This window comes from Streptomyces sp. NPDC015131 (assembly GCF_043079975.1).
Taxonomy (GTDB): domain Bacteria; phylum Actinomycetota; class Actinomycetes; order Streptomycetales; family Streptomycetaceae; genus Streptomyces.
Genome location: NZ_JBIBVB010000005.1, coordinates 225,633 through 281,964, shown reverse-complemented (window position 1 = coordinate 281,964; position 56,332 = coordinate 225,633). Strand labels below are relative to the sequence as shown.

The window sequence follows — 56,332 nt, the reverse complement described above, 5'->3', positions numbered from 1 at the left end:
TCGACGGACAGCTGATCCGGGCGGGCGAGTCGGTCACCCTCTCCGTCCAGGCGGCCAACCGCGATCCCGCCCGGTTCGCCGAGCCCGACACGCTCGACCTGCGCCGCAGGGCGACCGGGCATCTGGCCTTCGGGCACGGCATGCACCAGTGCCTCGGCCAGCAACTGGCGCGCGTGGAGCTGAGGGTGGCCCTCCCGGCGCTGTTCCGTCGGTTCCCGACGCTGCGGCTGGCCGTGCCGCCCGAGGACGTGCCGCTGCGGGCACCGATCGGCATTCATGGAGTGACCCGGCTGCCGGTCACCTGGGACGAGAAGGGCTGAGCCGCCATGGGGACCGTGGACACCGTGGAGATACGGGTCGACCGTGAGCGTTGCGTGGGGGCGGGGATGTGTGCCCTGACTGCTCCCGACGTGTTCGACCAGGACGGCGAGGACGGCCGCGTCCTGGTGCTGGACGCCCGGCCGGCCGGTGGCCGTAGCGCCGCCGCCCGTCAGGCCGCCGGTTTCTGCCCCGCCGGGGTGATCACCCTGCTCGCCGGGGACGCCGTGCTCGCCGGGGACGCCGGGGACGACGGCACGCCGGGCTGAGGCCCCGTATGGCGGCCCGTACGACGGCCGTACGGCGACCCCAGGGCGGCCGGCACGGCGGCCGTACGGCCGGACACCGCCGTCCTGGGCCGTTCGGGTGAGCGCTCAGCGGACCGGGCGGCGGCGCCCGCGACGCCAGCGGAAGCCGAGGAACAGCAGGCCGAGGACGAGGACGACGATCCCGATGACGAGGAGGTACAGCAGGCCCTCCACGACTACGCCGATGAGCCCGAGGACGATCGCCACGATGACCAGCAACAGGAAGAACGCCATGGGGACGAACACCTCTCCTCTACTTCTCCGGGGGGTGGGCGGCCGGCGGGCGGCCGTCGGTGGCGGGGAACGTCAGCGGCGGGCGAGCTTCCGCTCCCCGTTGGCGCCCGGCCGGTAGGCCATGCCGTAGTGCTCGAAGATCCCGGCCTCGCTCTCGGCCGGCAGGACGTCGTCGGTGCCGATCGACGGGGCCTTGCGCACCTCCGCCTTGGGGTGCGACACCTTCAGGTAGTCCGGCCCGACGATCGCCTCGTCGAGCGGGACGAAGACCAGCCGCTGCCGGGTCGGCAACCCGGTCCGGACGGTGGCCACGGCGGGTTCGTCGGTCACGGTGTCCACATAGATGGCCTCCAGCACGCCGATCTTGTGCCCCTTGGGGTCCACGACGTCGTGGTTGCGCCACTCGCGGATGTCTGCTGACTGGATCATGCCTTCTGCCCTCTGAGCGGGTCCGTACGGTGGTTCTCGGTGTCCAGCCTCCGCCCGGGCGGCGCCCGCCGCCACCGCACGGCCCGGGACACCACCCGGGGGTGTACTGGCCGGACACGGATGCCTTATGTTGCGGAGGCAAAGCGAGGGGGACGGACGACGCATGGCACGGGACTACGACAGCCAGCTTCTGGAGTCGGTGGCCGTACGCCGGCGCAGAATGCGGGACGCGCTGCTCTTCGGCGTGCAGCGGGTCCGCCGCACGGCGGACGAACGGCTCGGCAAGGTGTTCGCGGGCATCGCCATCGCGGCCGTCCTGTGCGCCGGGTGCGTCGGGTGGTCCTTTCTCCAGCACACGCTCGCCAAGCAGAAAGCCGAGCAGCGTAAGCAGGAACAGCGCTACGAACAACCGGCGAAGCCCACGGAATCCCCCGATTCCCCCCAATCCGGCGATACCGAGAAAAGTGCGCAATAAAGGCCGACAACTCCCGTGCGGGGAATGGGGGAAAAGCCCGGCGACGCCGCCGTGGAGCGCGATCGAGCACGGTCGAAATGGCCCGAATCTTCCCGACGCCGCGATGATAGGTTCCCGTAAGTGGTGAGCACAGCAACGACTTCCCGGGCGCAATTGAGCCGGGTGACCCTGGTCGGCGAGCGTCGCCGGGCCGACATCGTCCTGCCCTCCGACACCCCGATCGGGCAACTGCTGCCCGACATCCTGCAGTTGCTGGACGACCGGGCCGCGTCCCGGCCCATGACCCGGCAGCTGATCACGTCCGACGGCTCGGCGCTGCCCCACGACAGCACGCTCGCGTCCGCCGGGGTCGCCGACGGTGCCGTCCTCCGGCTCGTCCGGGCGCACTCGGCGCCGCCCGCCCCCGTGGTGCACGACGTCACCGACCTGGTGGCCGACGACCTCGATCTCCAGTCCTGGCGCTGGCGGCCCGCCGCCCGCCGGGCCGGCGCGGGAGTCGCCACGGTCACTTTCGCGGTGGTCGCCGCGCTGCTGGCCCGCCGTGAGTTCGCCCCGGCCGCCCTGGCCGGCGTCCTCGCCGCCGTGACGGTCCTGCTGCTGGCGGCCGGGGCGCTCGTCGCCCGGATCGGCGGGGGCAACCGCGGCCTGGCCACCGCGCTGCTGCTCGCCTCCGGCGGGCTGGGCGTGCTCACCGCCTGGAACGCCGCCGACGCGCACGACTGGTCCGGCGCCGTCCGGCTGGCCGCCGTCGCGGGCGCCGTGGTGGTGACCCTGGCGATGCTCGGGTACTTCTCGCCGCTCGGGCGCGGCGGGCTCATCGGCGCGGGCGCCACCGCGGGGCTCACCCTGGTGTGGGAGGCCGTCGCCGCCCTCCAGGACGACCCGGCCCGGCTGGGCGCCGTCATGGCCGTCTTCTCCGTGGTGCTGCTCGGGCTGCTGCCCCGGCTCGCCCTGATGGCGTCCGGGCTCACCGCGCTGGACGACCGGCGCTCGGGCGGCGCCTCCGTCAGCCGCCACGAGGTGGGCAACGCCCTCGCGGCCACCCACCGGGGCCTCGCCCTGGCCACGATCGTCACCGCGGCGTCGGCCGCCGCCGGCGGCTGGCTGCTCACCCTGGCCGACCGGCCGACGATCTGGACGGTCGTGCTCCCCTCGGTGACCGCCGTGGTGCTGCTGTCCCGCGCCCGGGCCTTTCCGCTGGTCGCGGAGGTGGTCGCGCTCTTCGCCGCCGCGGGCGCCCTCGTCGTCCGGCTCGTCGTGCTCTGGATGGATCACGCCGGCGGCGCCGGCCCGCTCGCCGTGCTGTGCGCGGCGGCGGTGCTTCCGCTGGTGGTCCTGGCGGTCCAGCCGCCGGAGCACGTACGGGTACGGCTGGGGCGTACGGCCGATCTCGCCGAATCCATCGGCATGGTGGGGCTCTTCCCGCTGGCGGTGGGGGTGTTCGGCGTGTACGGGCAGCTCCTCGACAAGTTCTGAGACAAGCGGCAGCGGCAGGGCGGGAGAAGAAGGGCAGACATGCCGAACGGAGACAACTGGCAGGGCGACGTCCTGCGCGACCTGCGCGCGGGTACGGCGCGGCGCCCGGACGCACGCCCCGAGGCGTCCGGCGAGAGCGGCGACCCCCAGACCCCCGCCACCCCGCCGGCCCCCGCCGCCCCGCAGGCCGGCAACGCCCCGGCGGCCCCCGAGCCGTCCCCCGTACCCGGACCCGGAGCCGGACCCGGAGCCCCCGCCCCCGCCGGGCCCCCGGCCCCCATACCGCCGGCCCCCATACCTCCGGTACCGCAGGCCCCGGTCCCGGCCCAACAGCCCCCGGCCGCCCAGCAGCCGCAGACGCACCACACGCCCCACCCCACCCCGCACACCCACTCCACCCCGCACCACCCCACCCACAGCACCACCCCCCATCCCACCCCCACCCACAGCACCAACACCCACCCCACCAACACCCACAGCACCCCAACCCCCACGCACCCCGCGCACCCCACCCACCTCAACCAGCCCCCACGCACCCCCCGCCCCACCACCACCCCCGACTCCCGGCCCGTCGTCGACAAGGGGCTCGCCCCCGCCGCGCGGAAGCCGCGCCACGGGGAGCCGCTGACGTCCCGGACGGTGCGCGCCGTGCGGCGTACCGTCTCCTCCTCCGCCGCCCGCGAGGTCGCCGAGACCACCCGTACCGCCGAGACGCTCCAGCAGCCGGTGACCACCGGCCGGCAGATCGCCGTGACCTCCATCCGCGGCGGAGCCGGCAAGTCGACCGTCGCCGCGCTGCTCGGACTCACCTACGCGCACTACCGGCAGGACCCGGTCCTGCTGGTCGAGGCCGACCCGGCGCTGGGGTCGCTGCCCCTGCGGCTCGGCGCCGAGACGCTGCGGTGGACCACCGGCGACGTCGCCGGGATCGTCGAGCCGCAGATGTCCCTGCTGGACGTCACCGGGTACCTCGTCCAGCTCCCGGACAACGCCTGGCTGCTGCCCGGCAGCCAGGGACGCATCGGCGCGATGCTCGACACCAGGGCCTACGAGCGGGTCATGGTCGCGCTGCGCCGCTACTTCGGTGTGACCGTGGTCGACTGCGAGACCCTGCCCGCCGAGGTGGCCCGCGTCGCGCTGTCCGCGTCCCAGGCCCGCGTCCTGACCACGCCGGCCACGCTGGAGGGCATCACCAGCACCTACGCGGTGCTCCAGTGGATGCAGGGGCTGCCGAGGCACGTCATCGCGGGCACCGTGGTCGTGATCGGCGAACTCGTCCCGCACACCGGGATCGACCTGGACGAGGCCCGCGAGCGGCTGGCGTCGACCGGGGCGGGCGTCCACGTCCTCCCGTACGACCGGCATCTCGCGGCCGGCGGCGCCATCCGCACCGACCTGCTCGCCCACCCCACCCGGCAGGCCGCCACCCGCCTGGCCGCCGAGGTGTTCCAGCTCTCCCAGAAGCGCCACTGAGGGGGAGGGAGAAGCGACATCATGAGCACCCGGCTGATACACCGCCCGGCCAGGACCACCCGGCCGCCCGCCGCGTCCGAGGCGCGTTCCATCGAGGCGCCGCCCAACCTCCCCGAGGGCAAGGGCGGCAACATCGCGATGTCGCTGCTGCCCGTCGCCGGTGTGATGTCGTCCGTCGTGATGATGACGGTCGTCCGCAACAGCCAGTTCGCGGCGCTGGGCGCGCTGATCCTGGTCGTCACCATCGTCGGCTCGCTGGTGCTGGTGTTCTCGCAGCGCGGCAAGGCCCAGCGCACCCGGCGCACCCAGCGCGAGGCGTACCTCGCGTATCTGGAGGACCTGCGCGAGGAGCTGTCCGGCGAGGAGCGCGAGCGGCGGGAGCGCGCCGACGTCCTCAACCCGCCGCCGCACGCGCTGTACGACATCGTCCGCGACCCCGCCCGGCTGTGGGAGCGCCGCCGCACGGACGCCGACTTCCTGCGGGTACGGGTGGGCACCGGCGAGATGCCCGTACGCGACCTGCGGATCGCCGACCAGGGCGGCTCGTCCGTGCTGACCCCGCCGGACCGGTTCATGCTCAACGAGGCGTCCGCGCTGATGGACCGCTTCCGCACCGGCACCGAACTGCCGCTGACCGTACCGCTGGACCGGGTCGGCAACATCAGTGTCGTCGGCCCCCGCGAGGACTGCCTGCGGGTGGCCCGCGCCCTGATGGTGCAGGCCGCCGCCCTGCACGCCCCCGACGACGTGGGCATCGCGCTCGCGGTGCCCGGCGACCGGCTGGCCGACTGGGAGTGGGCCAAGTGGATGCCGCACCTGCTGGACACCGACCAGTTCGACGGGCCGGTCGCGGCCCGCCGCATCGCGCCGTCCGCGCCGCAGCTCGCCCGGCAGCTCGTCCCCGAGCTGCGCCGCCGCGCCTCGTACGCCGCCGAGGTGCGCCGCGGCCTGTCCGGCAAGGACGCGCTGTCCATGTCGTCCCGGCTGCTGGTGATCGCCGACGGGCACGGCGAGGACGCGGTCGACCTGCCGCGCCCCGACGACGCGGTCGGGCTGCGCGAGATGGGCGTGACCGTGCTGCACCTGCTGGAGCGGCGGGTGCAGGAGCCGGGCCACGTCGGGGTGCGGATCACCGTGGACGGGGACCGGGTCGCCATCGAGGACCTCCGCGAGGAGGAGCCGGTCGGCGCGCACGGCACGGTGGACGAGGTGACCACGCCGTTCGCGGAGGGGCTCGCCCGGATGCTGGCGCCGCTCCGCCTGTCGGCCGAGTCGCTGGTCGACGCGCCGCTGTCCGGGCCCGTCGACTTCGCCGACCTGCTCGGCATCGACGACGTGGCGGACCTCGACCTGGCGGCGCTCTGGGCACCGCGCGGCGAGCGCGCCTTCCTGCGCGTACCGATCGGCGTCAGCGACGCCCGCGAGCCGGTGCTGCTGGACCTGAAGGAGTCGTCCGAGCTGGGCATGGGCCCGCACGGGCTGTGCGTCGGCGCGACCGGCTCCGGCAAGTCGGAGCTGCTGCGCACCCTGGTCCTGGCGCTGGTCGCCACCCACCCGCCGGAGGACCTCGCGCTGGTCCTGGTCGACTACAAGGGCGGTGCGACGTTCGCCCCGTTCGCGGACCTGCCGCACGTCGCCGGGGTGATCACCAACCTGGAGAACCAGGCCGGGCTGGTCGAGCGGGTGCACGCCTCCCTCGCCGGCGAGGTCAAGCGCCGCCAGCAGGTCCTCAAGGACGCCGGCAATGTCGCGGACATCGGCGACTACGCGGCGCTGCGCGCCGGCAAGCGGCCCGATCTGGAGCCGCTGCCGCACCTGTTCATCGTGATCGACGAGTTCGGCGAGCTGCTCACCGCCAAGCCGGACTTCATCGACCTCTTCCTCTCCATAGGCCGCATCGGCCGCTCCATCGGCGTGCACCTGCTGCTGTCCAGCCAGCGCATCGAGGGCGGCAAGCTGAAGGGCCTGGACACCTACCTGTCGTACCGGCTGGGCCTGCGGACGTTCTCCGCCGACGAGTCCCGCACGGTGCTGGACACCACCGACGCGTTCCACCTGCCGCCGCTGCCGGGCTTCGGCTATCTGAAGGTCGACACCAGCCACTACGAGCGGTTCAAGGCGAGTTACGTCTCCGGCGCCTACCGCGGCCCGGTCCGCCGCGACCAGGACGAGGACACCGGCCCGCTCGCCCTGGAGTACGAGGCGTACAACACCCTCGGCGGGACCGAGGAGACCGGGCCTGCCGAGGCGGCGGTACGGCGCCGGGAGACCGGCCCGACCGAACTGGGCGTCATGGTCCGGCAGCTGGAGAGCGCGCCCACCGAGCCGGTGCGCCGGATCTGGCTGCCGCCGCTGCCCTCCGCGGTCGCCCTCGACCAGGTCGCGGGCCCGCTCGGTGCCGGCCCGCGCGGCATGCAGCTCGCCGCCCGCCGGGGCCCGCTCCAGGTGCCGCTGGGGCTCCTCGACGACCCGACCAGGCAGTGGCAGGGCCAGTGGTTCCTGGACCTCACGGTGGCGGGCGGCCACGCCGCGGTCATCGGTGGCCCGCAGTCCGGCAAGACCACCCTGCTGCGCACGCTGGTGCTGTCCCTCGCCCTCACCCACACCCCGCGCGAGGTCGGGGTGTACGGGCTCGACCTGGCCGGCGGCGGCCTGGCCGCGCTCTCCGGGCTGCCCCACGTCGGCGGTGTCGCGAGCCGCGCCGACCGCGAGCGCGCCGCGCGCACGGTCGAGGAGGTGCGGACCATGCTCGCGGTCCGCGAGGAGCTGTTCCGCGAGCACACCATCGACTCCGTGGAGCAGCTGCGCACCCTGCACGCGGCGGGCCGGCTGCCGCAGCTCGCCTCCGCCGAGATCGTCCTCGTCGTCGACGGGTTCGGCGCGCTGCGCGACGACTTCGACGAGCTGGACGACGCCGTGGTCGACATCCTGAAGCGGGGCGGCGGGTACGGCATCCATGTCGTCGCCGGCATGCTCCGCTGGAACGACGTGCGGATCGCCACCCAGTCGTACTTCGGCACCCGCGTCGAACTGCGCCTGAACGACGCCACCGAGACCAGCGTCGACCGCAAGCTGGCCGAGACCCTCTCGCCCGACGAGCCGGGGCGCGTCCTCACCGACGGCAAGCTGTTCGCGCAGGCCGCCCTGCCGCGTACGGACGGGCTGACCGACAACACCGAGCTGGGCGCCGTCCTGGAGCGCACCGCCCGGCAGATCCGCGCCGCCTGGAGCGGTGACGTCGCGCAGCCGGTGCGGGTGCTGCCGCACGTACTGGAGCCGCACCTGCTGCCGGGCCCGGTCGCCGAGCCGAAGCGGGTGCCGATCGGGCTGGACCAGACGGCCCTCGCGCCGGTGGTGCTGGACCTGTTCGAGCACGACCAGCACCTGCTGGTGATGGGTGACAGCGAGTGCGGCAAGACGAATCTGCTGAAGACGGTCGCCACCGGCCTCGTCGAGCGGTACGGCGAGGACGAGCTGGTCCTCGCCGTGATGGACCCGCGGCGCGGCCTGCGGGGCGTGGTGCCCGAGGAGTTCCTCGGCGGGTACGCGTACAACGCCAAGCTCTGCGGGGGCCTGGCCGCGGGCATCGCCACCGAGCTGGAGAAGCGGCTGCCGGACGACAGCGCCCGGCTGGAGGACCTGGAGCCGGGCAGCTGGGGGAGCGGGCCGCGGATCGTGGTCCTCGTCGACGACTACGACGTGCTGACGACGGCGGGTCAGGCGCCGCTCGCGCCGTTCCTCCCGTACATCCCGTCGGCGGTCGACATCGGCCTGCACTTCGTGGTGACGCGCCGCGTCGCGGGCGCCTCGCGCGGCATGTACGAGCCGCTGGTGCAGGGCCTGCGCGAGTCGGGTGCTTCGGCGATCGTCATGGCGGGCGACCGCAGCGAGGGGCAGCTGTTCCCCGGTGTGTACGCCTCGCAGCAGCCGCCCGGCCGGGGCGTGCTGATCCGCAGGGGCCAGTCGAACCGCCTGGTGCAGACGGTGTACACCCCCGACAACTAGCACCACCCCTGGCACAAGCCACCACGACACCACGACACCACGACGCCACGAAGGACTGGACGCAACCATGACCAAGGACGTCATCGCGCTCACCGCGCGCATGCCCGACCCGTGGACCGTGCTGGCGGGCCTGATGTCCGGCGGTCCGGACAAGCGGGTGGACACCGCGGGCGAGGACGCCGTCGTCCAGCTCTGCGACGAGGAGGGCCGGCCGCTGGTCTCCGTCGAGGCGCCGTTCCTCGTGCAGGTCGAGGGCGAGGCGGAGCGGCTGCTGGGCGCGGTGGCGCCGCCGGTGCCGTTCTGGTGGACCGAGGCGCGGGCGACGACCGGTGTGGCGGAGGCGGAGCGGCTCGCGGGCACTTTCGCGGCCCGGCTGGCGTCGCTCGCGGGCGGTTCGGCGTGGCCGCCGGACGCGGCGCGGTCGCTGGCCGTGGTGGCGTCGGAGGGCGTGGGCGTGGCCCCGCCCGCGGAGGCCGGGACGCCCGCGGTGGACGTGCTCACCGACCATGTCGCCGTGGTCATCCAGGACCGTCCGGTGGTGGCGATGACGGCCTGGCTGGCGGACGCCTTCCGCGCGGCGTCGGCGGGCGGGCTGGGGCTCCAGGTGGTCAGCCCGGCCGGTACGACGCTCTCGCCGGCCGCCCGGGAGACCTTGTCCGGCTGGCCGTCGCGGTGGGTGGTCCAGGACGAGCGGGACGGGTACTACGACGGCCTGTCCGGGGCGGTACTGGCCTGGCAGGACGGCATGTTCGCCCCGGTGGCGGCGGCCGACTCGACCGGGGCGGAGCCGCGCGCCCGGGTGGCCGCCACGTACCAGGAGGGTGTCGCCGACACCGGTGAGCGGCAGTTGGCGGTGACGTTCCGCACGGTGCACCCGGCGGACGACCGGCTGGTGCTGGGCGGCGCGCTGGAGGCGGTGTGGCGCGAGCTGACCGGGGCGCCCCCGGCCGGATGGGGGACGGCGGAGCCCGCCAACCTTCCGTGGTCGGTACGCCAGTTGACGGATGTGGCCTTCGAGCGGTCGCCTGAGTCCACTTGGGCGGTGGTGGTCGGCGGCCCGGAGCGGCCGGGACTCGCCACCGTACGCGTGAGCCGTACGAAGGCGGGCGTGGAGGAGGCGGTCACGCTGGCGTTCGGGTACGGGGCGGACGAGGAGCCGCCGCTGGACGCCCTGCCGAGGGCGGCGGAGGTGCTCGCCACCCGCCACCACCTGCAGTCGATGCTCGTACAGCTCCGCAAAGCCCGGCGCGACCTGGCCGTACCGCCGCGCTTCGAGGGACCGGGCGTTCCGGTGGCGTTCGTGCTGGGCGCGGAGGAGGTCAGGTCGCTGCCCGGCGACCGGGCCCGCAGGACGCCGCTGGAGGCCGCGCCGGTGCCCCTGGGCCCCAAGTCCCGGCCCGCGCTGTACTACCCGCTGCCCGGGGACCCGTCGGACCTGTCGGGCTGGCGGGACTTCGAGCGGCTGGTGCGGCACCTGAAGGGCGAGTGATCCCGGGACGATGTCATGTGTTCGTCACAGAGGGCCGCGGTCGCGTGATTGCTGATTGCACGAGCGACGCGTGAGTTGATAGGCATGTCGTACATTCGATCCAGTGGATCGACCATCGCAGCGGGGGTGAACCGATGAAGTTCGACATGGGGGCGCAGGTCCTGTCGACCCTGATGTCCCAGTCGCAGGGTTCGAGCAACGACCTCGGCCTGTTGATCCGTCAGCTGGTCCAGGCGGCGGCGCCGCTGGAGGGCAAGTTCAACGGTGCGGGCAAGGTGGCGTTCGACTCGTTCAAGTCGCGCTCGGACGAGATCACGGCCGCGCTGAACGGCTCGCTGGCGGCCATCCTGGGCGGCCAGTCGGGCATGGAGACGGCGTTCGGCACCGGTGACACGGAGCAGGGCGACAACGCGCGGACGCAGATGTCGTCGGCGAACTTCGACGCGGCCCGCTTCTCGGGCCGCTGATCCGATCCGTACACGGGGAGTTGATTGCTGATGGCTGCTGCGGGTAGCGACCGTCGTTCGTACGACACGGGTGCCTCGTCCGAGGCGCAGGTGAACATCCAGGCGGTGATCGCCCGCCTGGAGCAGGTGATCACGGCGCGTGACGCGCAGGTGAAGGCGGCGATGACCGACTTCGCCGCCGACGGCGTGGCGGACGAGTACCACGGCAAGGAGCTGCGCTGGAACTCGGCCTCCCAGGAGGTCCGCAACATCATCCAGCTGCTCAAGACGACGCTGGAGAAGAACGACGCGACGGCGCAGCAGACGCTTCAGCGCGCGAAGGCCGCCGTCGACAACATCGGCTGACGCCGGATCTGCTGGTAGCACGGGGGAGCGTTCATGACGGCGTGGGACATCCAGCCCCAGGGGGTCCAGGGCCAGTTGAAGGTCGTCGGCACGCACGCCGGTGACCTGGAGAAGGCCCTGACCGCCCTGGTCACGGACATGCAGCAGGCCGCGACGGCGGCGGGGACGGCGGTCCCGGGCTCGGCGGCGGAGGTTCCGCTGCAGGGCCCGACGGCCTCCGGCAAGCCGCTCACGCAGAAGGCGTCGGGCCCGGTGGGCGCGGCGCTCGCCCAGTACATGACCGAGCGGCAGAAGTCGCACTTCGAGCCCATGGCCAAGCGCATCCAGGCGGCGGTCATCGGCGCGGCCACGGCGACCAACGAGTACGTCGAGGGCGACTTGGACCAGGCCAAGGAGGCCCAGGACGCGGCCCGCCAGGTGCGCCTGGACCTGCTCAAGGAGCTCGGGGGGAAGAAGTGAGCGAGAACCAGCCGGTCGACCCCGCGGAGGTCCCCGTCTTCACCGGGGACCTCACCCTGCTCGACCAGAAGGTCAAGGCGCTGTCCGGCGCCGGCGGCAAGATCGCCACGGCCGCGGGCGACGTCCACACGTCCTTCGGCGGCCTGCGCTCCTTCTACAAGGCGCCCGAGGCGGAGCAGCTGTTCGCCACCACCCAGCCGGTGAAGGACAAGGCGCTCACCATCAGTTCGGACCTGTGCACCATCGCCGGTGCGCTCGGCTCGTACTCCCAGGAGATCACCCCGCTCAAGAAGAAGCTGGACGACCTGCGCGGGGACGCGGTCGCCTTCCGCGCGAAGATCGCCGACGACGACAAGTGGCGCGAGGACGGCGACCTCGTCGAGGAGAACAACAACCGCCGCAATGAGATCGCCGAGGTCTGGACGCAGTTCCAGGCCGCTGAGCGCACCGCCCACGCCAAGATCGTGGCGCTGGTCGGCGGCGAGGCGCTGAAGGTCAACGACGGTTCCAACGGCAAGGGCATGTACGGCTACGACGCCGAGGCCCTCAAGCAGTCCAAGAGCCTGCCGTGGGGCGAGGCCGTCGAGGAGTCCACACCGTGGTGGCAGGTGTGGGAGCACGCCTACGACTTCGGCAAGGGCGTCATCGTCGACGGCGTGTGGGGCACCATCAAGGGCCTCGGCACCCTGGTCGGCTTCCAGGGCTGGGACGCGGCCGGGCAGGCGTGGAAGGGCCTGGGGCAGCTCGCCACCGGCCTGGTGATCACGGCCAGCCCGCTGGGCGCGGCGTTCTGGATGGCGGACGACAAGGATCTTCCCGGCTGGATCAGGGACTCCCGTACGGCGATGAAGGAGACCGGCAAGGCGCTGGTCGCCTGGGACCAGTGGGGCTCCAACCCGTCCCGGGCGGCGGGCGCGGTCACCTTCAACGTCCTCACCACCGTGTTCACCGGTGGCGCGGGCGGCGCGGTGGCGGGCGCGGGCAAGGCGGGCGCGGCGGCGAAGGCGATCTCCTTCGCGGGCCGGGCCGGCCGGGCGATCGACCCCACCACGTACCTCTTCAAGGGCGCCGGCGCGGGCTTCACCAAGATCGGTGACGTGATGGCCGGCTTCAAGGGCATGGGCAACCTCAATGTGCCGCCCATCCCCGAGGGCGCGTTCGTCCTCCCGGAGGGCACGGTCGTGCGCCCCGACGGGACGGTCCACCTCCCGGACGGCACCCCGCTGCCCCCGGGCGCCATCGAGGTCCCGGCCGACACGGTGCGCCTCCCCGAAGGTACGGCGGTGCCGCCCGGCGCGGTCGACCTCGGCGACGGCATGGTCAGGCTCCCCGACGACGCCCCGGCCCCGGCGGGCTCGGTGCCGCTCCAGGAGGGCACGGTCGCGGTGCCCAAGGACACCCCGACGCTGCCGCCGGACGCGAACCCGCTCCCGGTGGCCGACGGCGATCCGCCCCGGTACATCGACAACGACGGCAACATCCTCGACGAGTCCGGCAAGGTCGTCGGCGACATCGAGAAGGCCCCGGTGGACGTGGTGGACCGCCCCGCCCCGGACGCGGGCGCGGACGTCCCGCGCGTCGACTCCCCGGCGAAGGTCCCGGCCATGGCGGGCGCGGCGGTCCACGCGGGCGACAACGCGCCCCTCCACCTGGGCGGCAGCCTGGACACCACCCTGGGCGACCTGGGCCGCGCCACCCCGGAGACCCCGCCGACCCCGGCGGGCGTGGCGGACAACACCCCGGGCGGCATGGCCGACAACCTGCCGACGTCCCAGGCGGGCAACAACCTCCCGGGCGGCGGAGCGGGCAACAACCTCCCGGGCGGCGGCGCGGGCGACCACCTGCCGGCCAACAACCTGGACACCCCCCGAGGCACCGGCGACGGCACCCCGCCCCCGCCCGGCGGCCACGGCGACACCCCGCCGGCCGGCGGCGGCGGCCGGGACGTCCCGCCGGGCGCCCCGGCGGCCGACAACGCGACCCCGTCCGGCGGCGGCCCCGAAGCCCCCACGGGCGGCGGCAACGGCCCCGGCCTCCCGGACACCCCGGGCACGAACGCCCTGGACGAGGCGGCGGCCGGCACGGACGACGCCGCGGCAGGCACGGGCGACGCCGCGTCCACGCCTCCTCGGGTGATCGAACGTCCTGAATTCATGGGTGACGGTGACCATCCGTACGGTCCCGCTCGTTCACTCTCGGACGAGCAGATAGCCGAGATCCAGGTCTACCGGGCCAACCACGAGGACGGGTACTTCGAGAAGTACTACGCGATCGACGGGCGGCGCCTGAACACCAAGGTCGTCGACGAAAGCCTGCGGGTTCCGCCGCAGCTCATCAAGGAGACGCCGGACGGGCCCTGGATCTCCGCCAAGAACGCTCCCCCGCCCATTCCCGAGCGGTACCTCGACGGGAAGGGCGCGTCCGGTACGCGCGCCAAGCCCGAGGTGGACGCGGACACGCTCCGGGTCCTGGACGAGGCTGCCGGGCGGCGCCGCAGTGCCATCGACGCGGCCCTGGCTGCGGAGAAGGTGAAGACGGGACACTCGGCGCTGCCCGAGGACGACGCCCTCCGGCTGGAAGCGCAGGAGAAGTACCGCGCGGCCATGCACGAGCAGACCAAGGCCACCGAGGCCTACGGAGAGACCGTCGCGGCCGAGCAGGTGGTGCCGCACCACTACGACGACATCGTCCGCCGGGAGACGCTCTACGGTCCGAAGAACGGCAATGATCAGTTCGACCAGGTGTACCTGCGCGAGGACGGCAAGTACGTCGTGGTCGAGGCCAAGTCCAACGTCAACACCGACCTCGGTTCGCGCAAGCTTCCGCAGGGTGGCCGGGCCATGCAGGGGTCGCGGGAGTACTTCCTCGACATCATCCAGCAAATGAAGGCTCGTGACCGTGAGTTCCCGAGTGAGAGCGTATTGGCCGAAGCCCTTGAGACTGCTCTCGATCAGGGCAAACTCGACTACATATTGGTCAAGGGCAAGTCGAATGGCGCCCTGTACGGTGGCTATGAGATGAAGAAGTTCGACATCCGGCTGCGCGACAAGAACGGGAATTTGGTGTGACGGAGACAGTGGTACGGCACGGTGAGCCCGGGCCCGACGACCAGAGGTATGCCGAATCCCGCGGCGCGGACCTGCTGCGGACGGTCGCCGCCTTGGAGACATCACCCGGCAGGCTCGACAGCGTGATGGACACGGCCCTGCTGCACGTGCAGGCCCGCCTGGCGGTCAACCCGGACGCCTCCGCTCTCCCCACCTGGGAGGCGACCGTCGCGGCGATGCAGGTCGGTTCCGCGCTCTTCACCGTGGCGGCTCGGTCCGAGGGCCCGGTCGAGTGTCGTATCGCCGACGAGGTGCGGACCCTGCCTGTCAGGGGGCCGGGGCTGTACTGCAAGCCGGGCAACTGGATGACGGCGTTCTGGCTTGCGGTCGTGTGTCGTGAGCAGGCGCGGATGACCGCACTGTGCGAGATCCCGTTGAGCCTGATGCGGGAGTCGGGTACCGAGTACGACGAGTTCGTCTACCTGTGGATCGATGCTCTCCAGACGTACTGGCTGGAACGCCCGGGGCTGGGCGAGAAGCTGCTGGCGGCGATCGAGGCGTCGTACCCGGAGAACATCCGGGTGGCCGACGTGGAGCTGGTGGAGAAGGTTCTGTACCAGCCGGTCAACCTCTTCCAGTGCTTCCTGCGCAAGGACCACGCGGCGTTCAACCAGGCACTGGTGGAGGCGCTGCAGCTGCACAAGTCGTACTGGACGGCCACCGAGCAGCGCGAGCGTAGCGTCGAAGGATACTTGGCGCTGGGCCCGCTGGCGATCGCGTGCCTCGCATACGATGCCGGTTTCCCGATCAACGTGGAGTCGGACTACCTGCCCAGCCAGCTGCTCAACCGCGCCTGGCTCGGCGAGTTCCCGACCTGAGGTCGCCGACCCCCATTGAGGATTCCCTTGTCCCAGCAAGTCACCCGCCACGGCATCCCGTCCGGCCCTGAAGCGGAGGCGTTGGCGCAGCGTCTCGCGGATCACCTCACGGTCCAGATCGATGAGTTGGAAGTCTCCACGGACCTGATCGAGGCGACGTTCAACACGTCCCTTCTGGTCCTGAACGCCCGCTGCGTCCTCGATCCGCGGGCGGCGCAGGCGGAGACCTGGGACGCCGTGGTCAACGCCATGCAACTCGGTTCGGCGGTGTTCGCGGTGACGGGTATCGAGGAGGGCACGGTCGAGTGCCGGATCGACCGGAAGGTCCGGACGCTGCCGGCCTCCGGCCCCTCCACGATGGCCGACGCCGGGCTGTGGCTGCAGGCCTTCTGGCTGGCGGTCGTCTGCCGTGAGCAGCAGCGCATGACGGAGCTGTGCGAGATTCCGCTGGAGCGTCTGCGTTCGTCGGACGGCCGCTACGACGAGTACGTCTACCACTGGGTCGACACGCTGCAGACGTACTGGCTGCGCCGCCCGGGGCTGGTGGAGAAGCTCACCACCACGATCCAGACCTCGGACCCGTCTGTCGCGACGACGATCCCCCGCGACATGCTCCAGGGCCTGATGTATCCGCCGATCAACCTCTTCTACCACTTCGTCCGCAAGAACGAGGAGGGCTTCGGCCCGGCCCTGGTGGAGGCGCTGAAGCTGCACCGGGCCTACTGGACGCTGACCGAGGACCGGGCCACCGACATCGACGGCACGGTCGCACTCGGCCCGCTGGCCATCGCCTGCCTCGCGTACGACGGAAAGCTCCCGTTCGACGTCGAGTCGGAGTACCTGCCCAAGCACCTCCTCGAGCACGGCTGGCTGGGCGAGTACCCGACGTAGGTGCATCACATGACTGCTGCTGAATCCCGTCGCGTCATGGACCGGCTGCATGCCATCCCGTGGGAAGCCGATTTCGACGTCTCACTCAGGCATGCCCGCTCACGGGCCCTGCTGATGCGCGAGTATCTCCGCCGGGCCGCCCACTGGGCTCGGGCGTACGGGGCCGAAGGCGTGTGGCCCTTCTTCGACATCGCGGAGTACGTCGATCCGTCCTCCATCGCGCTGGACGGGGAGGTCTCGGCCGAGCTCGAGGAGTACATCCACCGTCGCGTCGGCACACCCTCCATTCGGAGAGTGTGCCGCGGTGCGGTGCACTGGGCTGCGGTGCGCACCCAAACGAAGGTGCGGCTGCCTGACGTCCCGGACATGTACGAGCCGCTCCTGCTCATGTTCGAACGCGGCGGGGGTTACAGCATCGGCCAGTTCATCGATCTCGATGGAGTGGCCCTTCCTCAGGGGTCCCTGGACCAGCATCTCTCCGCTTCTCCCTTCCTGACGCTCCAGCCTGCGACGCTCGACGCTCTCGACGGCCGGGGGCGTACCACCTACTACGCGAAGATCAGTGAAGGCTTCCCGCGTAGCAGCCCGCGGGGCATCGTGCGGCGGCGGATCATCGGCCGCGGAAGCGAGACCCACGACGAGGCGTTCACGTGCAACCTGCGCTGGGAGCGGACCGAATACCTCAGGCGGTACGACCTTGGCCACCAGGAGATCGACCGCGTCAAGATCACCGAGATCGAGGCCGCCGCGCTCATCGAGTCGGCCATCAGCGGCTCGTGATCGCGGGCCTCCCGAGGCTGGAGGAACGGGTGACTTCCACGGCGAGGATCGACATCGACGATCCGGACGTCGACATGGACGGAGCCCAGCGTCTGCTCTACCGGGGAGCCCTCTACACCGGGGAAGTCGCCGAGTACCAGGGCGGGCACCTGATCAGCCTGGACGAGTACACCGACGGCGTCCAGGACGGATGGTCGCGGGAGTGGTACCGGGACGGGACCCTCCGTTCCGAGGGCTTCGTCCGGCATGGTCGGCCCATCGGGGAGTTCAGGGAGTGGTACTCCAATGGCGTCCTCAAGGAGCGGCAGTTCTTCGACGGCTCTGCGGCGTCGCTCCGTGAGACGGACACCTGGGACGAGACGGGCGCCCGGGTGTCCTCGTGGCGTCATGAGACCTGAGGGACGTCATAAGACCTGAGGGACGTCATAAGACCTGACCGGGCCCCGCCCGCCCGGCCCACGGCGCTACGACGGCCACTCCACCTTTCCGCCCGCCACCACCAGCGGCTCCGGCCGGTCGCACTCGTAGAAGCGGATCGACCCGAGGGCGACGCGGTCACCGGGGCGCACGTGCCCGTCGGCCGCACGCGCCGCCAGCCAGACCAGCACGTCGCCGACCTCGTCGAACTCGTCCGGGTGGACCTCCTGGCGTGAGGTCAGCGCCCACCCGCCGGAGGGGCGGCGGGCCAGCGCGGCGGTGAGGGCACCGCCCACCCTGTACGCCGCCCCGTGCCGGCCGAGCAGCGGGGCGGGGCCGTCCTCGCCTCCCGGTACGGCCCCCGCCCCCAGCCCCAAGTGCCCGCGCACCGCGCTGACTTCTGGCTCCGAGAGGTCGTCCCGCAGGTCGAGCGAGACGGTGAGTTCGTAGAGGTCCGCCATGCACGGCACCGTACCCGCACCGCGAGGGCCCCTGACGGGGGCCCCGGGTGCAGGGCTCAGCAGTACTTCGACGAACCGCTCGCGCCCCACGAGCAGGAGTCGGCAAGCGCGCCCGACGCCTTGCTCAGGTACGCAGTGTCGCCGTCGTTGTTCCACACGTACGCCGCGCGGCCCCAGTAGCGGTACCCCGCCGTGTTGGTGCCGCGGCCGGTGTGGACCTTCACGTACGACTTGGCGCCGATCGTGCCGCTGAAGGTGTACGTCCAGCCGGCCCGGTCCTTCAGCTTCCAGTTGCTGAGGGAGATCGCGGACGTGCTGGAGTTGTAGAGCTGCACCCACTCGCCGTTCAGCGACGCGTTGGAACGGTTGTCCGTGCCGGGCGAGTTGTACGACACCCGGTAGATGCTGACGCCCCCCGCCGCCTGCGCGGCCGGCGCGGCGGTGAGCAGTCCCCCGGCGAGGGCGGTGGCCACGACCGCCGCCGACGCTGCGAAACGAACCTTCAAGAGTCCTCCCCAAAGTGAACCGTGCGTTCCACGGCAGGCAAAGCACACCATGTGGTGATCTGGTTACTGGCCGGTTTCGCCTCATTCGCGGAGGCAGTGATGCATGACCACGAGTTCTCAGTGAGCGACACAGCGGTCGACGCCGCAGCGGTCGACGCCGCAGCGGTCGACGCCGCAGCGATCGACGACACAGCGGTCGACGACACAGCGGTCGACACCGCAGCGATCGACCCGTTGGTGATCGACCCCTCCGGCCGCGACATCCACGGTGAAGCGGCCCGCTTACGCGAACGGGGCCCCGCCACCCGTATCGCGCTCCCCGGCGGGGTCGAGGCGTGGGCGGTCACCGAACCGGCCCTGCTCAAGCGGCTGCTCACCGATCCGCGCGTCTCCAAGGACCCGCGCCGGCACTGGCCGGCCTGGATCGAGGGCCGCATCGCCCCGGACTGGCCGTTGTTCACCTGGGTCGCCGTCCGCAACATGTTCACGGCGTACGGAGGCGAGCACAGGCGCCTGCGCGCACTGGTCGCCAAGGCGTTCACCGCCCGCCGCACCGCCGCGCTGCGGCCGCGCGTGGAGGAGATCACCGCGCGGCTGCTGGGCGGGGTCGAGGAGGCCGGCCGGCGGGGCGGCGTGGTCGACCTGCGCGAGCTCTATGCGTACCCGCTCCCCATCCAGGTCATCAGCGAGCTGTTCGGGCTGCCCGACGACCGGCGGGACGAGCTGCGCGCCCTGGTCGACAGCATCTTCCACACCGCCGCCGACCCCGGCGAGGTCACCGCCACCTACGCCCGTCTCTACGCCGTCCTCGGCGAACTCGTCGCCATGAAGCGGAAGTCACCCGGCGACGACATGACCAGCGCCCTCATCGCCGCCCGGGACCACGAGGCGGACGAGGCCGGCGGCGACGGCAGTGCGGTCCGGCTCAGCGAGCAGGAACTGCTCGACACCCTGGTCCTGATGATCGGCGCCGGGCACGAGACCACCGTCAACCTCATCGACAACGCCATTCACGCCCTGCTCACCCACCCCGAGCAGCTCGCCCATGTGCGGGCAGGGCGCGCGTCGTGGGACGACGTCGTGGAGGAGACGCTGCGCTCCGACGCGCCCGTGGCCAGCCTTCCGCTGCGGTACGCCGTCGAGGACATCGCCCTGGACGACGGCCTCGTCCTCCGGCGGGGCGACGCGATCCTCGTCGCATACGCCGCGGCGGGCCGCGACCCCGCGCGGTACGGGAAGGACGCCGACCGCTTCGACGTGACCCGGCTCGACAAGGAGCACCTGGCCTTCGGGCACGGCGTCCACTACTGCCTGGGCGCGCCGCTCGGCCGCATGGAGGCCCGTATCGCGCTGCCCGCGCTCTTCGAACGGTTCCCGGACATGGAACTGGCCGTCCCACCGGCGGAGTTGAGCCCCGTGGAGTCGTTCATCTCCAACGGGCACCGTTCGCTGCCGGTGCGGCTCGGCGGCGTGTAGACGGCGGCGGCGAGCGGGGCGGCGCGGATGATCGCCGCGACGACGTCCCGGCCGCCGGGCGGACCGTACGCCGACGCGCCGGGCCGCCCGTCCGGCACCTCGGGCGGCACCTCGGGCGGCGCCCCGGACTGCGTCCCGTACAACTCCCCGGACGGCGTCACGGCCGCGTGTACTGACTGTGGCTGCGGCGCCTGCGCGGGCAGGCGTGGGCGGCGGCGAGCAGCGCCTGGATACGGTCGCCGAAGTCGGCCGCCCGGCGCAACGGCGCCCGGAACGGCAGCCGTACGTCGGCGTGGGCGCGGGCGTGCTCGAGCCGCAGCGTCACCCCGTACCGGTCGATGCCCACCGGCACCACGCGCCGCACCCCGTGCAGGTGGCGCGGCTCGACCAGCCGCGTGAGGTGCGCGACCGCGTCGGGGTGGTCGTCCGTCAGGTGCAGGAGCAACGCCGCCTCGTGGCCGGCCAGCGGGTCGGCCTCGGCGAGCACCAGCTCGTCCAGGCCGACGCCGTACGCGCCGTCCCCCGTGTCGAGCGTCGCCCGCACCGGGTCCAGCCGCAGGACGAGACCGTCCTCCGTGCCGCGTGCCCCGTCCTCGTGGGTGAGCCACCCGGAGAGCGTCACCCGTGCCCGGACCCGGTCCCGTACGGACGTCGGCGTCACGTCGGTGAACTGGAGCATGGCGGCGAGGTCGCCCCGCGGCGCGCAGGCCACGGCGGCGGCGAGGCGGCAGTAGTCGGGGAGGCGGAGGGTGAGTCTGCCGCGCGCGTCGAGGGAGTGGGCGCCGGCCAGATCGCAGCTGTACCCGTCCGTGGTCACCGTCAGGGAACGCGCGGCGGACAGCACGGACCGCACCCGCTCCGCGGGGGACGGCTCGGACGGCCGGGCATCGGCGCGACGACTCATCAGTGCTCCTCATCGCTCTTAGGTAAGGCTTGCCTAACCTAGCGGAGGAGGGGCGTCCCGCGCCACCGCACCGGCGCGATCTCGCCACCCGGCCACGACGCCGACGTCCGGATCCGGGCGGTGTCCGGCATCCGGCGCCCATCCGGCCGGGCCCGCCCCGGCCACTACGCTGTGCCCGCCCACCCCACCACTCCCGCCCTACGCGACCACCCCAGGAGCCCCTGTGACCGTCACCGCGGCCCGCCGTGCCTGGCTGACCGACCTGCCCGTCCTGCTGGTCGCCGTGGTCTGGGGCTCCAGCTACCTCGCCGCCAAGGGCGTCACCACGGGTCAGACGGTGCTGGCGGTCCTGGTGTTGCGGTTCGCCGTCGTGCTGCCCGTCCTCGTCGTGACCGGGTGGCGCCGGCTCCGCGCGCTGAACGGCCCGCAGCTGCGCGGAGCCGGTCTCCTCGGCCTGATCCTGGCGGCGATCTTCGTACTGGAGACGTACGGGGTCGTGCACACCTCCGCGACCAACGCAGGGCTGATCATCAGCCTCACCATGGTCCTCACCCCGGTCGCGGAGAGCCGGCTGAACGGCACCCGTCTGCCGCGGCCGTTCGTCGCGGCGGCCGGGCTCTCCGTCCTGGGCGTGGTGCTGCTGACGCAGGGCGCGGGCTTCAGCGAACCGTCGCTGGGCGACCTGCTGATGCTGGGCGCGGCCCTCGCCCGTACCGTGCACGTCCTCGCGATGTCACGGATGCGGTCGGTGCGCGGCGCGGACGCCATGTCGCTGACGACCGTCCAGCTGGGCGGCGCGGTGCTGGTCTTCGCCGTGCTGTGCGCCGTCCCCGGCACGGGCGCGACCCCGTGGGCCGCCGCCGCCGGATTCGGCGCCGCCGACTGGGCGTGGCTGCTGTACCTGTCGGTGTTCTGCACGCTGTTCGCCTTCTTCGTGCAGATGTGGGCCGTACGCCGCACCTCGCCGTCGCGGGTCAGCCTGCTGCTCGGTACGGAACCGGTGTGGGCGGCCGTCGTCGGCATCGCCCTGGCCGGCGACCGGCCGGGGCCGCTGGGCCTGCTGGGCGTGGTGCTGATCCTCGCGGGCACGGCATGGGGCCGTACGGCCGCCGACCCCGCCGCACGTAAGGCCCCGGTACGGGCCGATGCCCCGGCACGGGAGGACGCTCCCGTACGGAACGACGCCCCCGTACGGGAGGACGCTCCCGTACGGGACGAGGCCGCCGTACGGGAGGGCGCCCCCGTACGGAACGACGCTCCCGTACGGGACGAGGCCGCCGTACCGTAAACCGTCCCCCGATCCGGACTCCGGGCATCCGTACAACCACACCCCCCACCTGCGGGTCTGCACAGCGTGACGAAGATCGAACCTCGCCGGCTGGCGACCACGACAGCAGCCGTTCTCACGCTCCTCGGCGCCTCTGCGCCGCTGCCCGCGCTCGCGGCGGACGACGGCACGCCCGCCCCCCGGGCCGGGGCGGCGGCCATGCAGACCGGCGCCGTGTGGAACGACCCCACGGACACGGCGAAGCAGTACGCGATACGCGACCACCTCGTCGCCCTCGTCGACGGCGCGACGCCCGGATCGGACATCAAGATCTCCGCGTACGTCCTGGGCGGGAGCAACGAGCCCGGCGGCACGACCCACAAGCTGCGGGACAGCCTGGTGGCGGCGCACGAGCGCGGGGTGAACGTCCAGCTGATCCTGGACAGCGAGAGCAGCAGGTACTGGGAGAGCAAGAACGTCTTCACCCACCTCGCCGCCGCGCTCGCGGAGCCCACGGGCAAGGGCAACGACTCCTGGCTCCGCATGTGCCCCTTCACCCCGCGGAACCCGGCCGACCCCAATGACCAGGACATCGACTCCCAGGCGTGCCTGGCGAAGGACCCCAACGAGACGGACGACTGGGGAGGGGTGAACCACAACAAGTTCTACCTGTTCTCGGAGACCACCGGCACCGGCACCGTCCCCGTGAAGGACGTGGTCGTGCAGACCTCGGCCAACATGACGACCTGGGACGCCAAGTACGCCTGGAACGACGCGCTCAGGGTGGTGGGGAACCAGACCCTCTACCGCGCCTATCAGGGGTACTTCGAGCTCCAGGCGGCCGCGCAGGCGGACCGGACGAAGGTGATGTCGGACGTCCGGCTCGACACCCAGGCGGGCCGGGCCAAGGCGTACTTCTTCCCCCGCTCCGAGGACGTGATCGTCAACATCCTCAAGACCGTGGACAACCCCGTCCCCGGACAGACGGGCCCCTGCCGCGGCAACTCCGCGGGCTACGGCACCAAGGGCGGCCACACCGTGGTCCGGGTCGCGATCCACGGGGTCACCCGGAACGAGGTCGCGCAGGCCCTCGCGGCGCTGGACACCGCCGGGTGCTACGTGGACGTGGTGTACCGCACCATGAGCGACGAGGCCCGGGCCACCCTCGAAGGCAGCGGCGTCACACTGCACCAGCTGAACAGCGACACGTGGTCGGACACGCTCACGTCGACGCACAGCAAGTACGCGCTGGTCGAGGGGACGTACAACGGCAAGGCCGACCAGAAGATCGTCTTCACCGGCAGCCACCCGTACACCAAGTCGGCGCTGACGACCAACGACGAGGCGCTGCTCAAGTGGGACGACTCCGCCGCCGGGGACGTGCCGCACACCCCGTCGGTGTACGACAGCTACCGGTACAACTTCTGGGCGCAGCGCGCCGCGGCCGACGCCCAGCCCCAGCCGGCCCCGCTGCCGCAGCCCCAGCCGTAGCCCCAGCGGCCGGAATCGCCGTCACCGCCCGCGCCGGTCACTGCGCCGGCGCGGGCTCCGCCGCGGACTCCGGCGCGGGCTCCGCCGCCGGGGAATCCACGCCCCCGCCCCCGCCCCCGTACGCCACCGTCATCAACCGGTCGGCGCCCGGTGACTCCAGCTCGTCGACCACCGCGACGGCCAGGTCCTCCGCGCTGATGAAGGAGCGGCCCTCGGCGTCGGTGAGCAGCGTGTCGGTACCGCGCCGGTAGTGGCCGGTGCGCTCGCCCGGTTCCAGCAGGGCCGGCGGGCACAGGTACACCCACCCGTCGCCGCCCCGCTCCCGGCACGCCTCCCACTGCGCCACCCCGGCGACGGCGACGGGGCGCACATGATCCGGTACGTACGCGGGGTCGTCGGCGACGCGTACGCCGGGCGCGCCCGGGCTGCGGAGCACCCCGGCGCCGCCGACCACCAGGACGCGTACGCCCAGCTCATTGGCGACGTCCAGGACCGTGCGGGTGGCGCCGACGAGGAAGTCCCGGTCGACCGGCTCGGTGCGCAGGGCCACGACGACCCGGTCGGGGGCGTGCGCGACCAGCGCGTCCCGCAGGGCGCGGGCGTCGGCGGCGTCGACCGCGACGGGGGTGATGCCCTGCTCGCCGCCCGCCGGGGTGCGGGACAGGGCGAGGACGTGGTGTCCCCGGGCCCGGGCCTCGGCGGCCACCCGGCGGCCGACCATTCCGGTGGCGCCGAGCACGGCGATCGTCAGCGCAGACGTCTCACGCGACATGGCTTCTCCTCTTCTCGTACGGACAAGGGACTTGTGGACAGGGGATTGGTGCACGGGTGACTCCCGGACGGGGGACTTCCGGACCGGGGACGGGAACTGCGCGGCGAGCAGGGCCGCGAGGGCGAGGACGCAGCCGGCGGCGCCCACCGGGCCGAGCGTCTCACCGAGCGCGATCCCGATGGCGGTGGCGACGAGCGGGGACAGCAGGACCAGGGGCGCGGAGGCGCCGACGGGCAGCCGTCCGATCCCGCGGAACCACAGGGTGTACGCGACGAGGCCGCCCGCGCTGCCGAGCCACAGGTATCCGGCGGCGGCCCCGGCGTCGATCCGCTCCGGCAGCCCTTCCGCGGCGAGGGCGAGGGGCAGCAGGAACAGCCCGCCCGCGGTCAGTTGCCAGCCCGCCAGGGTCAGCGGCCCGACCCCGTCCGGCCGGCCCCAGCGCTTGGTGAGGACGATCCCGGCGGCCATGCCCGCGGTGCCGCCGAGCCCGGCGACCACCCCGACCAGGTCGAACCGCGCCCCGGGCCCGAGCACCACGAACCCGACGCCCACGACGCCGGCCACGCTCCAGGCGAGCCGCCAGGCGGTGGGGCGTTCCCGTACCACCGCGGCGGCCAGCCCGGCGACCATCAGGGGCTGGGCGGCGCCCAGCGTGGCGGCGACCCCGCCGGGCAGCCGCTCGGCCGCGAGGAAGAGCAGCGGGAACAGCGCGCCGATGTTGAGTACGCCGAGCACGGCGGCCCGCCACCACCACGCCCCGCGCGGCAGGGTCCTCGTGAGGGCGAGCGCGACCAGCCCGGCGGGCAGCGCGCGCAGCAGCCCGGCGGACAACGGGTGCCCTGCCGACAGGAGTTCGGTGGTGACGGCGTAGGTGGTGCCCCACGCGGCGGGGGCGAGCGCGGTGAGGGCGACCGTGCGGACGCGGACGGGAGACATGCGCGGAAGTCTCCGTCCCGGCGCTCATGAATCCAACGCATCCTTGCCATGGCACCCATGAACGGAAACGATCCCGGGGTGGACCTTCAGCAGATGCGCTATGTCGTCGCTCTCGCCGAGACCGGCAACTTCACGCGGGCGGCGGAGCGTTGCTCGGTGGGGCAGTCGACGCTCAGCCACCGGATAGCGGGCCTGGAACGGGAGCTGGGCGTCCGGCTGTTCGCCCGGACCAGCCGCCGCACGGAACCGACCAGTGCGGGAGCGGCGTTCCTGGTGAGGGCGCGGGAGTGCCTCGCCGCGGCGGAACGCGCCGCCGCCGACGCCGCCGCGGCGGCCGGGGTGGTGCGCGGCCGGCTGGCGGTGGGGGTCATCGTCACGACGGCCGCCGTGGACGTACCCGAACTGCTCCAGCGCTACCGCGCCCGCCATCCGGACGTCCGGGTGCTGCTGCGGGCGGGCGGCAGCGACGAGCTGGCCGCGGCGGTCCGGAGCGGTGACCTGGACATCGCCTTCCTGGGCCTGCCGGACGACGAGCGTCCGTCCGGCGTGGAGACCGTGGTGCTGGACCACGACCACCACGTCCTGGTGGTCCCGGCGGCCCACCGCCTGGCGGGTGCCCGGCGGGTCACGCTCCGGGACGTCGCGGGTGAGACGTTCGTCGACTTCACCCGGGGCACCCCCGGCCGCGCCCAGTCCGACAAGGCGTTCGCCGCGGCCGGGCTGGTCCGGGACGTCGCGTACGAGGCGGGCGTGGCGGAGCTGATCACCCGGCTGGTCGCCCGCGGCCTGGGCGTGGCCCTGCTGCCGTCGGCGTTCGTGCGCCCGGTGGCCGCGGGCGACCCGGCCCTGGCCCTGGTCCCGGTGGCGGACGGCCCGCGCAGGATCGAGTGCCTGGTCTGGAGCCGCTTCAACCCGAGCCCCGCCACCCGGGCCATGCTCCAGGTCCTCGGTGTCCGTACAGCAGACGTCGGTACAGCCACCGCCCGTACAGCCACCGCCCGTACGGCCGCGAGCGGCTCTCCGTAGCCGCCCGCGAGCGGAACTCCGTAGACTCCCTGGCATGGCATGCCGCATCAGTGAGCTGGTCATCGACGCCGCCGACCCCGCCCGGCTGGCGGCCTTCTGGAGCGAGGTCCTGGGCTATGTCGAGGTGGGCCGCGAGGACGACGGGAGCATCGAGATCGGCCCGCCGGACACCGGTTTCGGCGGCCCGCTGCCGACGCTGGTCCTCAGCCCCAGCGACGCCCCGCGCGCCGGGAAGCTGCCCCTCCACCTCGACGTGAGCCCCACGGACCGGGACCAGGACGCCGAGCTGCGGCGCCTCCTGGCGCTGGGCGCCACGCCCGCCGACGTCGGTCAGACGGGCGAGGAGAGCTGGCACGTCCTGGCCGACCCGGAGGGCAACGAGTTCTGCCTGCTGCGCACCCGGATCCGCCCCGTCTGACGCCCCGTCAGACGCCCCTTCATCCCGGTGTCACCCCCGGTGTCACCCCTCAGCTGATCGAGGTGTCGCCGAGCCGGATCAGCAGGCGGCGCAGCCCATCGGCGAGGGCCTCGCACTCCTCCCGGTCGAACGGTTCCAGCATCCGCGCCTCGTTGGCGAGGTGGTCAGCCATGTAGGCGCGGGTGACCTCGTGCCCGTGCTCGGTGAGCCGGATCCGCACCGAGCGCCGGTCCACCGTGTCCCGTACCCGCTCGACGAGGCCCTTGGCCTCCATGCGGTCGATACGGTTGGTGATGGCGCCCGAGGTCACCATGGCCGCACGGCGGAAGGCGCCCGCGGTCAGCTCGTACGGCGGCCCTGAGCGCTGCAGCGTGGTCAGGACGTCGAACTCGCCCAGTTCGAGGCCGCGTTTGGCGGCGAACGACCGGAACTCCTTGTCGAGTGCGACGCCCAGCCGCTGGAGCCGGCCGAGCACCTGGACGGGCCACAGGTCGTCGGCGAGGTCGGGGCGCTCGCGCGTCCACTGCTCGATGATGCGGTCCACGGCGTCGGTGCCGCCGTTCTCCTGCGCTTCGCTCATGCCCCTGCCCTGCCTTCCCGACCCCCCGCGACCAGCGGGCGGCACCCAGAATATCTCAACGCTGAATCACTTGACGTTGAAGCACTTCCCCTGCTTCTCTGATCTCTCAACGTTGAAATAGTCAACCTTGAATGAAGCGTCGCACCGACCGAATCGGGGGTCGTCATGTCCGTCACCGTGCCCGCATCCCGCCCCGCCGCCCCACCCCGGCCCCGCCGGCTCCCGGCCCTGTGGCTGGCGCTCCTGGCCGCGCCCGTCGCCACCGGCGCCAACGCGCCCGTCCTGATCCTGCCCGACATATCCCGCTCCCTGGGCGTCAGCACGTCCGGCGCGACCTGGCTGGTCACCGCCTTCGCCTGGGCCATGACGGTCGGCACGCCCCTGCTCGCCGCGCTCGTACGCCACCGGGGGCTGCGCGTGGCGCTGACGACGAGCACGGTCGCGGTGGCGGCCGGCACGGTGCTCGTCGCGAGCGCGCCGTGGCTGCCCCTGGCCCTGCTCGGCCGCGCCGCCCAGGCGCTGGGCGGCGCCGGGCTGGTCGCCGTCGCCATGAACCTCGCCGGGACCACCCGCCGCATGGGCACCATCACCGCCGGGTTCGGGGTGATGGGCGCCCTGGGCCCGCTGCTCGGCTCCGCCCTCGCGCAGGGCGTCGGCTGGCGGGCCTCGCTCGCCCTCTCGGCGCCGGCGCTCCTCGCGGTGCCGGCGGTCTGGCGCCACACGGCCGGCGCCGTACGGGCGGACGCCGCGGGCGGCCCGCGGTTCGACGCCACCGGCGCCGGGCTCGTCGTCGCGCTGGTCACGGCCCTGGTGCTGATCCCCACGGCCCCCGCCGTGGGCGTCCCGGCCGCCCTCGCCGCCGTGCTCCCGCTGGCGCTCCACGTCCGCCGCCACCCGGACGGCTTCGTCCCGGCCGCCCTCCCGCGCTCCCGCCGGTTCACCACGTCCGCCGCGCTGGCCTTCGCCTTCTCCACCTCGTACTTCGTCCTGCTGTTCGCCCTCCCCGAGCTGGCGCGCCGCCACACGGACTGGACGCCCGCCACCGTCGGCACGGGCCAACTGGCCGCCCTCCTGGCCGGCTCGGCGCTCTCCTGGCTCCTCACCGCCTCCGCCGCCCGCCTGGGCCACCGCCCGGTGCTGGCCCTCCTGGTCACCCTCGGCGCGGCGGCCCCCCTCACCGCCTTCCTCGCCCCCTCGGGCCCCACCCTCCTGGCCGCGGCCTCGGCGGCGGTCCTCACCGCCACGGCCGCCAACGCGGTCCTGTCGCTCCACGCCACCCGGCACACCCCGCCCGCCCAACGCCCGGCAGCCATCGGCCTCTTCGTCCTCTGCTACCAACTCGGCGGCGCCCTGGGCCCGGCCCTGGCAGCCCACCTGTTCCTCCCCTGACCCCGCGGCCGATCCGCCGGTGATCAGCCGGACGGGCTCATAGGATGGGGCTGCCGCCCACGCCGGGGAGCGGCAGCGGAAGACACAAAGGGGGCGGTGTGAGGTTCGTCGTGCTCGACCGGGCCGACCGGGTCCCGCCGGCTCCCCGACCGCTCGCCGTACTGATCAGGGATGCCTGGGACGACTTCGGCTGGCGCACCATGTTCCGCCTCCAGGTGATCGACGGCCGGGGACGCCACGACATCGGCAATGTGAAGATCGCCTCGTTCGACATGGGGGAGGCCGGCGAGACCGTCGTTCAACTGCCGCCCTCGTTCCGGGCGCTGTCGGACGAGTACTTCTCCGTCGGCCAGGACGACACGTACTACGAGAGGCTCAACGAACTCGCCGGCGGTACGTCCGAGGCCGTACTGCGCGGGCTGCAGGACATGGCGCTGGACGAGCGCATCTTCGCCTCGGTGCAGGACCTGGCCGTCACCCGCGTCTCCCTGCTGCGATCGCTCAGGACGCACACGGTCGAGCGGCAGTTCCGGCGCATAGCCCGAGGCGGAGTGCGCCGCACCTCGTTCGACATCGGCTACGCCTCCCCCGCGCCCGACGACGGTGACCGGATGACGCTCGGCTTCCGGGTCGTCCCGGGCCAGAAGCCGCCGTCCAACATCCATGTGGTCACCGGGCGCAATGGCGCGGGCAAGTCCGTGCTGCTGCAGCGACTGTCGCGGGCGGTGGCCGACCCGGAGGCCGACCCCGAAGACGTGGGCTGGATCTACGAGGCGGACACGGCCGGGGGACCGGACGCGCCCCCTTCCCCCTCCGCCGTCATGCCGGGCCGCTCCTTCGCCAACCTGGTACGGGTCTCCTTCAGCGCCTTCGACACACCACCCGGACTGCCCGAGGACGCGGAGGACTTCCCCACGGCGTACGTGGGACTGTGCTGGCCGTCCGTCCCAGGACAGACGGTGCAGATGAAGACACGGTCCCGGCTCAAGAAGGAGTTCGCCGACAGCCTCGACGTCTGCCTCGGCACCCCTGAGCTGCACGAGCGCTGGACGGCCGCGCTGCGGACCCTGTCGTACTCCGGCAGTGGTCTGCTGCCCGAGGGATGGCTGGACTCGTACACCGCGATCAGCTCCGTCGCCCGCCGTCGCACCGTGGCCCGCCGCCTGTTCAGCTCGCTCAGCTCGGGCCACAAGGTCGTCCTGCTGACCATGACCTCGCTCGTGGAGAACGTCGGGGAACGCACCCTGGTCCTCATCGACGAGCCGGAGACCCACCTGCACCCCCCGATGCTGGCGGCCTTCGTCCGGGCCCTCTCGGACCTCCTGACCGACCGCAACGGGCTCGCGATCGTCGCCACGCACTCACCGGTGGTTCTTCAGGAGGTGCCCGCCGACTGCGTCTGGAAGCTGCTCCGCCACGGTGACCGGTTCACCGCGCACCGGCCCGCGATCGAGACCTTCGGGGAGAACGTCGGCGTCCTGACCCATGAGGTCTTCGGCCTGGAAGTCACCGACGCGGGCTTCCACCGCGATCTGAGCCGCACCGTCCGCGAGGGCCTCTCGTACCCCGAAGTCCTCGAACACTTCCGGGGCCGCCTGGGCGGCGAGGCCCGCATCATCGCCCGTTCGCTGATCGCCGAGCGCGACAGCCGCACCGCCGGGTGGGACGAGCGAGGTGACTGAGTGATCCCGATGGACAAGCCCGCCCTGGACACCGGCGCCGTGTACGACATCTGCACGGCCACAGTGCGCTCCGCCACCGTCCACAAGACCCTGAAGGGGCTGCGGAAGACGGTCGTCGAGGCCGCCGTCGCGTATGAGACCGCCGCAGCACAGCAGGCACAGCACACGCTCACTCACCTCAAGCACCAGCCGGACGGCGAGGCGGCCGTCAAGGCCGCCAAGGCCGCGAAGACGAAGGGCGGCGCCAACGAGGAGCTGAAGAAGACCTACGTCAACCGCATGGTGGGCGGGACCGAGCAGGCACGCACCGTCTACGAGAAGCTCCGCGGCAGCTGCAAGGGACTGTGCGCCCTGTGCGGGCACGGCGCCGCGGACACCCTCGATCACCAGCTGCCGAAGGACACCTTCCCGCTGCTGTCCGTCGTCCCCGTCAACCTCGTCCCGGCGTGCTCCCGGTGCAACCACCAGAAGAAGGAGCGGGCCCCCGCGCACGCGGGTGACCAGACACTGCACCCCTACTTCGACGGGAAGGTGCATGAGCACCTGTGGCTGTTCGCCCGGATCACAGAGCCCCCGAAGCCGTCGGTGATCTTCCGCGTCGACCCGCCACCGGACATGCCGCCCGCCCTCGCCGCGCGAGCCCATCACCACTTCGACGCGCTGGACCTGCCGGGGCTCTACAACGCGCAGATCGGCTACGAGCTTCAGGCACTCGGCCTGACCCTGTCCAAGCACCCCTTGGCCCCCGGGGACCTGCGCGCGCACCTCCACGAGACCGCCGAGATCAAAGCCACGGTCGAGGGCCCCAACTCCTGGAAGGCCGCCCTGTACCGGGGCCTCGCCGACAGCGCGTGGTACGTGAACGGCGGCTGGCAGGAGCCCTGGAACTGACGAAGGGCGTACGCGGCCGAGTCCGTCAGCCGGACGCGGCCTCGTCCTCGGGGAGCAGGTGGGCCAGCAGCAGCTTGATCACCAGAACGGGTGCGAACCAGGCCAGTTCGCGGGGGATCTCCGCCATGGTCGATGCCGCGGTGATCGCCAGCGCGGCGGCGGCGAACGCGACCGGCCGCCGCAGGTCGGGCGGGGCGGCCAGGACGACTGCCGCTCCGCCGAGCGTGACCCCGTAGACGACACCGGCGGCCGCCCACCCGAACCCCGGAACGAGCAGGGCCAGGGCGAACGGCTGGACGTGGACCGCCACGAAGGCGAAGTGGTGCCGAGCCGTACGCCCGGGTCGGTGGAAGCGGCGCTTGGCCGACCGGGTCGCGTTGACGACCGTGCCGCCGAAGAGGTCGAAGGCCACCACGGCGACCACGGTCAACGGCAGCACCGCGTACCGGGAGTGCAGAGCGAGGGTCACGGCGAACACGGTGCCGGCCAGCGCACCCGCGTAGCAGACGATCCGCTCACCCCGGTCGGCCTGCGGCGCCACCAGCTGCGCGTCGAGCCACCGGACGGCCGTCATGGGCCCGGTGGCCCTCATGCCCCCTCCCGGCGGCGCAGTCCCTCGACGCACATCTCGACAATGGGCGTGGCCAGTTCCGTGATCGGCAGCGCCGGATCGACGATCCACTGCACGAGGCAGCCCTCGATCGCCCCGACGACGACGGCCGCGTGGCCTTCGCCCACCCCGGCGCGGAGGACCCCCTGAGCCTCGGCTTCGGCGAGGAGTTCGGCGATCACCGCGCGGTGGTCGCGGTAGACGGCCGCGATGTCGACCGCGGAGGCGTCGCCCTGCCGGCCCGCGGCCCACAGGTCGACGAGGATCCGGGCGAGCTCCGGCTCGGCCGAGACCATCCCCACCACCGACCGCACCAGCGAGGCGATCCGCTCCAGTGCGTCCCCCGTGCCGGTACGAGCCAGCTGGATCACCGCCCGCGAAGCGGCCCCGTACGCCTCGAACGCAGCCGACAGCAGGGCGTCCCTGCTGTCGAAGTACAGGTAGACGCTGCCCTTCGCGACACCCGCCTCCTTGGCGACATCGTCCACCCGCGTCGCGGCGAAGCCCTGCCGGGCGAAGACCCGCACGGCGGCACGCAGGATCATGTCCCGGCGGGCCTCCGAGTCGACTTTCCGTGCCATTCCATCAGCTCCCCATAAATGACTGACTGGTCAGTCATCATGAGTCACCCGCATGCCCGCGTCAACCACCACCGGACCCTTTCCCTGAGCCGGCGAGGGGAGTTGGCGGGTCAAAGAGGAATGATGCGGATCTGGCTGCCGCAGAGTTTGGCCATGTCGTCACGGTCGGACGTCAGCACGGCGACGGGTTTCGGCTGGCGAAGAGCGACCTCGGCGACCGTGGCGTCGATGGCGTGCTTGCGCCCGTGCAGTCCGGCGTTCTTGAGGAGTTCAGCTGCCGCTTTCGCCGCTTGTTCGGTGACCGGCTCCGCCTTGATTCGGGACAGAGCCCAGTTCAGGCGAGGCATGCGGGTTCGGGAGTGGCTGACGTCCACGATGGTGTTCGCCCCGATGACAAGGTCGGCTCCCATGTCGTGGAACACCTGCAGCATGGCGAGGAGCTCGCGGACCTGCGCGATCCAGGCAGACAGCCCTTCCGAGTCCAGCACGACGGTCTCGATACGCTCGCTCACGCGGCATCCGCGCCCTTGAAGGAGTCGGTGGAACCAAAGATCTTCGCGCGCCTCGGCGAGTTCCTCGTCGCTGAAGGGTCCGCGCTCCTCCTCGTGGCGGCGGAGGTGGCTGCCCAGGAGCTGGTGCCGGATCTGGCGGGCCACGGCTTCCGCCACATAGCCGACCACGTTGTCCGTGAGCTTGCGGAGCTCCGCCACCTGGTCGGTGGGCAGTGAGACGGTGATGCGAGTCGTCGACGCCATGCTCGAAGCATGCCGGAGTATGTGTGCAGTGGTCCGTGATCGGCTCCTATGCCCGGCGGCTGGTGCGGATCTGGTGCGCGACGCCTTGCGTGGTCCGGGCAACAACAAAGCCCCGGGCCGATGGCCTGGGGCTTCACTTTGGAGCGGGTGACGGGAATCGAACCCGCGCTCTGAGCTTGGGAATCACCCGGCACTTGATCATGAATCTGGCCTTCGACCTGCGGAAACGCGAGTTAGGCACCTCATCGGTGCTGCCTTGGGTCGACGCCCTGTTGACCGCTGTGCACCGCCTCTACTGGCACGTTATGGCACGCTGCTGCCGACCGGCTGTAGCGGCAAGTGGTCGCGCTGATTAGCTTTGAGCCGAGGGTGCGGGGCGGCGGAGCGTAAGCGGTCTCGTCGTCTGGGGCAAGGCTGTCAGTGTTGTCGGCGAGACTGCCAGAGTGCTCGAACTTCTGTGGTCAGCCCTGGTAGCGGTCCTCGATGCGGTCTTGACCGTGTTGAGAGTGGTCTTCTGGCCCTTGCTGCTGGGCGTTTTCATCTGGGCGCTATCGATGCAGGTGGATCCTCGCGATGTACTGCGGCTTCGGTGGATCCTTGAGCGGATAGCCGCTATTGCCGAAGGCGTGGGACATCTCCTGCTTGGTGTGTGCCTGCGCGTGTACAGGCAGACCCTGGGCGGCGCCTACCTCCGTCGGAGCAGGCGCCGCGCTGCGCAGCATCTAGTCTGGGCACGGCGGGGTTTCGGCCGGGATGCCGACAGCCTGTTCCCCGCCAGTCGGCAAATGCGCACAGTTCTGCGCTCGTGGCATCAGGCCGCCCCGCTGGCCGCCGGCGCCTACATCTTCAAGGCGTACATCCTGCTGCTGGTGTTGCTCAACCTCGGGGGACTTGTCGATGCCGCCACCAAATGGGCGTCCCGTACATGGGCGGAGAGTGAGCATGCTCCCGTTCCGTGGTGGGCGCCTAGCGGCGGCTTGTGGGGGCCGGCCCGGCCGGTCGCCGACACCGCCGAGACGCCGGGAGCCGTTGTGACGGTAGTGGCGAGCTTCCGGGCGTTCGCGGAGGCGATCTGGGGGAAAGCCGCTCAGTATCTTCCAGCCCTCGCAGCTCCGGAAGGCCGGACTGCCGAGGTGGTTACCGCGATATCCGGACTTGTTCTCGCCCTCGTGCTACTCCTTGCACTGAGGGCCGGGATGAGCGTTCTCGGTAGGCGCCCTGGTCCAGCGCGGGACGGCCATAGGCGCGACCCAGGCTTCGTTGACCCCCTTCCCCGTGGGTGGTGGCTACGGTCGCTGTTGAGTCTGCGCCCAGGGGTGGCCAGTCGTACCCGGCCGGTTGCGGTCTTGATTGACTGTCTTGCCCGTGTGGGCTCGGCGCGGCGCTACTTCCAGACCGTTACGCAAACTCGTAGCACCCTTTATGTTCCTCGCGTGGACCTTGCCGGGGCTGAGAGGGTCGTGTGGTCGGCATGGAAGGTTAGGCACGGTCCGGTACGCGGTGCGCTTCGGCGGGACTACCGGAAGCACGCGGCCGAGGTCGTGGGGGTAATCCGGCGGCTAGAGGCGCGGCAGAACATCGACGACAACACGGGCCAAGTCTTCGAGGAAATGGCGCGTGTGCTGCTGACGATTGCTGAACGGTATGCGAGCGGCAACACGCTGGCCTTGCTCGATCGCGCGGATGTCGAGGGCGTAGAGCCTGCGGTTGACAGGGAATGGGTGCGATTGGTCATCCTCGGCGTGGCCATGACTGGCGCTGCCATCACAGCGGGCTTGACGGAACTTTCGGCCGCAGCGTCCACCCAGATCGTTGCCGTGGTCGGCGCTGTTGCCTGGGTGCTTTTGTACCGTGACAGGCTGTCGCCGGGTGATGTGCTCGACGTGATGCGTGGCCAGACCCGCAAGTGATCATGCTGGAGTCAGCCGTCCGAGGTGGAGCCCTTCGAACGCTGCTGCTGCCCTGTTCGGCGGTAGTAACCGTGAGGTCCCGCTCAGGTTCGGGCCAACGTCCGACAGCCAGACCAGACGTTCCCATAGGGCTGGCCCTTCATTTCTGGCGGGCCCTCGGGACAATGGGATACGTTCGGCTCGTATCCGAGGGGGCGGAAGGAGGCGTGGGTGTCGTACGAACCGAAGCTCGCCGCCGCGCTCTCTGGGGCCACTATGCGCCAGCTCTCTCATTGGCGCCGGGCAGGCAAGAACGGGGCCGTGCTCGTGCCCGAGGTGTCCGACGCACGTCCCATCCTCTACTCGTTCCGAGACGTCGTGGCGCTGCGTGCTTGCGTACGCCTGCGTCAGGAGACTTCGCTCCAGAAGATCCGCAAGGCTCTGAGTACTCTCCGGGAGGACCTCGGCGAGCGAGAGCACCTCTCTTCGTACGCCCTGGTTACGGACCGGGACACCATCTACCTCGCCGAACACGGCCAGGCAACAGATCTCCTCAGGGGTGGCAACTACGTCATCCACCAGCTCGTCGACGTGCTGGCGCCGTTCTACCAGGACGGACGCCACATCCCTGCATTGCTGCACCCGAGGCAGCACTTGACCGTCGAGCCCGCCGTACGCGGAGGGGAGCCGGTGATCCAGGGGACGCGCGTGCCCGCTGCGGAGGTCGCCGCACTGGTACGCGACGGCATCGAGCCCGAGCGCATCACGGACTTCTACCCTGGCGTCAGCGCTGACGCGGCCCGGGACGCGCTCGACTTCAGCGACTACGTCGACAGCTACACCGACAGCGCGCCGCGGCAGGTCGCCGCTTGAAGCTGCTGCTCGATGAGAACGTGCCGCGCCCCATGGCGGGGATCGTGCGGACTCTTCTGGCAGCGCACGAAGTGCTGCACGTCTACGACCTGGACGGATGGGCCGGCACCAAGGATATCGAGCTGTACGGCAAAGCCAAGGTCGAGGGCTTCCAGGCCATCATCACCAACGACGGCAAACAGCTCAGTCGGCCGCTGGAGGTTCGGGCGATCGCCGAGTCCGGCCTCCATCGCATCGAGTACCGGACGAACCACAAGCACGGTGGTCTCGTCGGTCTCGGGACAGCCATAGCGACGGTGTGCGCGGCTCTGCCTCATGCCCTGGACGATCTCGCCAAGGCGGAGGGGCAGAGGCTGGTCTTCCTCACCTCCGTAGACCCGCAGCGCAACAGTCGCCTGCGCATGACCGACCCTGCTGCGACGCCGCCAAAGCACTGGCCCGCAGCTGCCTAGGCCAGGGCTTCGTATGAAGCTCATCGCCCTATGAGCTGCCAGCACTGCCGACGGAGGCTCCAGGCACTTGCTGTGCCTCCCCGGAAGTCCTCTAAGCGCGCCGCACGGTGAGGCGCGGTGGACTCCCCAAGATCAAAGAATGTGGCGTTTGAGGTACAGACTTCGATCTTCAAGTGGGTGAACATGACTATATGAGGCAAATCGTCCTTCGGGAGGTGTGACGATGCCTGGCCTGACGGATGCTGAGTGCGGCCCGGACTGGAGCCTTCTTCGAGCGCACGATCTCTGGGCGCTGCCAGTGGAGGTACTGACCGAGGTCATGGAGGTCGGGGTGGTCGAGCTGGAGCTTCCCCAGGGCTCCTCCGCCTTCCCGTTCCGGAAGACGGATGGCAGGTGGATCGCTGTGCAGAGTGGTCTGCCACCGGTCGAGCGGAACCGCTTGGTTCGTGACCTGCTGTTCTCGTACCTCGCTGAGGCTGTCGGCTCGGATAGACGGACGTCCAGGTTCCGTGCGACGGACATCAGGGCGCTGTACGCCGGAAGTCAGTGGGAGCCCAAGGACGGCTGGCGCGATGACGAGGAGGTGATCGCTGTCCTGCGGTCCTTCGTCGCTGAACCGCTGGGCGGGGTCGCTGAGGACATTCCGGAAAGCGCCTATCCCTTGCCTGGAGAGGTGGGCGCCGTCATCGCCTTCGGCTATGACGAGGCAGGCAGACGATGCCCGCTTGCCTGGGTGGATTCCCGGCTCCCCAGTGGGCTGAGGGCGGACTTGTGGGGTTTCAATGTGGCACTGATCGCCGAGGGGGATGTGGCGGAGAGCCAAGCGGATGCAGAAGGAATCCTCTACATCGGCAGACAACGTCGGCCTGTTAGGGGGCCAGGGCCTGCGCTGTTGGCGGCGCTGACAGTTCAGCGGTTCGGCCGCCGCCCCCAAGACTGTGACTTTCCACTGCTCAGCCCGCCGGCACAGAGAGGGGACTTAACAGGACCGGCAGGGATCAGCTCTCCGTTCAGATGCTCATAGGGCACCCATGTCAGAGCGGGCCATGCGGGATGAGTAGAGCAAGGTCGTTGGCGTCGGACAGGATGTTGTACGCGCCGGTGATGGTGCCGTTGCTGTTGAACCTCGCCGCGTTCGTGCCGCCGCCGGAGCTGCCTACCTCGGCATTGAAGAAGGTGGATCCAGCTCGAGCCGTCGGCGAAGCATGCTCCGCCGTCGGGGGCCTTGTAAGGACGTCTCCGGCGTTCTGTCCTGGGCCGGCGCCCTCGATCCCGACGGCAGCCCCACCGCCACCCGCTGCCAGGTGCCCGGCCGAGGTGCAGTGGACTGGACCCAGTGGTCCTAGCGGTGCGGCGGCGCTCTCCGCGTTCATCGCGCCTCTGCGCGACGACGAGGCCGATGGGCATCGACCGGAGATCTGGTTCGGGACGTCGGGAAGCTGGTGCGAGCTGGACCTCGCGCAGCTGGGGTCGGTCATCCGAGAGCTGGAGGAGTACACCGTCGTCCTGCATGCTCTGCAGCACCGCTATGCGGCTGTACTCGCCGGCACGGACTTGACGAGCGCTCCCATCGGCGACCCGGCCCCAAGCCACCCGGTGGAGATCACCGCCCCCTGCCCTGCTTGGTGCAAGTACCGAGCGGAAGGGCACGGCTCGGACTGTCTGCAGGACCGCTACCACTGCGGGGAGGAACGCTCCGTAGAGCTGAGCCTGCAACATCCGGAGAAGGGCCCAGACGGGGCGATCCTGCCTGAACGTGTGGAAGTACACCTGGAACAGCTGGCGTACGGGCGCCTTCCCGCCCTTGCTCTCACCATCGACGGTAACGGCGGCGGGTTCGGGTACCTGTCGCTGACCGAGGCCAGGCAGCTCCGAGCCGACCTCGGTGAGCTCATCTCGGTAGCGGAAGAGTGCGCCACCCCGGACGCCCTGCCATTGTTCGAAACGGTGACGGCTCACATGGGGGCGAACGTGGTCGAAGACCCGCGGCTCGACCCTCGCTCTACGGGGTACGCGGTGGGAGACAGCAGTCCCGGCGGCGGCAAGCTGTGGGTCTGCGTTCCCGCGGGACTGTCAGAGGAGCTACGGGAGCAGACGGTCAGGAACTTGCTGGCCGGCGCGACAGACCGGCATCGAAGGGAATTGTGGGAAGGCGATTCCTCCCTGTTCGTCAGCGGTGACCGAGCAGCCTGGGCGGAAGCCTGCAAGCGAATCGCGGCCTGAAAGCCACCCCGGTCCGGCGGGCAGGCCCCTGCCCGCCGGAGCAGGCTTGGCCGTGCCGGTAGCAGCCCTGGCGGCAAGAGACGCCGGGCGGTCACACGCCGTCGTACACCCAGGCGCGGCCTGACTGGCGGTACTCCTCCACGGGGATCGGGTCGACCCCGGCCCTCATGCGGGCGGTGTACAGCAGCCCGTCGAGGTGGTCGATCTCGTGGTGGATGAGGCGGGCGAGGCCGCGCTCGTACACGGTGGTCACGGTTTCGCCGGTCAGGTTCGTGGTCTCGACGGTGATCTGCAGGGGGCGGGGGACGAGGCCGCGGACGTCGAAGAAGCTCAGGCAGCCCTCGTACTGCTCGTCCGCGTCGTCGGAGCGGTCAGTGATCCGCGGGTTGAGCAGGGTGATCGCCGGGGCATCACCGGGCGGCTGGACGACGGCGGCGGCACGACCGATGCCGATCTGCGGGGCGGCGATGCCCATGCCTTTGGCGAAGGGGTGCACCTGACCGATCCGCTCCATCGCGGCGAAGAGCTCGTCGGTGATGCGCTCGGCCTCGCCGCGCTCGGCGGGCAGGGTGAACGCGCGGGCTGGGTCGGCGAGAATGCCGGCGCCGAGCTGGACGACTCCAAGGTCTCGCATCTGCTGGCTGGGCCGCGCCTCAATCACCTGAAGTCCCCTTGCTCCGCGTTGTGTTCGGGTCGTGCCCTGAACCTCCACTCAAGACGGTACCGAGCGTGGAGTGCGGGGGTGGTCGTGATCCATGTGAATTGCCGTAGTTCACCGTCATCGCTGAGGACGGGAGGGGTCCGCAGCGGGGAGGCTTCGGCGGTCATGGAGGTCTCAGTGCCCCACACAACCGGATCAAGGGCGGCAGGGAAGGCAAGCTGGACTTCCAGTTGTTCGGTGGGCAGGCGCACGGCCCGCTGGAACCAGTTCCCCCACTTCTCGTCACCGACGGTGTACGCGTACTCGATCCACACCGATTCGCCCGGGTAGAGCGGGAAGCGGCCGTGCTCGTTTTCGAACAGCAGCCAGACCTCCTTGAAGGCGTCACGGTCGTGCTTGGCCTGCCACCGCATCATCTCGCCCCGGCAGGTGGCTGTGAGGTCGAGTTCGTCCCAGGTCAGCGGATGGGCCCGGTAGTGCGCGTTGGACTGCTCCGGGTCCCCGGGGTAGCGGTCGACGGAGATGCGGATCAGGTAACGGGTCACGGGTTCCTCGCCGGTGTTCCGCAGCAGCCGCCGCATCGTGAGCCGGTACGAGCGTCCGTCGTACTGGAGCCGGGCGGCGTCGTGTTCAACGACAAGCGCGGAGCCGGTGGCGTACGGCTGCTCGGGCCTGCGCGGGGGCGGCGGGGCCACGGCCGGGCGCCGGGATCTCGTTCGGGCCTGCTCGTAGTCGCACCAGCGCCGCCAGATCGCCTTCCCGGCGTTCAGCGTCTCTTCGGCAAGCCGGGCAAACTCCTCGCTGGGCTTGTGGCGGCCGGACTCCATGTGGCTGACGTACGACGGGTCAAAGCCCATGGCCAGCGCTAATGCCCGCTTGGACATGCCGCGTACGTCCCGCCACCGCGCGACCTCGGCCGCGAAGTCCTCGGCCGCCTGCTCGACGGTGATCTCTTCGCTGTGCGCGTCCATCGAAGCCCCGCCCCGCGTCACTTGTTGGTGAGCATGAATGAACCGTGAGTGATCCAAGTTCACCATCCCGTCACGGCCTGCGTCGCCGTTTTGCTTCCCTCAGCGGCCCGGATCGACCCCCGGGCGGATGAGGGAGGCGACGCATCATGCGCGTGCTGTACCTGCTGAACATCTCCAACCCCGACCGGCTGTCCGCGGATTCGGGGTGGATCTTCGCGGACCTGCTCGCCCCGGCCCTGGCCGACGCCGGGGCCGAGGTGACCGTTGCGGCCCCGGCTGCGGCCGGGGATGCCCGGTGCGGCTTCCACCAGATCAAGGTGCCGGGGACGAAGTACCGGGCCCGGTTCTCGGCGGACATCGACGAGCTGGTGGCGCTGATCCGGGCCGAGAAGCCGGATGTGGTGGTGGTCAACCAGGTCGAGGAGGCCCCGGCTATCCGTACGGCCCTGCTGGAGGCCGGATCGAACGCGCTGCTGGCCGGGTACTGCCACTACCTGCCGTTCTCCTTCACCGGCGGCGGCCAGCTCATGCTCGACCCGTCCCTGAACGACGCGGGGCTCGGGCGGCCGGTGCTGCTCGCGTTCGCCGCCGGCCTCGCCGCCTGCGACCGCGTGATGGCCCACTCCGCCACGGCTGCCTCCTGGGTATCGGCCGCCGCCGCCCGGATGACCGTAGACCTCGGCGAGAAGCTGCGGGTGGTACCCGCCCCGCGCGACGAACGCCTGGTTCGCGACCCAGCCACCACCCGGCCCGCCTCCGGCACGGCGATCGGTGTCTACAACCATCGGCTGTACGCGCACTACGGCACCGGGCAGTTCGTGGACCTCGCCCGCGGCCTGGTCGCATCCGGCACGGTACGGCTTCGGGTCATGGACCTGTTCGGCCGGCGCCGGGCGGAGCGCAAGGGCCTGGACGACAGCCCCGAGAGGATGCGGGACCAGCTCGCCGAGCTGCCGCACGTCCAAGTCGTCTCCGATCGCGGCGACAGGGTCCGCTACAAGAACCTGCTGACCGGTGCCCGCTTCGGCATCGCCCCCTTCCGGCAGGGCTGCCCCTGGTCGATGAGCGTGATCGACTGCCAGGGCATGGGCCTGCCGGTCATCGCCCCGCGTCTGGGCTGGCTCGCCGAGCACATCGACCCCGAGCTGTGCTTCGCTACCCCGGCCGAGGCCGTCGCCCTGGCCGAGCGCCTGGCCACGGACGACGAGTTCCATGCCGTCCACGCAAAGCGCGCCCACGCCTCCACCGCCGCCTTCACCCCCGCCCTGGTCGCTGCCCGCTACTTGGAGGCGATCTCGTGACCAGCTTCGATGCCGTCTTCCTGTCGTACGACGAGCCGATGGCCAACTCCCTGCACTCCCGTCTCCAGCGGACGCTCGGCGGCACGGTCAAGCGGCTGCACGGTGTGCACGGGATGCGCCGGGCCTACCGGTTGTGTGCCGAGGTCGTCGAGCGCGAGCAGTTCTTCCTCGCCGACGGCGACTTCGCCATCGACACCGACTTCGATGTGGCCGCTGTCGAGCCGCTGGACGAGGGCATCTCCATGCGGGTGTGGCGGGCGGTCAACCCGGTCAACGGCCTGACCTACGGCAACGGCGGGCTGAAGCTGATCCGTCGCAGTGCCCTGCGGGAGATGGGCGAGGCCGTAGACGTGCTGGCCGCTCTGCCGGGACGCATCGAGTTCGCCCAGGAGACCGCCGGGATCACCAGGTTCAACCAGAGCCCCTTCCACGCCTGGAAGGCCGGTTTCCGCGAGTGTGCGATGCTTTCGCGCGGCAGCGAGTACGGCATGACCGACGTCGACGCCCATAAGCGCGTCGAGGCATGGACGCTCAGCCGCAGCGGCGAGTTCGCCGTCTACGCCGCAGCCGGAGCCCGTGAAGGCGTCACCTTCGCCCGCCAGACCCCGCGCGATCCGCAGCAGTTCGATCACCTCAACAGTCCCATCTGGCTGCGGAAGAGGTTCACCGCCGCCCACGGTGACCAGGCGGTCTCCGGATGACCGGCCCGCTCGTGCTCATCGAGCCGTACGCGAACCGCCTGGGCGGGCACCATCAGCGCACGCTGGTGGCCCTCGCCCAAGCCCGTCCCGGCAGCCTGGTCATCGCCCCGCGCGGACTCGCCCGAGACGCGGTGGCGGCCCTGCGCGAGGCGGGGGCCCGGCTGGCGACCGTGCCGGCCGTGCGGCGGGCGGCCGTGCTGCTGGCCGCCGCCCGGCTCGCAGCCGGGCTGTCGGCCGCCGGGCAGCGGTTCTTCCGGTCGCGCCGCTGGCCCCGCCGCCTGCGGCGGCTGCCGCACCAGATCACATTGATCGCCCGCTGCCTGACCGAGGCATCCGCCTTGCGGTCCGCCCGCCGCCTGGAGCCCGGCGCCGACGCAGTGGTGATCCTCACCGCGAGCGATGCCCTGCACGGGGCCGCCGCCCTCCTCGGCGGCCAGCCGCACCTTCGGTTCGTCCACGAGGCCGTGACCACCGAGAACGCCGTCGTGAGGCTGCTTGGCCGGCTCGCTCGCCGGGGCGAGCAACGGGTGATCGCGGTGTACCCGACTCAGGCCGTCGGCGATCAGTTCGCCGCGGCCTTCCCTCGCCTGCCAGCAGTGGTGCGAGCCTTCGCGGTCGACGACGGCCGCCGCCTGACCGACGCTGAACGCGACGGCGGCCGGACGGCGTTCGGCATTCCCGCCGCCGAAGCCGCGGTGTGTCTAGTGGGCGGCTGGTGGCCTTACAAGGACATCGACGTCATCGACGCCGCCCTGGTGCGGCTGAAGGAGCCCCTGCACCTGGTGGTGGCGGGCGATCCGCTCGACGAAGCCGTACTCGAGCGGTGGCGGGCCCAGCCCTACCTTCGTCTGCACACCGTGCCCGGTCCCGTCGCGGAAAGCGTGCTGCGGCTGGTCTACGGCGCCGCCGACGCTGCCCTGGTCGCCCGCCGCCCCGCAGTCGGCAAGGAATCCGGGCTTGTGATGGACGCCGTCCGCCTCGGCGTCCCCCTCATCGTCTCCGACCACGACCCCGTCCTCACCGGCCGTCTGCGCGGCCAACCCTGGTCCCTGACGTTCACCGCCGGCGACCCGGACGGTCTCGCCGCTGCCCTGCACGCCGTCATCTGCCAGCCGCCCAAGCCGCCGGGCTCCGAGGCACCCGGCCTGGTCGGGTTGTGGACGGCCGCCGAGCAAGCCGACTTCCTCACCCGAACCTTCACCACGCTCACGGCCAAGGAGTCCTGATGCTGAGCACGCCTCCCGCCCTGATCGCCGTCATCGGCCCCATCGAGCCTGCCCTGCTGGCCGCCTGGGTCCGCCACTACCGGTGGCTCGGCGTCGAGCGGTTCCTGATCGCCTTCCATTTCCCCGACCACGTCCCCGACACCCAGCGGCACGAGCTCCAGACCGCCTGCCGCGAACTCGGCATCATCCCCACCGGCACCAGCACCGGCCCCTGGCACGAGCACACCAACACCCAGCTCCGCGACTCCCTGCGACACCAGGCCGGTCCCGGCTGGCACCTGCTCGCCGATGCTGACGAGTTCCAGCAGTACCCCGCGCCGCTCCACGAGGTGATCGCCCAGGCCGAGAAGACCGGACACCGGGTGGTCGGCGGGCTGATGCTCGACCGCGTCGCCGCCAGTGGACGCCTGACCGGCTGGAGGCCCGAGGACGGCCTCGACCTGGCCTATCCTCTCGGCGGCCACCTCACCCACCGGCTCCTGCACGGCGACCCGAGAAAGATCGTCCTCGCCCGCCACGACGCCACCGTCTCCTCCGGCAACCACCGCTCCCCCGGCCACCGGCCGAACGCGGACTGCATCTGTGCGGTTCACCATTTCAAGTGGCGCTCGGGCGTTCTCGACGACCTCCGCCGCCGGGTGGAGCACTTCACCTCCGGCACCTGGCAGCAACACACCCCGGCCGTCCGCGACGAGGCGGGCCGCCTGCTGGCCCACGTCGGCCAGCACGGAGGCGTGATCAACACCAGCGATCCGCGGTTCGCCTTCCGCCGGGTCAGCCTGGACCGGATGCCCTTCGGCTGGCCCTCCGAGGCCCGCAACATCTTCACCACCTGGCGTCCCCACGCTCACAGCGGCCAGGATTGACAGGCAGCACTCGCGCTCGCGGACACCATGTCGCGAAAGGATGACCACGTGCCCCTCGCCGTACTGCTGGTCGGCCTCACCGGCTCCGGGAAGACCACGGTCGCCCAGGCCCTGGCCGACCGCGGCTACCTCCGGCTGTCCGTGGACGAGGAGGTCCACCGACTCCACGGCCGGTACGGCGTGGACTACCCCGAGCACACCTACTTCGAGCGGGAACGACCCGTGGTCGAAGCGATCCGGGACCGGTTCACCAAGGAGATCGAGGCCGGGAAGGACGTCGTCCTGGACCACGGCCTGTGGCGCCGCAGCGAGCGCGATGTCTGGCGGCAGGCCGCCCACGAAGCGGGCGGCCTGCCGGTGGTGGTCCACCTCCCCGCCGACCGCGAAGAGCTGCTGCGGCGCCTGGCCGAACGCAACCAACGCGAGGACGCCAACGCGCTGACCGTCTCTCCCGAAGCCCTGGACGACTTCTTCGCCCGCTTCGATGCCCCGGCCGACGACGAGGACGTGATCCCCTACACCGGGGACCTGGACGTGCTCGTGACGGCCCTCACCGAGGCCCGAGGGCGGTAAGGCGGGGCCTCGAGCCCGGTGCCGTCAGCTGCACAACCGGGTCGCGTCGGCGCGTGTCCCCTCGTACGGCAGGTGCGTGCGCGGCGTGGCCGCGACTGCTTGTCGGACCGTCAAGCGAATCTGCAGGCGCTTGTGGCGCATGCCATCTGAAATGCGTCTCGCCATTCAGGCGGCAGCCTGTCTGCATGAGGCAGCTGGTGCGCCCCGGGGCCTCCGGCCGGGGCATAGCCCGGAGCTGGGGCACGCAAGTGACAGGGGACCAGTGACCGGCCCGGACAACAACAAAGCCCCGGGCCGATGGCCTGGGGCTTCACTTTGGAGCGGGTGACGGGAATCGAACCCGCGCTCTGAGCTTGGGAAGCTCATGTTCTACCATTAAACTACACCCGCGTAATACGGACCGGTGATCCGGTGTCGTACCGCCGCTCACTGTACCCCATCCGCGGGCGCCCGGTGTATCGCGGCGCGGGGGTCTCGTGTCCGGTGGGGGAGTGATCCGGGCGCGGGCGGCGGGAGTTGGGGCGTACGGGGGCGAGGCGGAGTGCCGCCTGGAGTGGCGTCCCGTAGATCCCCTAATGTGGCGGTCTCGTCCGCGCCGCGCTGGGGAAGGGACCCGATGGACTCCAGGACCGTCGTCCGCTGTGCCGAGGGGCACGTGTTCAGTACCGCCTCGTTCCCGATGCAGCAGCTCGCGGCCGGGCGGATCGGGCCCGGGCGGTTGCTGCGGTGTCCGCGGTGCGCACGGTTGCGGCGGGCCGTGCCCGTGGGGAGCTCGGGGCGGTAGCGGCGGCGGGACGTCCGATTGGGGCGGGCCCGGGCGCTCTGCGTATCCTCGGGACGTGCTTCTCTCAGACAAGGACATCCGGGCCGAGATCGACGCCGGGCGGGTCCGCATCGACCCGTACGACGACTCCATGGTGCAGCCCTCGAGCATCGACGTGCGGCTGGACCGCTACTTCCGGGTGTTCGAGAACCACCGCTACCCGCACATCGACCCCGCGGTCGAGCAGGCCGACCTGACGCGGCTGATCGAGCCGCCGGGCGACGAGGCGTTCATCCTGCACCCGGGCGAGTTCGTGCTGGCGTCGACGTACGAGGTGATCAGCCTCCCCGACGACATCGCCTCCCGGCTGGAGGGCAAGAGCTCGCTGGGGCGGCTCGGGCTGGTGACCCACTCGACCGCCGGGTTCATCGACCCGGGCTTCTCGGGGCACGTCACGCTGGAGCTGTCGAACCTCGCCACGCTGCCGATCAAGCTCTGGCCGGGCATGAAGATCGGGCAGCTGTGCATGTTCCGGCTCAGCTCGCCGGCGGAGTTCCCGTACGGGAGTGAGCGCTACGGATCGCGGTACCAGGGCCAGCGGGGGCCGACCGCCTCGCGGTCCTTCCAGAACTTTCATCGGACGCAGGTGTGAGCATGAGTGACGTACGGGAGAACCTGACCTACGACCGGTTCGGGAAGGCGATCCGGGAGCTCGCGCAGACCATCGCGGACGACGGGTACGAGCCCGACATCGTGCTGAGCATCGCGCGCGGCGGCGTGTTCGTCGCCGGCGGCCTGGCGTACGCCCTGGACTGCAAGAACATCCACCTGGTCAACGTCGAGTTCTACACCGGCGTCGGGACCACCCTGGAGATGCCGGTCATGCTGGCGCCGGTGCCCAACGCGATCGACTTCAGCGACAAGAAGGTGCTGATCGCCGACGACGTCGCCGACACCGGCAAGACGCTGAAGCTGGTGCACGACTTCTGCCTCGGCAATGTCGCCGAGGTGCGCAGCGCCGTGATCTACGAGAAGTCGCACTCGCTGGTGAAGTGCGAGTACGTGTGGAAGCGCACCGACGAGTGGATCAACTTCCCGTGGAGCGTGGAGAAGCCCGTGGTCCAGCGTTCCGGGCAGGTCCTGGACGCCTGAGGTACGCCGAACGACACGAGAAAGGCCCCCGCACCGGACGGGGGCCTTTCTCGTACGCCCGCGCTCAGATCGTGCCGAGCTTCAGCAGCGACAGCAGCGCGACCAGCTGGATCGCGGAGGCGCCGAGCGCCTTCGGCCAGGGCAGGTCGTGCGAGGCGCGCACCATCGAGGTGAACAGCGCCGCGGCGGCCAGCCAGGACAGCCAGCCCACGACCTGGACGAAGGTGTTCTCGCCGCCCAGGAAGAGGGCGAAGAGCAGCCGCGGGGCGTCCGTCATCGACATGATCAGCATCGAGAGGCCGACCGTCGGCTGCCAGCCGCCGGTGCCGCCGAGCTGGCGGGCCAGGGTGTGGGTGACCGCGCCGAGGATCAGGCCGCCGACCACGAACATGGCGCCGGTGACCAGGACGTACGGGATGGCCGTCGACAGGGTCGCGTTGATCGCCTCGTCGCGGGCCCGGTCGAACCCGAACAGCGCGAGCAGCCCGTACAGGAAGGTGACGACCAGCGCGGGGCCCCACACGGCGTGGTCGCGCATCTGGAGGAACGTCGGGCCGGGGCGCGTCACGATGCCGCTGAGCAGCTGCTTCCAGTGCAGGCGCGGGCCCGCCGGGGCGGCGGCGCCGGCCTGGTACGTGGCGCCCTCGCCGTACGCCTCCGCCTCGTCGTGGATGCTGAACGCCCGGGTGTGGCCCGGGTTGTTCGCCGCGTACGGGTCGTGCGGATGCCCCTGCGGGTGCGGGTGCCCCTGGGCGGCATGCGGATGCCCTTGGGCGGCGTGCGGGTGCCCCTGGGCGGCGTGCGGGTGCCCGTGGGCGGGCGGGGCGGCCTGCTGGTACGGGTCGCCGAAGTACTCCGGCTCGCCGTAGGGCTGCTGCTGCCCCTGGGGCCACTGGTGCTGCTGCCCGTGCGCGTACGGGGGCGGCGCAGCGGGCCCGCCGTAGGGCGCCTGCTGCGGTTGTTGTCGCGAGGTGCGGTTGTCCCGGCCGCGTCCGATCCTGAATCCAGCCACGTCAACGAACGTACCCGGTCCCGGCGGTGTCCGTGGACGGGGCCCGGGGACCGGGCGCCATTGCTGCGGAGCTGTGACATCCCCTAGGGGCCCGTCCCGGAGGCGACGGCGGGGGTACGGGAACGGCCGGGCCGCCTCCGTGAGGCGGCCCGGCCGGGGGCCCGGGGGTGCGCGGTGCGCCGGTTACTTCACCGGCTCCGGCTCGGCGCCGGCGTCCGCGTCCTCGGCCGGGGACGCGGGGTCCGCCGGCTGCTTGACGGACTCCAGCAGCAGCTGGGCCACGTCCACGACCTGGAGGCTCTCCTTCGCCTGGCCGTCGTTCTTCTTGCCGTTCACGGAGTCCGTGAGCATCACGAGGCAGAAGGGGCAGGCGGTGGAGACGATGTCCGGGTTGAGGGACAGCGCCTCGTCGACGCGCTCGGTGTTGATGCGCTTGCCGATCCGCTCCTCCATCCACATCCGCGCGCCGCCGGCGCCGCAGCAGAAGCCCCGCTCCTTGTGGCGGTGCATCTCCTGCTGGCGCAGGCCCGGGACGGCCGACATGATCTCGCGCGGCGGCGTGTAGACCTTGTTGTGCCGGCCCAGGTAGCAGGGGTCGTGGTAGGTGATCAGCCCGTCGACGGGGGTGACCGGGGTGAGCCGGCCCTCGTCGATGAGGTGCTGGAGCAGCTGGGTGTGGTGGATGACCTCGAACTCGCCGCCCAGCTGCGGGTACTCGTTGGCGATCGTGTTGAAGCAGTGCGGGCAGGTGGCGACGATCTTCTTGGCCGACTTCGGCTTCTTCGTCGACTCGTCCTCGTCGTCCTCGCCGAACGCCATGTTCAGCATCGCCACGTTCTCCTGGCCGAGCTGCTGGAACAGCGGCTCGTTGCCCAGGCGGCGCGGCGAGTCACCGGTGCACTTCTCGTCGCCGCCCATGATCGCGAACTTCACGCCCGCGATGTGCAGCAGCTCGGCGAACGCCTTGGTGGTCTTCTTGGCCCGGTCCTCCAGGGCGCCCGCGCAGCCGACCCAGTACAGGTAGTCGACCTCGGTGAGGTCCTCGATGTCCTTGCCGACGATCGGGACCTCGAAGTCGACCTCCTTGGTCCACTCCACGCGCTGCTTCTTGGCCAGGCCCCAGGGGTTGCCCTTCTTCTCCAGGTTCTTGAGCATCGTGCCCGCCTCGGACGGGAACGCGGACTCGATCATCACCTGGTAGCGGCGCATGTCGACGATGTGGTCGATGTGCTCGATGTCGACCGGGCACTGCTCGACGCAGGCGCCGCAGGTGGTGCAGGACCACAGCACGTCCGGGTCGATGACGCCGTTCTCCTCCAGCGTGCCGATCAGCGGGCGCTCGGCCTCGGCGAGGGCGGCGGCCGGGACGTCCTTCAGCTGCTCCTCGGACGCCTTCTCGTCGCCCTCCATCGTCTTGCCGCCGCCGGCCAGCAGGTACGGCGCCTTGGCGTGCGCGTGGTCGCGCAGCGACATGATCAGCAGCTTCGGGGAGAGCGGCTTGCCGGTGTTCCAGGCGGGGCACTGCGACTGGCAGCGGCCGCACTCGGTGCAGGTGGAGAAGTCGAGGATGCCCTTCCAGGAGAACTGCTCGACCTGGGAGACACCGAAGACGGCGTCCTCGGCCGGGTCCTCCCAGTCGATCTCCTTGCCGCCGGTGGTCATCGGCTGGAGCGCGCCGAGCGCGGTCTCGCCGGTGGCGTTGCGCTTGAACCAGATGTTCGGGAAGGCGAGGAAGCGGTGCCAGGCCACACCCATGTTGATGTTGAGCGACACCGTGATCATCCAGATCATGGTGGTGCTCAGCTTGATCATGGCGAAGAGGTAGACCAGGTTCTGCAGCGCGGCGACGCTCAGCCCCTTGAAGGCCAGGACCAGGGGGTACGAGGCGAAGTACGCGGCCTCGTAGTGGTCGACGTGGTGCAGGGCGCCCTCGAGGCCGCGCAGCACGTAGATGGCGAGGCCGATGGTGAGGATGACGTACTCGACGAAGTACGCCTGGCCCATCTTCGAGCCGGCGAACCGGGACTTGCGGCCCGGGCGCGAGGGCAGGTTCAGCAGCCGGATCACCATGAGCGTGGCGATGCCGAGGGTGGTCATCGCGCCGATGAACTCGATGTAGAGCTCGTACGGCAGGAAGCCGCCGATCACCGGCAGCGTCCAGTCGGCCTGGAAGAGCTGGCCGTACGCGGTGACGATGGTCGGCGGCAGCGTCAGGAAGCCGACCGCCACGAACCAGTGGGCGATGCCGACGATGCCCCAGCGGTTCATCCGCGTGTGCCCGAGGAACTCCCTGACCAGGGTGACGCTGCGCTGGTAGGGGTTGTCGGTGCGGGCGCCGGCGGGGACCGGCTGGCCCAGCTTGAAGTAGCGGACGAACTGGCCGATGGCGCGGGCGAGCAGCGCAACGCCGACCACGGTCAGGGTCAGCGACACAATGATCGCGGCGAGTTGCATGGAGGCTCCTCGGGCCTGCGAGGGTGGGAAGGCTCAGGTACTACTACTAAGCGGTAACTTATTCAGTCCGTGCTGAGCGTACCCACTTATTCCGCCGCACTGTAGCCGCGGCCGCGGTGATCTGCGTCGCTGAGGTGAGCCTGACCCGACACGGTCCGTACGCTGCGCAGCAGCAGCGCGAGGTCCAGCCCGAGCCACTGGTGCTCGACGTAGTGCTGGTCCAGGAGCAGCGGCTCGTCCCACGGCAGGGTGGAGCCGCGCCGGGTCTGGGCCAGGCCGGTCAGGCCCGGTCTGACGCTCCGGCGCCAGGGGGCGGCCCCCGCCGGGTCGCCGGCCGGGAGGGGCGCGGGGCCCACGAGCGCCATCTCGCCGCGCAGGACGTGCGGCAGCCGGGAGAGCACGTCCAGCCGGAAGCGGCGGACGGGCAGGTGGCGCAGCGTGAAGGGCCGCCCGCCCAGGCCGCCGCACGTCTCGCGGACGAACACTCCGCCGGGCGGCCGTCTCAGGGCCGTGACGGCGGTGGCCGCGAGCAGCAGCGGGGCGGCCAGGGCCAGCAGGACCGACCCCAGGGCGACGTCCAGCACCCGCTGCGGATGCGGGGAGCGGACCCGCCCCACCAGCGGCGGGCGCCCCACGAGCGGCGGGCGCCCCGCGCGCGGCGGGTGTCCCGTACGTGACGGGCGTCCCGCGCGGGGCAGGCCCAGGCGCGGCAGCCGGACCTGGGGCAGCCGCACGCGCGGCAGACGGAGGTGTGGGGAGCGGGAGCGGGGGGAGGGGCGCATGGGCATCCACCTGACGAGTTCGCGGCCGGTGCCGATGAATGCGGCTTTTCGCACCTTTTGGCACGTTCTTCAAACGATCGCACGGGTGTGTGTGAGTCGGTAGTGCTTCGTGGGTATGCGGCGGGTCGTGGCCCAGGGACGGCCGGGAGGCCGGGCGGCGCCTGACAGGCGGCCCACCAGTGAAGTTGAGCCCCGCCGACTCAAGTCTGTTGACTCATGTCGGGCTGTCGTGCATCCTTGAGCCTGTTCCACTCAAGTCAGCTGGAGGAATCGAAATGGCACGTGCGGTCGGCATCGACCTGGGCACGACTAACTCCGTCGTCAGCGTTCTGGAAGGCGGCGAGCCCACCGTCATCACCAACGCCGAGGGCGCCAGGACCACGCCGTCCGTCGTCGCCTTCGCCAAGAACGGCGAGGTGCTCGTCGGCGAGGTGGCCAAGCGCCAGGCGGTCACCAACGTCGACAGGACCATCCGCTCCGTCAAGCGCCACATGGGCACGGACTGGAAGATCGAGCTCGACGGGAAGAACTTCAACCCGCAGCAGATCAGCGCCTTCATCCTCCAGAAGCTGAAGCGCGACGCCGAGTCCTACCTGGGCGAGAAGGTGACCGACGCGGTCATCACCGTCCCGGCGTACTTCAACGACTCGGAGCGCCAGGCCACCAAGGAGGCCGGTGAGATCGCGGGCCTCAACGTCCTGCGCATCGTCAACGAGCCGACGGCCGCCGCTCTCGCGTACGGCCTGGACAAGGACGACCAGACCATCCTGGTCTTCGACCTCGGTGGCGGCACCTTCGACGTCTCGCTGCTGGAGATCGGCGACGGCGTCGTCGAGGTGAAGGCCACCAACGGCGACAACCACCTCGGTGGTGACGACTGGGACCAGCGCGTCGTCGACTACCTGGTCAAGCAGTTCCAGTCCGGCCACGGCGTGGACCTGTCCAAGGACAAGATGGCCCTCCAGCGCCTCCGCGAGGCCGCCGAGAAGGCCAAGATCGAGCTGTCCTCGTCCACCGAGACCTCGATCAACCTGCCCTACATCACGGCGTCCGCCGAGGGCCCGCTGCACCTGGACGAGAAGCTCACCCGCGCCCAGTTCCAGCAGCTGACCGCGGACCTGCTGGAGCGCTGCAAGACCCCGTTCCACAACGTGATCAAGGACGCGGGCATCCAGCTCTCCGAGATCGACCACGTCGTCCTCGTCGGTGGCTCCACCCGTATGCCCGCCGTCGCCGAGCTCGTCAAGGAGCTGACCGGCGGCAAGGAGGCCAACAAGGGTGTGAACCCGGACGAGGTCGTCGCCATCGGCGCCTCGCTCCAGGCCGGTGTCCTCAAGGGCGAGGTCAAGGACGTCCTGCTGCTCGACGTCACCCCGCTGTCCCTCGGCATCGAGACCAAGGGCGGCATCATGACCAAGCTGATCGAGCGCAACACCACGATCCCCACGAAGCGCTCCGAGATCTTCACCACGGCCGAGGACAACCAGCCGTCGGTGCAGATCCAGGTGTACCAGGGCGAGCGCGAGATCGCGGCGTACAACAAGAAGCTCGGGATGTTCGAGCTGACCGGCCTCCCGCCGGCCCCGCGCGGCGTCCCGCAGATCGAGGTCTCCTTCGACATCGACGCCAACGGCATCATGCACGTGACCGCCAAGGACCTGGGCACGGGCAAGGAGCAGAAGATGACCGTCACCGGCGGCTCCTCGCTGCCGAAGGACGAGGTCGACCGGATGCGTGAGGAGGCCGAGCGGTACGCGGAGGAGGACCACAAGCGCCGCGAGGCCGCCGAGACCCGCAACCAGGGCGAGCAGCTCGTCTACCAGACCGAGAAGTTCCTCAAGGACAACGAGGACAAGGTCCCCGGTGACGTCAAGACCGAGGTCGAGACGGCGGTGGGCGAGCTCAAGGAGAAGCTGAAGGGCGAGGACACCGCCGAGATCCGCACGGCCACCGAGAAGGTCGCGGCCGTCTCGCAGAAGCTCGGCCAGGCCATGTACGCGGACGCGCAGGCCGCGGGCGGCGCCGCCGGTGCCGGCGAGGCCCCGGGCGCCGCGGGCCAGGGTGCCGCCGCCGACGACGACGTGGTCGACGCCGAGATCGTCGACGACGAGAAGCCGAAGGGGGCCGCATGACGGAGGAGACCCCGGGCTTCGAGGAGAAGCCCGACGTCCCCTCCGGCGCCACGCCCGACGACGCCGCCGAGCCCGCCGGAGCCACTCCTTCCGCGAACACCGCGGAGGAGGGCCCGGCGGCCCCGGCAGGGGACGCGACCGCACAGACCGCCGGCCTGACGGCCCAGCTGGACCAGACCCGCACCGCGCTCGGCGAGCGCACCGCGGACCTCCAGCGGCTCCAGGCCGAGTACCAGAACTACCGCCGCCGGGTCGAGCGCGACCGGGTCACGGTCAAGGAGATCGCCGTCGCGAACCTCCTGACCGAGCTCCTGCCGGTGCTCGACGACATCGGCCGCGCCCGTGAGCACGGCGAGCTGGTGGGCGGCTTCAAGTCGGTGGCCGAATCGCTGGAGACGGTCGCCGCCAAGATGGGCCTCCAGCAGTTCGGCAAGGAGGGCGAGCCCTTCGACCCGACGATCCACGAGGCCCTGATGCACAGCTACGCGCCGGACGTCACCGAGACGACCTGCGTCGCGATCCTCCAGCCGGGGTACCGCATCGGCGAGCGGACCATCAGGCCCGCCCGCGTCGCGGTGGCCGAGCCCCAGCCCGGGGCCGCGCCGGCCGCCCAGGCCGGCGGCGCGCCCCAGGACCAGGAGGAGCAGCAGAAGGCGGCCGACGAGGAGAGCGGTGGCCCCGAGGAGGGCTGACGCGGTGACCGGTGAACGGGAGGAGGGACGTCGATGAGCACGAAGGACTTCGTGGAGAAGGACTACTACAAGGTTCTCGGCGTCCCCAAGGACGCCACCGAGGCCGAGATCAAGAAGGCGTACCGGAAGCTCGCCCGCGAGTTCCACCCGGACGCCAACAAGGGTGACGCGAGCGCGGAGGCGCGCTTCAAGGAGATCTCCGAGGCGAACGACATCCTCGGCGACCCCAAGAAGCGCAAGGAGTACGACGACGCCCGCGCCCTCTTCGGCAACGGTGGCTTCCGCGCCGGTCCGGGCGGCGGAGCCGGCGGCACGTTCAACTTCGACCTGGGCGACCTCTTCGGCGGCGCCCAGGGCGGGGCGGGCGGCGCCGGCGGCTTCGGCGGCGGACTCGGGGACGTCTTCGGCGGCCTGTTCAACCGGGGCGGCGCGGGCACCCGCACGCAGCCGCGCCGGGGGCAGGACGTCGAGTCCGAGGTGACGCTCAGCTTCACCGAGGCGGTCGACGGGGCCACGGTCCCGCTGCGGATGTCCAGCCAGCAGCCCTGCAAGGCGTGTTCGGGCACCGGCGACAAGAACGGCACGCCCCGGGTGTGCCCGACCTGCGTCGGCACCGGGCAGGTCTCGCGCGGCGGCAGCGGCTCCTTCTCGCTGACCGACCCGTGCGTGGACTGCAAGGGCCGCGGGCTGATCGCCCAGGACCCGTGCGACGTCTGCCACGGCAGCGGGCGCGCCAAGTCGTCCCGCACCATGCAGGTCCGCATCCCGGCGGGCGTCTCCGACGGGCAGCGCATCCGGCTGCGCGGCAAGGGCGCGCCCGGCGAGCGGGGCGGACCGGCCGGCGACCTGTACGTGGTGGTCCATGTCGACACCCACCCGGTCTTCGGCCGCAAGGGCGACAACCTCACCGTCACGGTGCCCGTCACCTTCGACGAGGCGGCGCTCGGCGGCGAGATCAAGGTGCCCACCCTCGGCGGGCCCCCGGTCACCCTGAAGATCCCGGCCGGCACGCCCAACGGCCGGACGATGCGCGCCCGCGGCAAGGGCGCGGTCCGCAAGGACGGCACCCGCGGCGACCTGCTGGTCACCGTCGAGGTCGCCGTGCCCGTGGACCTGGGCGACAAGGCGCGCGAGGCGCTCGAAACGTACCGGGAGGCCACGGCGGGCGAGGACCCGCGGGCCGAGCTGTTCCAGGCCGCGAAGGGGGCTTGAGATGGACGGACGCCGCCGCAATCCGTACGAGCTGACCGACGAGACACCGGTGTACGTCATCTCGGTCGCCGCCCAGCTGAGCGGGCTGCACCCGCAGACGCTGCGTCAGTACGACCGGCTGGGCCTGGTCTCGCCGGACCGCACGGCGGGTCGCGGCCGGCGCTACTCGGCCCGGGACATCGAACTGCTCCGGCAGGTGCAGCAGTTGTCCCAGGACGAGGGCATCAACCTGGCGGGCATCAAGCGGATCATCGAGCTGGAGAACCAGGTCGCCGCCCTCCAGTCCCGGATCGCCGAGCTGTCGTCGGCGGTCGAGGGCGCGGCGGCGGCGATGCGCCAGCGCGAGGCCCAGGTGCACGCCTCGTACCGGCGCGACCTGGTGCCGTACCAGGAGGTCCAGCAGGCGAGCGCGCTGGTGGTGTGGCGCCCGCCCAAGAAGCGCGGCGAGCACACCTGAGCGGTCCGAGAGGCCCCTTCCGCCCGGCGGAGGGGGCCTCTCGGCGTACGCGCCCGGCCGCGCCGCCCCGGTAGGTCGCCGCCCCGGTAGGTAGCCGCCCCCGGGCACCGCGCCTCCGCAGGGCGCCGCCCCCGGGCGGGGCCGCCCGGACGGGCCGCGGCCTCCGCCCTCCCGTACCGGCGTGCGATGATCCCGGGATGCTGACGACTCGGGGGACCTCGGGCGCCCGGTGGCGCTCCGGCGCGGTGCTGGTGGCGCTGGCCGCGCTCGCGGTGGGCTGCGACGACGAGACGGGCGACGCGCCGCTGCCCCGCCCGGTGGCCTCCGCCCCGGCCCCGGCCCCCGCGCCGCCGCAGGGCGCGCCCGGCGAGACCCCCGCCGGGGACGCGCCCTGCCCCGCCTCCGGGGTGCGGGTCGGCACCGGCATGACCGAGGCGGCCATGGGGCTGCGGGCGATGGGCCTGACCCTGGAGAATTGCGGGACGAAGCCGTTCGAGGTGAGCGGGTACCCGGTGCTGGAGGTGCTCGACGAGCGGCGCGCCAGGCTGGACGTCGCCGTGGTGCGCGGCTCCAGCGTGGACAGCACGACCAAGCCGTCGACGTTCACCCTGGTGCCCGGCACGAAGGCCACGGCGTCGGTGGTCTGGCGCAACACGGTGACCCGCACCGACGTGGTGGCGACCGAGGGCGCGTACGTCCGGATC

At 71.5% G+C, this 56,332-nt stretch carries 55 protein-coding genes, 1 tRNA gene and 3 pseudogenes (2 of these 59 only partly in view); 40 read left to right on the top strand and 19 right to left on the bottom strand.

Annotation, left to right across the window (positions count from 1 at the left end):
* Nucleotides 1–320: the 3' portion of a cytochrome P450 gene (locus ACF08D_RS21515; protein ID WP_392224348.1), read on the top strand. Its footprint begins 880 nt before the window's first position; only the last 320 of its 1,200 coding nucleotides appear in the window; its start codon lies beyond the left edge, outside the window; it ends in the stop codon at nt 318–320.
* 6 nt (nt 321–326) lie between these two features.
* Complete coding sequence (locus tag ACF08D_RS21510; RefSeq protein ID WP_392224347.1) at nt 327–587, top strand: ferredoxin; 261 nt, start codon at nt 327–329, stop codon at nt 585–587.
* A gap of 105 nt (nt 588–692) precedes the next feature.
* Here ACF08D_RS21510 and ACF08D_RS21505 read toward each other — a convergent pair whose 3' ends face one another.
* Both ACF08D_RS21505 and ACF08D_RS21500 read right to left on the bottom strand, forming a co-directional pair.
* The gene (locus tag ACF08D_RS21505) at nt 693–860 is read right to left on the bottom strand and encodes a hypothetical protein (protein WP_392224346.1); all 168 of its coding nucleotides are present in this window, start codon (nt 858–860) and stop codon (nt 693–695) included.
* 72 nt (nt 861–932) lie between these two features.
* Nucleotides 933–1,289 (bottom strand): PRC-barrel domain-containing protein, encoded by a 357-nt coding sequence (locus ACF08D_RS21500; RefSeq protein ID WP_392224345.1) that lies wholly within the window; start codon nt 1,287–1,289, stop codon nt 933–935.
* A gap of 163 nt (nt 1,290–1,452) precedes the next feature.
* On the opposite strand from ACF08D_RS21500, the gene ACF08D_RS21495 reads away from it, so the two are divergent.
* From ACF08D_RS21495 to ACF08D_RS21435, 13 genes are all read left to right on the top strand, one after another.
* A complete protein-coding gene (locus ACF08D_RS21495; RefSeq protein ID WP_392224344.1) occupies nt 1,453–1,764 on the top strand; it encodes a hypothetical protein in 312 nt (103 codons plus the stop codon).
* Nucleotides 1,765–1,884: 120 nt separating this feature from the next.
* Nucleotides 1,885–3,240: a type VII secretion integral membrane protein EccD gene (eccD, locus tag ACF08D_RS21490; RefSeq protein WP_392224343.1), complete on the top strand. Its 1,356-nt coding sequence runs from the start codon at nt 1,885–1,887 to the stop codon at nt 3,238–3,240.
* Nucleotides 3,241–3,279: 39 nt separating this feature from the next.
* Nucleotides 3,280–4,713, top strand: coding sequence for a MinD/ParA family protein (locus tag ACF08D_RS21485; protein ID WP_392224342.1), 1,434 nt, complete (start codon nt 3,280–3,282; stop codon nt 4,711–4,713).
* A gap of 21 nt (nt 4,714–4,734) precedes the next feature.
* Complete coding sequence (gene eccCa / locus ACF08D_RS21480) at nt 4,735–8,718, top strand: type VII secretion protein EccCa (RefSeq protein ID WP_392224341.1); 3,984 nt, start codon at nt 4,735–4,737, stop codon at nt 8,716–8,718.
* 67 nt (nt 8,719–8,785) lie between these two features.
* The gene (locus ACF08D_RS21475; protein WP_392224340.1) at nt 8,786–10,207 is read left to right on the top strand and encodes a DUF6177 family protein; all 1,422 of its coding nucleotides are present in this window, start codon (nt 8,786–8,788) and stop codon (nt 10,205–10,207) included.
* Between the two features lie 134 nt (nt 10,208–10,341).
* Nucleotides 10,342–10,674: a hypothetical protein gene (locus ACF08D_RS21470; protein WP_392224339.1), complete on the top strand. Its 333-nt coding sequence runs from the start codon at nt 10,342–10,344 to the stop codon at nt 10,672–10,674.
* A gap of 30 nt (nt 10,675–10,704) precedes the next feature.
* Nucleotides 10,705–11,019: a pore-forming ESAT-6 family protein gene (locus ACF08D_RS21465; RefSeq protein WP_392224338.1), complete on the top strand. Its 315-nt coding sequence runs from the start codon at nt 10,705–10,707 to the stop codon at nt 11,017–11,019.
* 33 nt (nt 11,020–11,052) lie between these two features.
* The gene (locus tag ACF08D_RS21460; RefSeq protein ID WP_392224337.1) at nt 11,053–11,478 is read left to right on the top strand and encodes a DUF6507 family protein; all 426 of its coding nucleotides are present in this window, start codon (nt 11,053–11,055) and stop codon (nt 11,476–11,478) included.
* Complete coding sequence (locus ACF08D_RS21455; protein ID WP_392224336.1) at nt 11,475–14,546, top strand: hypothetical protein; 3,072 nt, start codon at nt 11,475–11,477, stop codon at nt 14,544–14,546. Before ACF08D_RS21460 ends, ACF08D_RS21455 begins: the two co-directional genes overlap by 4 nt.
* Nucleotides 14,543–15,403 (top strand): immunity 49 family protein, encoded by an 861-nt coding sequence (locus ACF08D_RS21450; protein WP_392224335.1) that lies wholly within the window; start codon nt 14,543–14,545, stop codon nt 15,401–15,403. Before ACF08D_RS21455 ends, ACF08D_RS21450 begins: the two co-directional genes overlap by 4 nt.
* A gap of 27 nt (nt 15,404–15,430) precedes the next feature.
* The gene (locus tag ACF08D_RS21445; protein ID WP_392224334.1) at nt 15,431–16,294 is read left to right on the top strand and encodes an immunity 49 family protein; all 864 of its coding nucleotides are present in this window, start codon (nt 15,431–15,433) and stop codon (nt 16,292–16,294) included.
* Between the two features lie 9 nt (nt 16,295–16,303).
* Complete coding sequence (locus tag ACF08D_RS21440) at nt 16,304–17,074, top strand: hypothetical protein (RefSeq protein WP_392224333.1); 771 nt, start codon at nt 16,304–16,306, stop codon at nt 17,072–17,074.
* Nucleotides 17,075–17,103: 29 nt separating this feature from the next.
* Complete coding sequence (locus tag ACF08D_RS21435) at nt 17,104–17,472, top strand: toxin-antitoxin system YwqK family antitoxin (protein ID WP_392224332.1); 369 nt, start codon at nt 17,104–17,106, stop codon at nt 17,470–17,472.
* Between the two features lie 66 nt (nt 17,473–17,538).
* On the opposite strand, the gene ACF08D_RS21430 is transcribed toward ACF08D_RS21435, so the two are convergent.
* The 3 genes from ACF08D_RS21430 to ACF08D_RS21420 form a co-directional block, all read right to left on the bottom strand.
* Nucleotides 17,539–17,952 carry a hypothetical protein gene (locus ACF08D_RS21430; RefSeq protein ID WP_392224331.1) on the bottom strand — a complete coding sequence of 138 codons (414 nt, stop codon included), beginning with the start codon at nt 17,950–17,952 and terminating at the stop codon, nt 17,539–17,541.
* Between the two features lie 56 nt (nt 17,953–18,008).
* Nucleotides 18,009–18,458: a lamin tail domain-containing protein gene (locus ACF08D_RS21425; RefSeq protein ID WP_392224330.1), complete on the bottom strand. Its 450-nt coding sequence runs from the start codon at nt 18,456–18,458 to the stop codon at nt 18,009–18,011.
* Nucleotides 18,459–18,575: 117 nt separating this feature from the next.
* On the bottom strand, nt 18,576–18,725 hold the full coding sequence (locus ACF08D_RS21420) for a hypothetical protein (RefSeq protein ID WP_392224329.1): 150 nt from the start codon (nt 18,723–18,725) through the stop codon (nt 18,576–18,578).
* Here ACF08D_RS21420 and ACF08D_RS21415 point away from each other — a divergent pair.
* A complete protein-coding gene (locus tag ACF08D_RS21415) occupies nt 18,720–19,934 on the top strand; it encodes a cytochrome P450 (protein WP_392224714.1) in 1,215 nt (404 codons plus the stop codon). The genes ACF08D_RS21420 and ACF08D_RS21415 overlap by 6 nt on opposite strands.
* A 157-nt stretch (nt 19,935–20,091) precedes the next feature.
* Here ACF08D_RS21415 and ACF08D_RS21410 read toward each other — a convergent pair whose 3' ends face one another.
* Nucleotides 20,092–20,838: a DUF2470 domain-containing protein gene (locus tag ACF08D_RS21410; RefSeq protein ID WP_392224328.1), complete on the bottom strand. Its 747-nt coding sequence runs from the start codon at nt 20,836–20,838 to the stop codon at nt 20,092–20,094.
* A gap of 223 nt (nt 20,839–21,061) precedes the next feature.
* Between ACF08D_RS21410 and ACF08D_RS21405 the strand changes: the two genes are divergently transcribed.
* Both ACF08D_RS21405 and ACF08D_RS21400 read left to right on the top strand, forming a co-directional pair.
* The gene (locus ACF08D_RS21405; RefSeq protein ID WP_392224327.1) at nt 21,062–22,126 is read left to right on the top strand and encodes a DMT family transporter; all 1,065 of its coding nucleotides are present in this window, start codon (nt 21,062–21,064) and stop codon (nt 22,124–22,126) included.
* A 66-nt stretch (nt 22,127–22,192) separates the two neighbouring features.
* Nucleotides 22,193–23,596, top strand: a complete 1,404-nt coding sequence (locus tag ACF08D_RS21400; protein ID WP_392224326.1) for a phospholipase D-like domain-containing protein — start codon at nt 22,193–22,195, stop codon at nt 23,594–23,596.
* Between the two features lie 37 nt (nt 23,597–23,633).
* On the opposite strand, the pseudogene ACF08D_RS21395 reads toward ACF08D_RS21400, so the two are convergent.
* Nucleotides 23,634–24,329 (bottom strand): annotated as a pseudogene (locus tag ACF08D_RS21395) (NAD(P)-dependent oxidoreductase); the annotation flags it as partial.
* Between the two features lie 117 nt (nt 24,330–24,446).
* Nucleotides 24,447–25,304: pseudogene (locus ACF08D_RS21390) on the bottom strand (EamA family transporter); the annotation flags it as partial.
* A 78-nt stretch (nt 25,305–25,382) separates the two neighbouring features.
* On the opposite strand from ACF08D_RS21390, the gene ACF08D_RS21385 reads away from it, so the two are divergent.
* Both ACF08D_RS21385 and ACF08D_RS21380 read left to right on the top strand, forming a co-directional pair.
* Nucleotides 25,383–26,330, top strand: a complete 948-nt coding sequence (locus ACF08D_RS21385; RefSeq protein WP_392224713.1) for a LysR family transcriptional regulator — start codon at nt 25,383–25,385, stop codon at nt 26,328–26,330.
* Nucleotides 26,331–26,364: 34 nt separating this feature from the next.
* Entirely contained in the window at nt 26,365–26,748 is a 384-nt protein-coding gene (locus tag ACF08D_RS21380) for a VOC family protein (protein ID WP_392224325.1), read from the top strand.
* Nucleotides 26,749–26,797: 49 nt separating this feature from the next.
* Here the strand turns inward: ACF08D_RS21380 and ACF08D_RS21375 are convergent, their stop codons facing one another.
* Complete coding sequence (locus ACF08D_RS21375) at nt 26,798–27,328, bottom strand: MarR family winged helix-turn-helix transcriptional regulator (RefSeq protein WP_392224324.1); 531 nt, start codon at nt 27,326–27,328, stop codon at nt 26,798–26,800.
* A gap of 165 nt (nt 27,329–27,493) precedes the next feature.
* On the opposite strand from ACF08D_RS21375, the gene ACF08D_RS21370 reads away from it, so the two are divergent.
* The 3 genes from ACF08D_RS21370 (at nt 27,494) to ACF08D_RS21360 (ending at nt 31,290) form a co-directional block, all read left to right on the top strand.
* Complete coding sequence (locus ACF08D_RS21370; RefSeq protein ID WP_392224323.1) at nt 27,494–28,717, top strand: MFS transporter; 1,224 nt, start codon at nt 27,494–27,496, stop codon at nt 28,715–28,717.
* 98 nt (nt 28,718–28,815) lie between these two features.
* A complete protein-coding gene (locus ACF08D_RS21365; RefSeq protein WP_392224322.1) occupies nt 28,816–30,399 on the top strand; it encodes an AAA family ATPase in 1,584 nt (527 codons plus the stop codon).
* Complete coding sequence (locus ACF08D_RS21360) at nt 30,400–31,290, top strand: hypothetical protein (RefSeq protein WP_392224321.1); 891 nt, start codon at nt 30,400–30,402, stop codon at nt 31,288–31,290.
* A gap of 25 nt (nt 31,291–31,315) precedes the next feature.
* Here ACF08D_RS21360 and ACF08D_RS21355 read toward each other — a convergent pair whose 3' ends face one another.
* The 4 genes and pseudogenes from ACF08D_RS21355 to ACF08D_RS21340 form a co-directional block, all read right to left on the bottom strand.
* Nucleotides 31,316–31,882 carry a hypothetical protein gene (locus ACF08D_RS21355; RefSeq protein WP_392224320.1) on the bottom strand — a complete coding sequence of 189 codons (567 nt, stop codon included), beginning with the start codon at nt 31,880–31,882 and terminating at the stop codon, nt 31,316–31,318.
* Nucleotides 31,879–32,481: a TetR/AcrR family transcriptional regulator gene (locus ACF08D_RS21350; protein ID WP_392224319.1), complete on the bottom strand. Its 603-nt coding sequence runs from the start codon at nt 32,479–32,481 to the stop codon at nt 31,879–31,881. Before ACF08D_RS21350 ends, ACF08D_RS21355 begins: the two co-directional genes overlap by 4 nt.
* A 110-nt stretch (nt 32,482–32,591) precedes the next feature.
* Nucleotides 32,592–32,993, bottom strand: a complete 402-nt coding sequence (locus ACF08D_RS21345) for a DNA-binding protein (RefSeq protein ID WP_392224318.1) — start codon at nt 32,991–32,993, stop codon at nt 32,592–32,594.
* Nucleotides 32,990–33,236, bottom strand: a pseudogene (locus ACF08D_RS21340) (hypothetical protein). Before ACF08D_RS21340 ends, ACF08D_RS21345 begins: the two are co-directional and overlap by 4 nt.
* 443 nt (nt 33,237–33,679) lie before the next feature.
* On the opposite strand from ACF08D_RS21340, the gene ACF08D_RS21335 reads away from it, so the two are divergent.
* The 5 genes from ACF08D_RS21335 to ACF08D_RS21315 all read left to right on the top strand — a co-directional run bounded on the left by ACF08D_RS21335 (nt 33,680) and on the right by ACF08D_RS21315 (nt 38,673).
* On the top strand, nt 33,680–35,146 hold the full coding sequence (locus ACF08D_RS21335) for a hypothetical protein (protein WP_392224317.1): 1,467 nt from the start codon (nt 33,680–33,682) through the stop codon (nt 35,144–35,146).
* A 210-nt stretch (nt 35,147–35,356) separates the two neighbouring features.
* On the top strand, nt 35,357–35,998 hold the full coding sequence (locus ACF08D_RS21330; RefSeq protein WP_359849406.1) for a DUF433 domain-containing protein: 642 nt from the start codon (nt 35,357–35,359) through the stop codon (nt 35,996–35,998).
* On the top strand, nt 35,995–36,450 hold the full coding sequence (locus tag ACF08D_RS21325; RefSeq protein WP_359849403.1) for a DUF5615 family PIN-like protein: 456 nt from the start codon (nt 35,995–35,997) through the stop codon (nt 36,448–36,450). Before ACF08D_RS21330 ends, ACF08D_RS21325 begins: the two co-directional genes overlap by 4 nt.
* Nucleotides 36,451–36,673: 223 nt before the next feature.
* Entirely contained in the window at nt 36,674–37,474 is an 801-nt protein-coding gene (locus ACF08D_RS21320; RefSeq protein ID WP_392224316.1) for a hypothetical protein, read from the top strand.
* A gap of 293 nt (nt 37,475–37,767) precedes the next feature.
* The gene (locus ACF08D_RS21315) at nt 37,768–38,673 is read left to right on the top strand and encodes a DUF6907 domain-containing protein (RefSeq protein WP_392224315.1); all 906 of its coding nucleotides are present in this window, start codon (nt 37,768–37,770) and stop codon (nt 38,671–38,673) included.
* Nucleotides 38,674–38,764: 91 nt separating this feature from the next.
* Here ACF08D_RS21315 and ACF08D_RS21310 read toward each other — a convergent pair whose 3' ends face one another.
* Both ACF08D_RS21310 and ACF08D_RS21305 read right to left on the bottom strand, forming a co-directional pair.
* Nucleotides 38,765–39,307 carry a peptide deformylase gene (locus ACF08D_RS21310; protein ID WP_392224314.1) on the bottom strand — a complete coding sequence of 181 codons (543 nt, stop codon included), beginning with the start codon at nt 39,305–39,307 and terminating at the stop codon, nt 38,765–38,767.
* Nucleotides 39,308–39,330: 23 nt separating this feature from the next.
* Nucleotides 39,331–40,305, bottom strand: coding sequence for a multiprotein-bridging factor 1 family protein (locus ACF08D_RS21305; protein WP_392224313.1), 975 nt, complete (start codon nt 40,303–40,305; stop codon nt 39,331–39,333).
* 146 nt (nt 40,306–40,451) lie between these two features.
* Between ACF08D_RS21305 and ACF08D_RS21300 the strand changes: the two genes are divergently transcribed.
* Genes ACF08D_RS21300 through ACF08D_RS21280 form a run of 5 tightly spaced genes read left to right on the top strand, consistent with a single transcriptional unit; the run spans nt 40,452 to nt 44,972 of the window.
* A complete protein-coding gene (locus tag ACF08D_RS21300; RefSeq protein WP_392224312.1) occupies nt 40,452–41,606 on the top strand; it encodes a glycosyltransferase in 1,155 nt (384 codons plus the stop codon).
* Nucleotides 41,603–42,307: a hypothetical protein gene (locus tag ACF08D_RS21295; RefSeq protein ID WP_392224311.1), complete on the top strand. Its 705-nt coding sequence runs from the start codon at nt 41,603–41,605 to the stop codon at nt 42,305–42,307. Before ACF08D_RS21300 ends, ACF08D_RS21295 begins: the two co-directional genes overlap by 4 nt.
* Nucleotides 42,304–43,533, top strand: a complete 1,230-nt coding sequence (locus ACF08D_RS21290; RefSeq protein ID WP_392224310.1) for a hypothetical protein — start codon at nt 42,304–42,306, stop codon at nt 43,531–43,533. Before ACF08D_RS21295 ends, ACF08D_RS21290 begins: the two co-directional genes overlap by 4 nt.
* Nucleotides 43,533–44,399, top strand: a complete 867-nt coding sequence (locus ACF08D_RS21285) for a glycosyltransferase family 2 protein (RefSeq protein ID WP_392224309.1) — start codon at nt 43,533–43,535, stop codon at nt 44,397–44,399. The genes ACF08D_RS21290 and ACF08D_RS21285 overlap by 1 nt, the downstream gene beginning before the upstream one ends.
* Before the next feature lie 48 nt (nt 44,400–44,447).
* Nucleotides 44,448–44,972 (top strand): AAA family ATPase, encoded by a 525-nt coding sequence (locus ACF08D_RS21280; protein WP_392224308.1) that lies wholly within the window; start codon nt 44,448–44,450, stop codon nt 44,970–44,972.
* 316 nt (nt 44,973–45,288) lie between these two features.
* On the opposite strand, the gene ACF08D_RS21275 is transcribed toward ACF08D_RS21280, so the two are convergent.
* Nucleotides 45,289–45,362 (bottom strand) — tRNA-Gly (locus ACF08D_RS21275).
* Between the two features lie 449 nt (nt 45,363–45,811).
* On the opposite strand from ACF08D_RS21275, the gene dcd reads away from it, so the two are divergent.
* Both dcd and ACF08D_RS21265 read left to right on the top strand, forming a co-directional pair.
* Nucleotides 45,812–46,387 carry a dCTP deaminase gene (gene dcd / locus ACF08D_RS21270; RefSeq protein ID WP_392224307.1) on the top strand — a complete coding sequence of 192 codons (576 nt, stop codon included), beginning with the start codon at nt 45,812–45,814 and terminating at the stop codon, nt 46,385–46,387.
* A gap of 2 nt (nt 46,388–46,389) precedes the next feature.
* Complete coding sequence (locus ACF08D_RS21265) at nt 46,390–46,887, top strand: phosphoribosyltransferase (protein ID WP_392224306.1); 498 nt, start codon at nt 46,390–46,392, stop codon at nt 46,885–46,887.
* A gap of 64 nt (nt 46,888–46,951) precedes the next feature.
* Here ACF08D_RS21265 and ACF08D_RS21260 read toward each other — a convergent pair whose 3' ends face one another.
* The 3 genes from ACF08D_RS21260 to ACF08D_RS21250 form a co-directional block, all read right to left on the bottom strand.
* Entirely contained in the window at nt 46,952–47,899 is a 948-nt protein-coding gene (locus ACF08D_RS21260) for a Yip1 family protein (protein ID WP_392224305.1), read from the bottom strand.
* A 183-nt stretch (nt 47,900–48,082) separates the two neighbouring features.
* Complete coding sequence (locus ACF08D_RS21255; RefSeq protein WP_392224304.1) at nt 48,083–50,353, bottom strand: (Fe-S)-binding protein; 2,271 nt, start codon at nt 50,351–50,353, stop codon at nt 48,083–48,085.
* Between the two features lie 86 nt (nt 50,354–50,439).
* Nucleotides 50,440–51,189 carry a sugar transferase gene (locus ACF08D_RS21250; RefSeq protein ID WP_392224303.1) on the bottom strand — a complete coding sequence of 250 codons (750 nt, stop codon included), beginning with the start codon at nt 51,187–51,189 and terminating at the stop codon, nt 50,440–50,442.
* 221 nt (nt 51,190–51,410) lie between these two features.
* On the opposite strand from ACF08D_RS21250, the gene dnaK reads away from it, so the two are divergent.
* The 5 genes from dnaK to ACF08D_RS21225 form a co-directional block, all read left to right on the top strand.
* Nucleotides 51,411–53,267, top strand: coding sequence for a molecular chaperone DnaK (gene dnaK, locus ACF08D_RS21245; protein ID WP_392224302.1), 1,857 nt, complete (start codon nt 51,411–51,413; stop codon nt 53,265–53,267).
* Nucleotides 53,264–53,959, top strand: a complete 696-nt coding sequence (gene grpE, locus ACF08D_RS21240; protein ID WP_392224301.1) for a nucleotide exchange factor GrpE — start codon at nt 53,264–53,266, stop codon at nt 53,957–53,959. Before dnaK ends, grpE begins: the two co-directional genes overlap by 4 nt.
* A 33-nt stretch (nt 53,960–53,992) precedes the next feature.
* Nucleotides 53,993–55,171 carry a molecular chaperone DnaJ gene (gene dnaJ / locus ACF08D_RS21235; protein WP_392224300.1) on the top strand — a complete coding sequence of 393 codons (1,179 nt, stop codon included), beginning with the start codon at nt 53,993–53,995 and terminating at the stop codon, nt 55,169–55,171.
* A 1-nt stretch (nt 55,172) separates the two neighbouring features.
* Nucleotides 55,173–55,628 carry a heat shock protein transcriptional repressor HspR gene (locus tag ACF08D_RS21230; RefSeq protein ID WP_392224299.1) on the top strand — a complete coding sequence of 152 codons (456 nt, stop codon included), beginning with the start codon at nt 55,173–55,175 and terminating at the stop codon, nt 55,626–55,628.
* 197 nt (nt 55,629–55,825) lie between these two features.
* Nucleotides 55,826–56,332, top strand: the 5' portion of a protein-coding gene (locus ACF08D_RS21225; RefSeq protein ID WP_392224298.1) for a DUF4232 domain-containing protein. Its footprint extends 117 nt past the window's final position; 507 of the gene's 624 nt are visible here — the first part of the coding sequence; it begins with the start codon at nt 55,826–55,828; its stop codon lies off the right edge, out of view.

Coding starts and splice junctions, on each gene's coding strand:
- ACF08D_RS21430 (WP_392224331.1), bottom strand. CDS start 17,952: ATGGCGGACCTCTACGAACTCACCGTCTCGCTCGACCTGCGGGACGAC.
- ACF08D_RS21370 (WP_392224323.1), top strand. CDS start 27,494: ATGTCCGTCACCGTGCCCGCATCCCGCCCCGCCGCCCCACCCCGGCCC.
- ACF08D_RS21355 (WP_392224320.1), bottom strand. CDS start 31,882: ATGAGGGCCACCGGGCCCATGACGGCCGTCCGGTGGCTCGACGCGCAG.
- ACF08D_RS21440 (WP_392224333.1), top strand. CDS start 16,304: ATGACTGCTGCTGAATCCCGTCGCGTCATGGACCGGCTGCATGCCATC.
- ACF08D_RS21500 (WP_392224345.1), bottom strand. CDS start 1,289: ATGATCCAGTCAGCAGACATCCGCGAGTGGCGCAACCACGACGTCGTG.
- dnaJ (WP_392224300.1), top strand. CDS start 53,993: ATGAGCACGAAGGACTTCGTGGAGAAGGACTACTACAAGGTTCTCGGC.
- ACF08D_RS21380 (WP_392224325.1), top strand. CDS start 26,365: ATGGCATGCCGCATCAGTGAGCTGGTCATCGACGCCGCCGACCCCGCC.
- dnaK (WP_392224302.1), top strand. CDS start 51,411: ATGGCACGTGCGGTCGGCATCGACCTGGGCACGACTAACTCCGTCGTC.
- ACF08D_RS21290 (WP_392224310.1), top strand. CDS start 42,304: ATGACCGGCCCGCTCGTGCTCATCGAGCCGTACGCGAACCGCCTGGGC.
- eccCa (WP_392224341.1), top strand. CDS start 4,735: ATGAGCACCCGGCTGATACACCGCCCGGCCAGGACCACCCGGCCGCCC.
- ACF08D_RS21475 (WP_392224340.1), top strand. CDS start 8,786: ATGACCAAGGACGTCATCGCGCTCACCGCGCGCATGCCCGACCCGTGG.
- ACF08D_RS21230 (WP_392224299.1), top strand. CDS start 55,173: ATGGACGGACGCCGCCGCAATCCGTACGAGCTGACCGACGAGACACCG.
- grpE (WP_392224301.1), top strand. CDS start 53,264: ATGACGGAGGAGACCCCGGGCTTCGAGGAGAAGCCCGACGTCCCCTCC.
- ACF08D_RS21350 (WP_392224319.1), bottom strand. CDS start 32,481: ATGGCACGGAAAGTCGACTCGGAGGCCCGCCGGGACATGATCCTGCGT.
- ACF08D_RS21375 (WP_392224324.1), bottom strand. CDS start 27,328: ATGAGCGAAGCGCAGGAGAACGGCGGCACCGACGCCGTGGACCGCATC.
- ACF08D_RS21505 (WP_392224346.1), bottom strand. CDS start 860: ATGGCGTTCTTCCTGTTGCTGGTCATCGTGGCGATCGTCCTCGGGCTC.
- ACF08D_RS21310 (WP_392224314.1), bottom strand. CDS start 39,307: ATGCGAGACCTTGGAGTCGTCCAGCTCGGCGCCGGCATTCTCGCCGAC.
- ACF08D_RS21460 (WP_392224337.1), top strand. CDS start 11,053: ATGACGGCGTGGGACATCCAGCCCCAGGGGGTCCAGGGCCAGTTGAAG.
- ACF08D_RS21495 (WP_392224344.1), top strand. CDS start 1,453: ATGGCACGGGACTACGACAGCCAGCTTCTGGAGTCGGTGGCCGTACGC.
- ACF08D_RS21300 (WP_392224312.1), top strand. CDS start 40,452: ATGCGCGTGCTGTACCTGCTGAACATCTCCAACCCCGACCGGCTGTCC.
- ACF08D_RS21510 (WP_392224347.1), top strand. CDS start 327: ATGGGGACCGTGGACACCGTGGAGATACGGGTCGACCGTGAGCGTTGC.
- ACF08D_RS21465 (WP_392224338.1), top strand. CDS start 10,705: ATGGCTGCTGCGGGTAGCGACCGTCGTTCGTACGACACGGGTGCCTCG.
- ACF08D_RS21255 (WP_392224304.1), bottom strand. CDS start 50,353: ATGCAACTCGCCGCGATCATTGTGTCGCTGACCCTGACCGTGGTCGGC.
- ACF08D_RS21410 (WP_392224328.1), bottom strand. CDS start 20,838: ATGAGTCGTCGCGCCGATGCCCGGCCGTCCGAGCCGTCCCCCGCGGAG.
- ACF08D_RS21285 (WP_392224309.1), top strand. CDS start 43,533: ATGCTGAGCACGCCTCCCGCCCTGATCGCCGTCATCGGCCCCATCGAG.
- ACF08D_RS21265 (WP_392224306.1), top strand. CDS start 46,390: ATGAGTGACGTACGGGAGAACCTGACCTACGACCGGTTCGGGAAGGCG.
- ACF08D_RS21470 (WP_392224339.1), top strand. CDS start 10,342: ATGAAGTTCGACATGGGGGCGCAGGTCCTGTCGACCCTGATGTCCCAG.
- ACF08D_RS21305 (WP_392224313.1), bottom strand. CDS start 40,305: ATGGACGCGCACAGCGAAGAGATCACCGTCGAGCAGGCGGCCGAGGAC.
- ACF08D_RS21485 (WP_392224342.1), top strand. CDS start 3,280: ATGCCGAACGGAGACAACTGGCAGGGCGACGTCCTGCGCGACCTGCGC.
- ACF08D_RS21320 (WP_392224316.1), top strand. CDS start 36,674: ATGCCTGGCCTGACGGATGCTGAGTGCGGCCCGGACTGGAGCCTTCTT.